Raw genomic sequence first — 57,671 nt, 5'->3', positions numbered from 1 at the left:
CCTCCCTGCACGCGGACCGGCCGACGGAGCAGGTCGACTGGGCGGGCGGTGGCCTGCGCGTGCACAGCAGCGCCCAGCCCTGGCCACGACGCGGCGACCGCGTACGGCGGGCCGGGGTGAGCGCGTTCGGGATCAGCGGCACGAACGCCCACGTGGTGCTGGAGGAGGCACCGGCGGAACTCGCCCGCCCGCTCTCCGGGCCGCCGCGTGCCGTCCGGCGGGACACGGGGCAGGACTCCGTCTTCGGCGGCGCGCCCTCGGCGCCCCGCGGGTCGCGGCCGTCCGCCGAGTCCACCGAGCGGGCGCAGTCGCAGCCCCGATCCGAAGCCGGGCCGGGCGAGGCGCCGGCGCCTGTGCGGCAGGCGTCTGCCGAGTCCCCTGAGCCGCAGCCGCAGCCGCAGCCGCAGCCGCAGCCGCAGTCGCGGGCGCGGGCGCAGTCCGAAGTCGGGCCGGGCGAGGCGCCGGTGCCCGTGCGGCAGGTGTCTGCCGAGTCCCCTGAGCCGCAGCCGCAGCCGCAGCCGCACGCGCAGTCGCGGGCGCGGGCGCAGTCCGAAGTCGGGCCGGGCGAGGCGCCGGCGCCCGTGCCGCGCGCGTCCGCCGAGTCCGCTGGACAGCCGAAGCCGAAGCCGAAGCCGAAGCCGAAGCCGGACCCGAACCCGGCGCCGCGGCCCGCCCCCGCCGATTCGTCCGACGGCCGGCCCGCCGCACCGACCGGCATCCTCTTCCCGCTCTCCGCCCGTACCCTTCCCTCCCTCCAGGGACAGGCGCGTCGGCTGCTCGGGACGCTCGGCGCGGAGCCGGGGCTGTCCCTGCCCACCGTCGCGGGGACACTCGCTCACCACCGCACGCACTTCGAGCACCGGGCCGTCGTCCGGGCCGGCGACCGCGACGAACTGCTGGCCGCCTTGCGGGGGCTGGCCGACGGGCAGCCGGACACGGCGCTGACCGTCGGACCCCAGCAGGCGGCCCCGCCGGGCAAGGTGGCCTTCGTCTTCCCCGGCCAGGGCGCCCAGTGGGCCGGCATGGCCCGCGATCTCCTCGACGCGTGCCCTGTGTTCGCCGACGAACTCGACCGATGCGACGCCGCGCTGCGTCCGTTCACCTCCTGGTCGGTGACGGCAGTGCTGCGCGGTGACGAGGGCGCCCCCTCATCGGACCGCGTGGACGTCGTCCAGCCGCTCCTGTTCGCCGTGATGGTGTCCCTGGCCGCCGTGTGGCGGGCCCGGGGCGTGCGTCCCGACGCCGTGATCGGGCACAGCCAGGGCGAGGTCGCCGCCGCCTGTGTCGCCGGAGCGCTCGGCCTCAACGACGCGGCGGCGGTGGTCGCCCTGCGCAGCCAGGCCCTGACCGCGCTGTCCGGCACCGGCGCGATGGCCGTCGTGGCGCTCCCGCACTCCGAGGTCGAGGCCCACCTCGCCGAGCTCGACGGCCGGGTGTCCGTCGCCGCGGTGAACAGCGGCCGCTCGACGGTCGTCGCGGGAGACGTGGAGCCCCTGCGGGCGCTGCTCGCCCACCTCGACCGCCGACAGGTGTTCGTGCGCCGCCTCGACGTCGACTACGCGTCCCACAGCGCCCAGGTGGAGTCCGTCCGCGGCACGATTCTCGACGAACTCGACGGCGTCACCACCTTCCCGTCCTCCGTCGCCTGGTACTCGACGGTCACCGCCGAGCCGGTCACCGAGGAGCTCGCGGCCGACTACTGGTACACCAACCTCCGTGAACCCGTCCGGTTCGCACCCACCGTGGAGCGCATGGTCGCCGACGGGTTCCGCCACTTCGTCGAGCTCAGCCCCCACCCCTCCCTGCTGACGGCCGTGCGCACCGTCGGCGACGAGCTCGATACCGACCTGCTCGCCGTCGGATCGCTGCGGCGCGACGAGGACGGACCCGCCTGTCTCGACCGGGCTGCTGCCGAACTCCACGTCCATGGACGACGGATCGACTGGGGCCGGCTGATCGCCGCGACGGAGCCGGCCGACCTGCCGACGTACGCCTGGGACCCCCAGCGCCACTGGATCGAGCCCGAACCGGCCGGGGCGGTGCCGAGCCTCCTCGACCGTGCCGCGCATCCGCTGCTCGGCGTCCAGCTGCGGTCCGCCGACGAGACCCGCTGGACCTTCCGCAACGAGTGGTCCTCGGCCACCGCCGACTGGCTGCCCGACCACACCGTGTTCGGCCGGACCGTGGTGTCGGGCACCACCCAGATGGAGCTGTGCCGCGCCGCGCTCGACGCGGCCCGCCCGGACGACCCCGCCGACGTCACCGACCTGGTGCTGCTCGCGCCCCTCGTGCTGCCGGAGTCGGGCACGGTCGAGGTGTCCGTCGAGGTCGACGTCTTTGGACCCGCACCGGAGATCACCGTGCACAGCCGCCCGCGCGGACAGGCGGACCCGAGCTGGACCCTGCACGCCACCGCCTCCGCGGCGTCCCCTGCCCCGGACACGGCAGGCCCCGCGCCACAATGGCCGCGGACGGCGGAACCGTCCTGGAGCGCACAGACCTACGAACGGCTCGCCGCCCTGGGGCTCGTCTACGGTCCTGCCTTCCAAGGCGTTCGTTCGGCGGCCATCACGGGTGACGGCGAGCTGCTGGCCCGGATCTCGTTGCCGGCCACGGCCCGGGACACGGCCGACCCGTACCCGGTGCACCCGGCCCTGCTCGACGCCGCGCTGCACGTGGCCGCCGCGCTCGACGCGGCGGACGGCCGGGTACGGCTGCCGGTCGCGGTGGGCCGCTGCGCACTGCCGCCCGGCGGTGCGCACGATCTCACGGCGCTCGTGCGCCGGTCGGAGATCTCCGGGACACGTGCCGGGGCGGGGGAGCCCGGCACGGACCTCACTCTGGACGTGACGCTGTGGGATGCCGACGGCCTCCCGGCGGGCCGGCTGGAAGGCGTACGGCTGCGGGGCGCCGATCCGGCGGACCTCACCCGGGGCTCCGGGAACGCCCGCCACCTCTACGAAGTCGCGTGGACGCCCGCGCCCGACGAGCCTGCCACGCAAACCGCCCACGAGTGGACGGTCGTCGGCGACCGGTCCGACCCTGAGGTGGAGGCGGCCCGGCGCGTGCTCTCGGCCGCGCGGACCGGCGGGCGCGAGGAGGGCGCCGAAGCCGTCGTACGTTTCTGGCCGCGTCCGGCCGAAACGGAACAGGGCGCTGCCGCACACGAGTTGGCGGTGTCGGCGCTGGCCGAGCTACGTGCCCTGATCGCGCTCCCGCGGGGCGGGGCACCGGCCCGGACCGTGTGGGTGACCCGGGGCGCGGTCGCCGCCGGGGGCGGGGACGAGGTGCCGGGCCTGGCCCAGTCGGTGCTGTGGGGCCTGGTGCGCAGCGCCCGCGCCGAGCACCCCGACCTGGGGCTGACCCTGGTCGACCTCGACGGCTCCGATCCCGCCGGGGCTCTGCCGGCCGCCCTGGGGCGGACCGACGAGCCCGAACTCGCCGTACGCGACGGCGCGTTGCTCGTTCCCCGGCTGGTTCGTGCGGACTGTCCCGAGGCGGGCACAGCGGCCGGGGCCGTGCCCACCGACGGCACGGTGCTGATCACCGGAGGCCTGGGCGCCGTCGGCCGGCACATCGCCCGCCTTCTCGCCGAACGCGGCGCCCCCCGGCTGCTGTTGACCTCACGACGCGGTCCGGACGATCCGCGGGCGGCCGACGTCGTCGCCGAACTGCGCGCGCTGGGCGCCGAGGCAGAGGTCGCCGCGTGCGACGTCGCGGACGCGGCGGCCGTGGCCGACGTCCTGGGCCGCGTCGGCGCCCAGTCGCCGCTGCGCGGCGTCGTGCACTGCGCGGGCGTCCTCGACGACGGGGTGGTCGCCGACCTCACCCCCGACCGCCTCGCGAAGGTGCTGCGCCCCAAGGCCGACGGCGCCGGTCATCTGCACCGGCTCACCGCCGGCGCGCCGCTCGCCCTCTTCCTGCTGATCTCCTCCGCCGCGGGAGTCGTCGGCAACGCGGGACAGGCCAGCTACGCCGCGGCCAATGTCTTTCTCGACCAACTCGCCCACCACCGGCGGGCCCTGGGTCTGCCCGGTACCTCCGTCTCCTTCGGAGCCTGGGCCGGTGAAGGCCTCGCCGCCGAGCACGCCGACCTCGCGCGGATGGCCCGGACCGGCCACCGCGCCCTCACCGCCGACGCCGGCCGGGAACTCGTCGAACTCGCCCTGTCCCACGGCGCGCCTCACCTGGTCGCCTGGTCCCTGGACCTGCCCCGGCTGCGGGAGACCACGGCCGCCGCGGACAGTGCGACGACGGCCCTGTGGCGCTCGCTGCTGCCCGCGCCCCGCCCCGGCCGAGGCGGCGAGCTGGCCGACCGCCTGGCCCGGCTGCCGCAGCCCGAACGTGCCGGCCCCGTCCTGGCCCTGGTCCGCGAGGAGGCCTCCCGCGCCCTCGGCCTGCGTTCGGCGGAGTCGGTCCGTCCCGATCAGCCACTGCGCGACCTCGGCATGGACTCGGTGACGGCGGTGGAACTCCGCAACCGGATCAGCACCCGCATCGGCGCCAGGCTCCCCGCGACCCTGGTGTTCGACCACCCCACGGCGGCCCGGCTCACCGAACATCTGCTGGCCACCGCACTCGCGACGAGCGGGCCGGCGGCCCGGGCGACCGCGTCCGGCACACGGCCCGCCGTCGTCCGAGCCCCCGCCTGCGACGAGCCTGTGGCCGTGGTCGCGATGGCCTGCCGCGCACCGGGCGGCGTCGACGACCCGGACGCCCTGTGGCGCCTGCTCGCCGAGGGCCGTGACGCGGTCGGCGCCTTCCCGGACGGCCGCTGGGACGTGGAGGCGCTGTACGACCCCGACCCGGACGCCCCGGGCAAGACATACGCCCGCGAAGGCGGGTTCCTGGTCGACGACGCCCTCAGGACCTTCGACGCGGCCTTCTTCGGGATCACGCCGAGGGAGGCGGCGGCCATGGACCCGCAGCAGCGTGTCCTGCTGGAGACGGCGTGGGAGGCGCTGGAGCGTGCCGGGATCGTGCCGGGAGGACTGGCGGGGAGCAGCACGGGTGTGTACGTCGGCATGTTCGGCAGCGACTATCTCGCGGGCTCCCGGCTCGACCAGCTCGACGGCTACGTCGGCACGGGATCCGCGCTCAGCGTCGCCTCCGGCCGGCTCGCCTACGCCCTGGGCCTGCACGGCCCCGCCCTGACGGTGGACACCGCGTGCTCGTCGTCGCTGGTGGCGCTGCACCTGGCGGCGCAGGCCCTCAGGTCGGGAGAGTGCGACCTGGCGCTCGCCGGGGGCGTGACGCTCATGGTGACACCGCAGACCTTCGTGGAGTTCAGCCGGCTGCGCGGACTCTCCCCGACGGGGCGGTGCCGTTCCTTCTCCGACGACGCGGACGGCGCCGTCTGGGCCGAGGGAGCGGGCATGATCGTACTGAAGCGGCTGAGCGACGCGCGGCGCGACGGCGACGAGGTGCTGGCCGTGCTGCGCGGAACGGCCGTCAACCAGGACGGCCGCAGCCAGGGGCTGTCCGCGCCGAACGGCCCCGCGCAGGAACAGGTGATCCGCCGGGCGCTGGAGGCCTCGGGGCTGGAGCCCGCCGACATCGACCACGTCGAGGCACACGGCACGGGCACGACGCTGGGCGACCCGATCGAGGCGAACGCCCTGGCGGAGGTCTTCGGCCGCTCCCGTCCGGTCGGACGGCCCCTCCACGTGGGCTCGCTCAAGTCCAACATCGGTCACGCACAGGCCGCTTCGGGCGTCATCGGGCTGATGAAGGTGGTGCAGTCGCTGCGCCATCAGGCGCTGCCGCGCACCCTGCACGCCGACACGCCGAGCCGTCACGTCGACTGGGAGGGCAGCGGGCTGCGGCTGCTGCAAGACGAGGTGCCCTGGCCCGCCTCCGCCGAGCGGGTCCGGCGCGCCGGCGTGAGCGCTTTCGGCATCAGCGGCACCAACGCGCACGTGATCGTGGAGGAGGCACCCCGCGCCGAGGAAGTCGTACAGCAGGGGCGACCGGCCCCGGGGCAGCCGCTGTTCGTGCTGTCCGCACGCGGCGAGACCGCCCTGCGGGGGCAGGCGGCACGACTGGCCCGGCACATCGGCGGCGGCGCCGAGCTGCCCGCTGTGGCGCACACGCTGGCCAGGCACCGCAGTCACTTCGAGCGGCGCGCCGCGATCGTCGCGCACGACCGGGACGAGCTGCACGCCCGGCTCGACGCGCTGGCCGCAGGACGGGCACCGCTGGCACCGTCGCGCGAGGAGACCACCGGCAAGGTGGCGTTCGTCTTCGCCGGGCACGGCGGCCAATGGCCGGGCATGGGACTTGGGCTGATGGCCGGGTCGCCCGCCTTCGGTGAGGAGCTCGCACGCATCGACGCCGCCGTGCACCGGCACACCGGCTGGTCCGTCCTCAACGTGCTGCGCGCGCCCGAGGAGTTTTCCCCTCTCGACCGGACCGAGTACCTCCAGCCGGTGCTCTTCGCGGTGAACGCGGCCCTGGCCGCCGGCTGGCGGGCGCTCGGTGTCATCCCGGACGCCGTGGTCGGACACAGTCTGGGCGAGATCGCCGCCGCCTACGTCGCGGAGGCCCTCACCCTGGACGATGCCGTGAGGGTGGTGACCGGGCGCGCCGGAGCGGTCGCACCCCTGGTCGGCGAAGGGGGCATGCTGTCCGTCGCACTGCCGCGGGCCGAGGTCGAGGGACTGCTCGCTCCGTACGCCGGCCGGCTCTTCGTCGCGGCGGTCAACAGCGGCCGTTCCACGGCGGTCTCGGGCCGGGCGGACGACCTGACCGAGCTGCGCCGACACCTCGACGAGCGGGGTGTTCCGGCCAGGCCGCTGTCGACGCCGTTCGCCTCGCACACGCCGTTGATGGAGCCGCTCCGGGCGGACCTGCTCGACCGGTTCTCAGGCGTCCGAGGCACCGTGGCGCCGACCACGCTGTACTCGACGGTGCGCGCGGAACCCGCACCGGGCGACCTGCTCGACGCCGCGTACTGGTACGCCAATCTCCGCGAACCCGTCCGGTTCGCCGACACCGTCCGCGGCATGCTCGACGACGGCTACCGCTGGTTCGTCGAGCTGAGCCCGCACCCGTCGCTCCTCCCGTCCGTCGAGGCGGTGGCCGCCGAGGCGGGCACCGACGCGGTCGGCGTCGCCTCACTGCGCCGCCGGGAGGACGGACGCGACGTGCTGCTGAGCAGGCTGGGGGAGTTGTACGAGAGCGGGTACACCCCTGACTGGCAGGCGTTGTTCCCCGAGGGGCAGAGGGCCGAGCTGCCGACGTACGCCTTCGCCCGTGAACGGCACTGGCTGGCCCCGGCGCCCGCGGGCGGCGGCGGCTCACCGCTGCTGGGCACGCACGTCGAGTCCAGCGACGAGCCCGACCGGCACCTCTTCCAGAGCGAGATCGACCTGCGCGACAGCCGGTTCGCCTATCTGACCGACCACCGCGTCGGCGGTGAAGTGTGGCTGCCCGGCGCCGCGTTCCTCGACATGGCCCTGGCCGCAGCGTCCGCCGTGCGGGACGGCCTCGACACGCGGCGGGCCGAAGTGAGCCTCGCCGACGTGCGGTTCCTGCACCCGCTGCGCCTCGATGCGGACCGGCCGATCCGGCTGCAACTGGTCGTGCGGCCCGCCGCCGACGGTTCCCGGAGCTTCACCATCGCCTCGGCGACCGCGGGGGAACGGCCCACGCGCTGGCAGCGGCACGTCGCCGGACGCCTCGTCGTCGACACTGGCGAGCTCACGGGGCAGTCCACCGCGGAAGTCACCGGGGGATCCACGGCCGAAGCCGCCGCGGAGCCTGCCGCCGAACCCGCCACGGAGCCTGCCGCCGAGCCCGCCGGGGGAGCCATCGGCGAGACGTACGAGACGCCCCGCGCGCTCCGCGAACGGTGCGGGCAGGAAGCGGACCTGCCCGCCGTCTACGCACGCCTCGCTGCCCTGGGCATCGAGTACGGCCCCGCCTTCCGCGGCCTGGAGGCGGGCCACCGCACGGACACCGTGGCGCTCGGCCGCCTCGCCGACCGGGCCGCCGCCGGCCATCTGCTGCACCCCGCCGTGCTCGACGCCGCCTTCCACAGCGCCGCCCTGCCGACCGGCGCCCCGCAGGAACGGGCCTTCGTGCCCGCCGGCGTCGGACGGCTGCGCTTCACCGGGCTGCGCACCACCCCCGTGTGGGTCACCTGCGTCCTGCGGTCCCTGGACGGCGACACCGCAACCCTGGACCTGCGGCTCTGGGACCATGACGAACAACTCGTCCTGGAAGCGGTGGATCTCGAACTCACCGCACTGTCACCACTGGACGGCGCGCTGTTCGAGACCCACTGGCAGCCCCGGCCGGCCGCACAGGAGCCGCCCCCGCAGGGCAGTTGGCTGATCCTGGCCGACGAGACCGGGACGGCCGGCGAGCTCGCCGAACGGCTCGGCAACTCGGTGCCCCATGTGATCGTCCGCCGCGGCGACACGTTTGGCAGGCAGGGACCGGGCCGGTACGTCCTCGATCCGGCCGACCCGCGCCAGCTGGCCCGGCTGCTGGACGAGGCGTTCGCCGACACACCACCCGAGCGGGTGGTCCAGCTCTCCGCCCTCGACGCCCCGCCCGTCACGGACGCCCGCACGGCCGAGGAGTCGGCCCGCCTGTGCTGCCTGAGCACACTGCATCTCGTACGCACCCTCACAGGCCGCACCCGGGGCCCGGTGCCCCGGCTGTTCGTCATCGCACGGGGCAGCCAGGCCGCGGGAGGCAGCGAACAGGTGACGCACCCCGAGCAGGCGCTCGCCTGGGGGTTCGGGCTCGCCGTCGCGCAGGAGTACCCCGAGCTGTCCACCACCCTTGTCGACCTGCCGTCCGAAGGCGGCACCGACGCCCTGTGGACACAGCTGAGGCACGCCGACGACGAACGCCTCGTCGCGCTGCGGGAGTCGGGTCGCCTGGTGCCCCGCCTGGCCCGCACCCGCGCCGACGAGGACGGGCACGGCGCCGTCACCGCGGACGGCGTGTACCTCGTCACCGGAGGCCTGGGCGGTCTCGGCCGCGTCGTCGCCGAACGGCTGACCCGGCGGGGTGCCCGCCGACTCGCCCTGATGAGCAGGGGCATCCCCGACGAGGACACCCGGGACTGGATCCGCGGCATCGAGGAGCGGGGCGTCACCGTGCACCTCGCACGCGCCGACGTCGCCGACCGCGACAGCCTCTCGGCAGCCCTGGACGCCCTGCGACGCGAAGCCGGCCCCGTCGCCGGGGTCGTCCACGCCGCCGGTGTGCTCGACGACGCCACCGTGGCCCGGCTGACCGACGAACGCGTCCTGGGCGTCCTCGCCCCCAAGGTGCTGGGCACCGCCCTGCTCACCGAACTCGTCCCGGAGGCCGGCAACCTGGTCCTCTTCGCGTCCGCGGCCGGACTCCTCGGCTCGGCCGGACAGAGCCCGTACTCGGCGGCCAACGCCTTCCTCGACGCCTGGGCCCATCACCTCTCCCGCGCCGGCCGCCGCGCACTGAGCCTCGACTGGGGTGCCTGGGCAGGAGTCGGCATGGTCGCCGAGTCCGGCACCCGGGCCGCGCAGACCGGCCGCTCGGGCCTGCTCGCCTTCTCACCGCAGGACGGTGGCGACATGTTCGAGCGTGTGCTCGGCACCGCACGCCGTCAGCTCGCGCCCATGGCCCTGGACTGGGACATGCTGGCGCTCGCCCCGGACGTGGCGCGCTCCCGCCCGGTGCTCGCCGACCTCGTGGCCGCGCCGGCTCGCACGGCGGACCTGGACGGGCTCGTCAGAAGGGTGTTCGAGGCGACGCCGGGCCACGACCGTGCCACCTGGCTGGAGGCGTACGTACGCGCCCGGGTCGAGGAGGTCGCCGGAGGCGTCGTGGACGTGTCCGCCACCACGGCCCTGAAGGAACTCGGCCTCGACTCCCTGATGCTGGTGCGGCTGCGCAACGCCTTCGCCCGGGAACTGGGCGTCGAACTCCCGACGGCCGAGATGTTCTCGGCGAGCGACATCCGCTCTCTCGCACGCGCCCTCGGCGAGGTACTGCCGGAACGCCCGACCTCGGCACCGGGGAACCCGGCGGGGACGGCGGGCCACCCGCCGACGGGCGTGCCGAAGACCGAACTGCGTCCGGTCACCCGTGACGTCGTACGCCTCCTGCGCAGCGCCCGGCCGGGTATGCCGGACGCCGCACACGCCGTGGGCCTCGCGGTCCGGCTCACCGCCCCCACCGACCGGCGGACACTGACCGGCATCCTCACCCGCCTCTCCGGACGGCACGCCGCCCTGCGCACGGCGATCGTCAGCGACAGCGAGGCCGGGAGGCAGCTGCGCGTCGACCGGGAGCTCGCCGCACCGCTGCTGCGCTGGACCACCATGGACGACCCGGCCGGACTCGACGCAGGGGCCCGTCTGAAGGAGCTGCTGGAGCCGCCCTTCGACCTGGCCGAGCCGCCGCTGTGGCGGTTCGAACTGCTCGACGGCGGTGCGCACGGCCAGGTGCTGGTGTTCGGCGCCCATCACGCGGTCAGCGACCTCCAGTCGCTGCTGCTCGTGGCCGGGGAGATCGACGTCGAGCTGTCCGGCACCCCGCTCGGGAACGACGTCACCAACCGGGACATCGACCTGCTGATCGAGGCCCAGCGGCCGGGCGGCGCCACCGCCCTCACCGAGTGGCGAGAGGCCTTCCACGGCAGCGAACGCCTCGACCTCACCCTCGCCCGGCCCCGCCCGAAGACCCGCGCGTACCGTGCCGGCAGCGTCACCCTGGAGATCCCCGCCGGGCTCACCGAGCGCGTGGCGGAGGCTGCGGGCCGGCTCGCCGTAACCCCCGCCGCCTTCTGCCTCGGAGTCCTCACCGTGCTGCTCGCGAGGACGCGGCAGCGGGAGCGCTTCGTCCTCGCGGTGCCCGTGGACACTCGCATCCACGCCGACGCGCACGACGCCGTGGGCTTCTTCGGCGTGCCGGTGCCGTTCCCGGCCCGGGCCGGGGCGGACGAACGCGTCGAGGACGTGGTGCGCCGCACCGACAGCGGCCTCGACCGCATCCTCGCCCGTGGCGCCATGTTCTCCGACGTCCTGTCGGCCCTCGCCTCGCAGGGCTTGCACCGCCCCGAAGCCCCGCTGGTGGAGGTGTACTTCAACTACGTCCGCTCGTCGGCGGGCGGCCTCACCCGCCTGGAAGTGCTCCCGGCCGGGACCGGCTACACCGACCTCGACCTGATGGTCACCATGACGCCCGACGCGCGCCGCGTCCGGCTCGACCACAACCTCGACATCCTCGACGCGGCCACCTCCACCGGACTCGGGGAGGAGTTCCTGCGCCTGCTCGCCGAGGCGGCGCAGGATCCGACGACGACGATCGATGCCGCAAGGGGCACGGCGACGGCGGGCGCCGCGGCGACGGCGGGCGCCGCGGCTACGGCGGGGGCCGCGGGAGACACGGCGGGGGCCGCGGGAGACACGGCCGCGGCAGGTGAAGCTCAGGGTAGGGGCAGGAGTACGACCGTGGAGGTCACCGTGCCGGGTACGTTCGCCCTCGCGGCCACCTTCGCCCTCGGCGACCTGCCCCGGCTGTGCGAAGCGGCGGTGCGGGACGACACCCCGGACGGCGGTCTCACGGTCACGGAAGCCCCGTACCACCAGGTCCTCGCCGCCCTGCGGGACCCGTCGGGCGTCTTCGCCGACCCCGCCGCGGAGATCGGTGTCGTGCTGCTGCGCGCCGCGGACCTGACACGGTTCGGGCCGGTGGACGACGGGCTGCTCGCCGAGCTGCGCGCCGCGTATCCCGCCGCGGTGCGGGACCTGACCGAGCGGACCAGGAATCCGCTGATCTTCGGCTTCCTGCCGTCCGCCCGCGAGGAGGACGGTCGCTTCGCCCGCTGGGAGCGCGAACTTGCCGCCGAACTCGCCGGGTTGTCCGGCGTCGCGGTGCTCCGGACCGACGACTGGACCACTCGGCACGTCGTCGAGGACCGCTTCGACGAGCGCACCGAGCGCCTCGCCCACCTCCCCTTCACCCCGCGCTTCCAGGCGGCGGTGGCCCTGAGCCTGGCCGACGTCGTCCGGGCCGTACGCCGTCCCGCGCCGAAGGTGATCGCGGTGGACGGCGACGAGACCCTGTGGGGCGGGGTGGCCGGCGAGATCGGTCCGTCGGCCGTGGACCTGACCGGCCCGCGCGCACTGCTGGCCCGGCGGCTGCTCGAATGGCGTGCCGCGGGCGCGCTGCTGGCGCTGGTCAGCAACAACGACGAGGACACGGTCCGGTCCGTCCTCGACCGGCCCGAAAGCCTCCTGAAGGCGGAGCACTTCAGCGTGCTCTCCGCCACCTGGGGCCCGAAGCCCGGACGCCTCGCCCAGGCGGCGCGCGCGCTCAACCTGGGACCGGACAGTTTCCTGTTCCTCGACGACAATCCGGTGGAGATCGCGGGGATGCGGTCGGCGCTGCCCGAGGTGCTGTCGGTGACCTGCCCACCGGCCGCAGAACTGGAGGAGTTCCTCGGGCGGTTGTGGCCGCTGGTCCCGGCCGCCGTCACAGCCGAGGACGCATTTCGGGCCCGCTTCTACGAACAGGAACGGGAACGCGACGCCGCGCGCGGCCAGGCCGGATTCGAGGAGTTCCTCGGCCAACTGGGTCTGGAGGTCGACATCCGCGAGCTGAGCGGGACGGACGTGCCGCGGGCCGAGCAACTCGTGCGTCGGACCAATCAGTTCACCCTCCGCGCGCGATCTGCCGACGGCGGTGATCTCGCCCGGTGGCGGGAGTGCGGCGAGGTGTGGACAGCCGCGGCCCGGGACCGCTTCGGCGACTACGGCCAGGTCGGGCTGCTCGCCGTTCGCGCCGAGGGCGACCAACTGGACGTGCTGGCCTGGATGCTGAGCTGCCGTGCGCTCGGCCGGGGTGTGGAGGAACACCTGCTGCGCCGACTGGCCGACCACGCCGACCGGCTCGGCTGCGCCAAGGTCCGGCTGACCGCGGAGCGCACTCCGCGCAATGCGCCGGCCCGTCGGCTCCTCGCCGCGCTCGGCGGCGGCGATCCGGACGACGAGCGACTGGAGAGCGTGGTCGCACCGGAACAGCTGCGGGCCTTCCGCTCCTGGCGGCAGCAGTGAAGTCCCGGCGGCAGCAGTGAAGAACACGACCGTGCACACCGTGAAGGGTTCTCATGCCTGACGTGAACGACGACGCCCCGGCGCAGACCGGGCAGCGCGCGACCGCCGAGTCGATCGAGCGGGGCGGCTCAGGGCTCGACGTGGACGCCCTGCTGGCCAGGGTCCGGTCGGCCACCACACCGCCGGGGACCGGCCCGCACGCTCCGGCCGAAGCCGCGGTGGCCATGGGCGTACCCGCCCCCGAGAGCCGTGGTGACGGCGACACCGCGGGGGCGGACTTTGGCTCCGGCGCCGGTGCCGGTGGACCCGGCAGCGGTACGGCTTCCGGGGCCCGGAGCAGGGGGACTTCGCCCGGCACGACCTCCGACGGCGGCGCCGGCACGGCCTCCCGCAGGAGCGCCGATACGGCCTCCACCAGTACCGATACGGAGTCGCCCGGCACCGGCAGGGCACCCGGCACCGGCAGGACACCGGGCCCGGCGTCGCTCCGCCCGGACGGCGCCGACGCCCTGCGGGACGTGGAAGCGCTGGCCGCGGCCATCGCCGCCGCCGCGGCTCCGTACGTGCCCGACGGGCATCTGCCGCTCGACGCCGACTTCTTCGACGCCGGAGGCAGTTCCGTGGGCGCCGTGGAACTCGTCGCGGAGCTGGAGCGGATGCTCCGGACGGAGGTCGGTCTGGACGACGTGTTCGCCGACGCCCGTCCGCGCAGCCTGGCACGGCGGTGGCTCTCGGCCAACGGGGCCGGAACCGTCCTCGCGATCCCGATCACGCCGGAAGATCCGGTGGCCGGGACGAGTCCGGCCGCGCCGTCCACCCCGGCGGGCGGCAAGGCGGATGCCGGGGTCACCCGCCCTTCGGCTCCCGCGACGGGCAGCCCGACTTCCGCCGACGGTCGGGCAGTTGCCGTGACCACCCACCCCGCGACACACGCGGACGAGCGGACGGCTGTCGCGACCACCGGCCCCGCGATCTCCGAGGGCGCCAGCCCGGCGCCCCCCGCCGGTCCGCGACTCGCGTGCACCGCGCGTGCGCTCCCTGCCGTAGTCGCGCGCCCCCTCCGCGTCCCGTCCCCGCGCACCCCGCCGGTCTCGGCGTCCGCCCCCGAACCCGACGGCCGCGCCGCCGCGTTCGCGACGGCGCGCTCGGAGGATCTGGACCAGATCCTCGCCGACCTCGCTCTCGCGGACCGGCTCCCCTGGACCGGCGCCCCCGAACCGCTGCCGCCCCGCCGCATCCTGCTGACCGGCGCCACCGGCTTCCTCGGCGGACACATGCTGCTGGACCTGTTGCGGCACACCGACGCCCACGTCCACTGCCTGGTCCGCGCTGCGGACGAGGAGACGGCCACCGCCCGGCTCGGCGAGCAGCTCAGGAGCTACCGGCTTCCCTGGTCGTCGGAGGTCCGCCGCCGGGTGACCGTGCTGCCCGGCGACATCCGGAGCCCACGGCTCGGCCTGTCCGACGAGCTGTGGGACACCCTCGCCGATGAGCTGGACAGCGTCGTCGGCGTGGCGGCGGCCGTCGACTTCCTGCGCGGCTACCAGTCGCTGCGACGCAGCAACGTCCTCGGCGCCCTGACCCTCGCCGAACTCGCCGCGACCGGACGGCCCAAACCGCTGCACCACATCTCCTCGATCGCCGTCTTCAACGAGGTGGGCATCGCCTCGATCGGCGAGGACGATCCCCTCGCCCGCGTCGACCGTCTCGTCTCCGGCTACGACCAGAGCAAGTGGGTGGCCGAGGTAGCGCTCCGCCGGGCCCGTGACCACGGCCTCGTGGTCACCGCCCTGCGTCCGGGCGGCATAGGCGGTCACACCAGGACCGGTGCCCACAACCCCCAGGACCTCAGCAGCGGCCTCATCTCCGCCTTCGGCCGCTTCCGCACCGTGCCCGCCTTCCGGCACCTGAACGCGGCCCCGGTCGACTGGGTGAGCCGCGTCGCGGTCGCCGCCGTGTGCGACCCCGACGCCTGGGGTTACGACTACAACCTGACCGGTGTGCCCAACACCCTGGACGACGTCGTACGCGACATGGCCCTCGGCGGCATGCATGTGCGCGTGCAGGGCTGGGACGAGTGGCGCGGCGACACCCTGGACCGGCTGGACGCCGAACCGGTGCCCGAACTCGCCTTCCTCGGCCGCGTGTTGCGCAGCCCCACCGCCCTCAAGCTGTGCGAGGCGACCCTCACCGGACCGGCGGCCACCGACGACCGGACGGCGGCGCTCGTCGAGTCGCTCGGACTGCCGGGGGCGGCTCGCTACGATGCGCGGGCCCAGCTCGGCACGTTCGAGCGGCTCGCCGAGGACGGTCTCGCCCGGCTGCCCGGCAAGGACGACCACCCGTACCTCTGGTTCGCCGAGACGGCCGAAGGAAGCGTCGGTCCGGTCGGCGCTCCGCCCGACGTGCCCTGCTCCATGGCGCTCACCCTGTCCATCGCGAGCATGTACCAGCTCGTGAAGGAGCGCCGGGTGGACGTCGCCGGCACGCTGACCTGCACTGCCCTGCACCCCGAGCCGCTCACGGTCGAACTCGGCGACCTTTGGGTGCGCCCCGAGGAGGGTATTCCGCAGGAGCACGGGATGCGCCACCAACTCCTGCGCTACAGACTGTCGTTGCGGGACGCGGACGGCGGGCGCTGGTGGCTGGAGGGCCACAAGTACGCGCGGGCCCGCCGCGACGTCTGGCGGCAGGCCCGCGCGCTGACCGTCGAGATCGGCCGCGAGGGCGAACCGGCCACCCTGGCGGGCGAGATGGTCGTACCCGCCGACCGTTACGTGCGCGACCAGATCGACGGCATCAAGGTCGACCCGCGCCTGACCGGCCGGGAGAAGCGCGCCGCCAAACTCACCTGGCTCGCCTGGTTCGGCGCGGAAGTGGGCCGCGGACTGCTCGGCCCCTTCGCCCGCGCCGCCGCGGACCTCCTCGACCTGCGCCGCACCCCCACCCTCACGGAGCACAAGCGATGATCTTCAGGACGACGGGCTCACCGGCCCGGGCCGCCCGTCGCGGGACGAGGACCGCCACGGTCCCGCGCCCCCTGCGCCACCGCCTCGATCCGGCGGCCGTCGAGGAGATCCCGTTCCACGCGGGCGACGGCGTCAGGCTCGGCCTGACCCGCGTCGGCGAAGGGGCGGGCGAGGGCCCCGCGGTGCTGCTGCTGCACGGACACACCGCGTCCGCGGACATGTTCCTGCTGCCGGAGACCCGCAACCTGGTCGACGTCCTGCTCGACGACGGCTACGAGCCCTGGCTGCTCGACTGGCGGGGCAGCTGCCGGCTGCCGTACAACGAGACCGGCCGGAGGTACACCTACGACGACGTGGCCCTGTACGACGTCCCCGAGGCCGTCGCGCACATCAGGCGACGGATCGGCGACCGGCCGCTGTTCGTGGTCGCCCACTGCATCGGCTCCCTCGCCCTGTCGCTGAGCATGACGGCGGGGCTCGTGCCGGGACTCGCGGGCGTGGTGTCGCAGGGCGTGTTCCTGACGCCGAAACTCGCGGGGCGCACCTCGCTGCGCATGTCCGTGGCCGGGGAACTGCTGAAGGGCCGGATCGACCACATACCGGTCGACTTCCGAGCGGTCGGTCTGAGATCGAAGTACACGCCGCTGTTCGCGCTGGCCGGCCGGAAGGCGAGCTGCCCGGACCCCACCTGCCAGATCCTGCACAACTCCGCCTGGGGCACGGGCGCGTCGCTCTTCGTGCACGAGCACCTCTGCGAGACCACCCACTACCGGCTCGCGGAGCTGCTGGGCCCCGCCCCGCTGTGGATCCTGCCGCATCTGCGCCGGATCGAACTGGCCCGAACCGTGGTCCGCTGGCACGACACCGACCACCGCTACCGGGCCCTGCCGGCGAACGCGCTGGACGCGGCGGCCCGCATCGACACCCCCGTCCTGCTCCTCGCGGGCAGCGAGAACGGTCTGTGGCTTGACTCCCAGGAACTGTGCCGCGACGTCCTCGCCCGGCGGCAGCCCCAACTGGACGTGTCCTACACCGAGATCCCCGGCTACGGGCACCTGGACACGTTCCTCGGCCGGGGCGCCGCCCTCGACGTGTTCGGTCACATCCTCGACTTCCTCGGCGAACGCCGATGACGCCGGGCCGGGCCGACAGCTACCGTACTCGCCAGTAACCGGACCTCACTCCAGGAGGAGCCCCATGCCGCAGCTCGAAGTCGACGGCGCGGTCCTGACGTACGACGACGAAGGTCCGCGCGACGGCGACGGCGTGCCCCTGGTCTTCGTCCACGGCTGGACGGCGAACCGGCACCGCTGGGACCACCAGGTGGCGCACTTCTCCGACAGACGGCGGGTGATCCGCCTCGACCTGCGCGGGCACGGGGAGAGCAGCGGGGCGGGGGTGCGGACGATCGCGGAGCTGGCGAAGGACGTCCTCGCGCTCCTCGACCACCTGAAGGTCGAGCGGTTCGTGCTGATCGGTCACTCCATGGGCGGGATGATCTCGCAGACCATCGCCCTGTCCCACCCCGAGCGGGTGGAGCGCATGGTGCTGGTGAACTCGATCAGCCGGATGACCTACAGCCGGGGGAGGGGGCTGCTCATGGCGGCGTCCGCCCTCGCCCCCTTCAAGCTGTTCATCGCGGCCAACATCCAGCGCGCGTTCGCACCAGGCCATCCGCGCGAGGAGATCCGGGAGTACGTCCGGGCCTCTGGCGACACTCCGCGCGAGGTGGTCATGACGCTCTACGGCGCCATGCGGGCCTTCGACGTCCTCGACCGGGTCGGTGAGATCAGCACTCCGACCCTGATGGTGCACGGGTACCACGACATCCAGTTGCCGGTGTCGCAGATGCTGCGGATGGCGAAGGCCTACCCGGACGCCGTGGTGCGGATCCTGGACGCGGGCCACGAACTGCCGGTGGAGAAGCCGGAGGAGCTGACGATGGCGATCGACGGTTTCGTGACCGGCCGGGCGTGACGCGGTGGGCCGCCGCGCAGGTCCCGCGGCGGCCCCGGCTTTTCGTGCGGTCCCGGCTTCCCGTGGCGGCCCCGGCCGGCCGGGGTGGTCTCCGCGTCCCGTGCCCCTCTTCGTCGTACGGGCGGACACCGCCGCCGGGACGCGGACACCGACGTGCGTGCGGCACCGGTCCGACGTTGTGCAACGGCCGACGATGGGTCGACGCCCCCCACCTGCGGTCGGTGAAACGATGCCCCGCACCTGCGGTCGGTGAAACGACGTCCCGCACCTGCGGACGCTGAGCCGATGTCCCGCAACGGCGGACGGTGACCATCAGACCCGCCGTCACACGGCGAGGACCGCCACCCCGGCTTCCTCGAACAGCCGCACCGTCTCCTGCCGTACCGCGGAGTCGGTGACCAGAGTGTCCACGGAGTCCGCCGCGCAGATCCGCGCGAACGCCCGCTGGCCGAGCTTGCTGGAGTCGGCGGCGACGATCACGCGCTCGGCGCGCTCGCACAGGAGGCGGTTGATGGCGGCCTCCGCCTCGTCATGGGCGGCGGCGCCGTGCGTGGCGTCGAAGGCGACCACGCCCAGGACGGCCACGTCGAGGGTGATCTGGCCCAGCACGCCGTCCGCGAGGGGGCCGATGAGCTCGTAGGACTGCGGACGGGCGACCCCGCCGGTCACCACGATCTTGAACTGGGGGCGCACCGCCAGTTCGTTGGCGATGTTCAGGGCGTTCGTGACGACGGTCAGCGCGGGGGACCCCGAGGCCAGATCCGGGCGCACGGCCAGGGCGCGGGCCACCTCGGTGGTCGTGGTCCCGCCGGTCAGGCCCACCGCCTCACCGGGGGAGACGAGTCCGGCCACGGCCGTGGCGATGCGCTGCTTCTCGGAGGCGTGGCGGGCGGTCTTGTAGCGCAGCGGCAGTTCGTACGAGACGCCGTGCACCACCGCGCCGCCCCGGGTGCGCACGAGCATCTGCTGCTCGGCGAGCTGGTCGAAGTCGCGCCGGATCGTCGCGGCCGACACCTTCAGCTGGGCCGCGGCCTCCTCGACATCCAACCGGCCCCGCTCCACGAGCAGTTCCAGCAGCGCCTTCCAGCGGGCGTCGCGCGACATCCGCACTCTCCGTTCCTCGTTCCTCCGTGACCCTAGCGCACCCCACTCCCACCATGGATGCTTGATTGTGCTCGAAACATCGCTATATCTTGCATGAACAAGCACCAGTGGGAGGGGTACGACATGACCCATGTCGAGCACGAGCTGACCAGCCAGCCCGAGTGCTGGATCCGCGCCGCGGAACAGGCCACCGCACACGGGGCGGCTCTGCCGGCAGCGGGGGAGCGCGTCGCGATCGTTGGGTGCGGCACCTCCTTCTTCATGGCCCAGGCCGTGGCCGCACTGCGCGAACAGTCCGGCCAGGGCGAGACCGACGCCTTCGCCGCCTCCGAGTTCCCCGGCTCCCGCGCGTACGACCGAGTCGTCGCCCTCACTCGGTCGGGGACCACGACCGAGGTACTGGAACTCCTCGGGCGGCTGCGTGGGAGCACACGCACCACCGCCATCACCGCCGACCCGCGCACGCCCGTGATGGAGTCGGCGGACGACGTCGTCGTCCTCGACTTCGCCGACGAACGCTCCGTCGTCCAGACCCGGTTCGCGACCACCGCGCTCACCCTGCTGCGGGCGCACCTCGGCCTGCACAGCGACGCCGTCGTCGCCGACGCGCGCACCGCGCTTCGGACTCCGCTGCCCGCGGGTCTCGTCGACTGCACGCAGTTCACCTTCCTCGGCCGCGGCTGGACCGTCGGCCTCGCCAACGAGGCCGCCCTGAAGATGCGCGAGGCCTCCCTCGCGTGGACCGAGGCCTATCCCGCGATGGAGTACCGGCACGGCCCCATCAGCGTCACCACCCGCGGCACCGCCACCTGGATGCTCGGCGACGCGCCGGAAGGGCTCGCCGGCCAGGTGCGCGAGACCGGCGGCCAGTGGGTGGACGGAGGCCTCGATCCGCTCGCCGAACTCGTCCGCGCGCAGCGGCTCGCCGTCGCCGTCGCCTCCGCCCGAGGCCTCGACCCCGACCGGCCGCGCCACCTCACCCGCTCCGTGATCCTCAGCCCGGCGAGTCACTGAACCGGCCCGACCGCCGGCAGCAAAGGAGGAGTTGTGCCACTCGCCGCAACCGGTGAACTGGTCGACGAGGCCGCCGCGGCACGGACCGCCGTCGCCGCGTTCAACGTCATCACGCTGGAGCACGTCGAGGCTGTCATCGCGGGCGCCGAGTCCGCCGGCTCTCCGGTCGTCCTCCAGGTCAGCGAGAACGCGGTCAAGTTCCGCTACGGACGGCTGCTCCCACTGGCCCGGGCCGCCTCGGCGGCAGCCGAACGGGCCTCGGTGCCCGTCGCGCTGCACCTCGACCACGTGCAGAGCGACGACCTGCTGCGGCAGGCACCCGGCGCCGGATTCAGCTCCGTGATGTACGACGCCGCGCGCCTGCCCTATGACGAGAACCTCACGGTGACCCGGGCCGCCGCCGACTGGGCCCACGCCCGAGGCCTGTGGATCGAGGCGGAGCTGGGCGAGGTCGGCGGCAAGAACGGCGAGCCGGCGCTGGACGCGCACGCACCGGGGGCCCGGACCGATCCCGCCGAGGCCCGTGCCTTCGTGGCCGACTCCGGCGTGGACGCACTGGCCGTCGCGATCGGCAGTTCGCACGCCATGACCACGCGCACCGCGGCCCTCGACCACGACCTGCTCAAACGGCTGGCCGCGACGCTCGGTGTGCCGCTCGTCCTGCACGGCTCCTCCGGGGTGCCGGACGACGAGCTCCGTGCGGCCGTCGCCGGCGGCATCACCAAGGTCAACGTCGGGACCGCTCTGAACCTCGCGATGACCGGCGCCGTCCGCGAGTTCCTCGCCGCCCACCCCGAGGCCGTGGACTCGCGCAAGTACCTCGGCGTGGGGCGGGAGGCGATGGCCCGGACCGTCGCGCGGCTCATCGGCGTCCTACGGGCCTGACGTCACACGGGGCCGCCGCCCGAACCGGTGCCGGCCTCGACGAGCTTCTCGAAGAAGAACTCGTGCTTGAGGAACGACACGTCGTACTCGTGCCCCGGATGCGGCGGGAGCAGCTGCGCCGCCTGGAACAGCCGCCAGCCGTCCTCCAGGGCGTGCACACCCGTCTTGTAGGGCGGCTCGTCGCCGTCCCCGGTCGTGGGGGAGGTACGGCCCGTCCCGTCGTAGGCCGACCAGCCCACCACCTCGGAATCGAGCGCCGAGGTGGCCAGGTACAGCACCAGGACTTGCTGACGAGCACTCATACGACTTCCCCCTGTGGGCGGTTGGAGACCCGGGTCACCCAGTGATCCAGGTCGTAGGAGTCGTCCCCGGTCAGCGAGCGCCAGAGCAGGACGCGGTTGTACACCTCCAGCCGGCCGGTCGCCGGCTCGTACCAGGGGAACGTCGTGGCGAGTTCCTCCGCCACCCGGGGGTCCCCGAGGTCCGAGGTGTCCCACAGCCGCCGCTGGCGTACCGACGGATTGAAACGGATCTTGAACATGTAGCGGGCCGTGTCGCTGTCGTTGCGCCGCCCGCCGTGCCACAGCCCATGGTGCAGAAACACCACGGTGCCCGCCGGGCAGACGAGTCGGTTCTGCCCGCGCAGATTCTGGTAGCGCCCGGTGTCCGACTCGTTCGTGCGGCGCAGATGACTGCCCGGGACGCTGAGGGTGCCGCCCATGTCGAGCGTGACGTCCTGCGGGTAGTACATCAACTGGACGTCGAAGGCGTCGGTGCGCACGTCGATGATCGCGTCACCGTGCAGCGGCTGCGCCTGCCCCTCGCGGGGCTCGCGGATGTGCACGGCGTGATGGTCGACGGACGGGCCCGGGCCTACGAGACTCCGCAACGCACCGGCGACGACCGGTAGTTCCAGGAGCCTGCGGACGAACGACCCCTCCGGGTAGGCGTCCGTGACGGGTGTGCCGTACGGCACGTCGGGAAGTCCCCCGCGCAGCACCTCCATCCCTTCGGCATTCATCTCGGCGGGCACCACGGCGTCCAGTCGCAAGGAGCCGTGGGCCACGAAGTGCGCCATCCCGACCGAACTGAGAAGGGTGCTGCCTGTCGATTGCTCCCACGTGGTGGTCATGAGCGCCAACATAGGTCCGCCCGCGTCTTCGGCGCGTTGGCCCCATTCACCACTACTGGTAATTTCTCACCATGCGGGAGACGCGGCTGCACCTCGGGGAGCCGCCCGCCGTCGTCAACGCGGGGGTCGGCGTGCACGGCGTGGCGAGCCCCACGGACGTCTTTCGGCTGCCCGAACTGTGGCAGCTGCACCTGTACCAGTACGACGCCGAACTGACCGTCGACGGCACGGCACACCTCGTCCGCCCCGGCCGGGTGAGCCTCGTACCGCCCGGCGCCACCGTCAGGTACCGCTACCAGGGCCGCTCCGAACATCTGTACGCCCATCTGCGCATCACACCGTGCGGCCCTTCGCGAACGCTCCCCGTCGTGCAGGACACCGGGGCCGAACTTCCCGCGCTCTCCCAGCTGATGCGGCACGCGATCGCGGCGGCCCCCGGCGCGCCCGAACGCACCCGGGCCGAGATCTGGACCGCGCTGTGGCGCATCGCCGACCTCACCCCGCGCGCCGTCGCCGAAGCAGGCCCGCACCCCGCGGTGGGCACGGCGATCGCCCACATCGAGGCCCACCTCGCCGCCCCGCTCACCATCCCCCGGATCGCCCGGGCCGCCGGGGTGTCCCACAATCACCTCACCCGGCTCTTCCGCGCCGAGACGGGCACCACGGTCGTGGCCTACATCCGTCGCCGCCGGCTGGAACGCGCCCATCACCTGCTGCGCGCCTCGACCCTGTCCATCCCGGCCGTGGCCGCCTCCGTCGGCATCCCCGACCTGCAGGCCTTCAACAAGGCGTGCCGCCGCGAACTGGGCGCCTCCCCCCGCGCGCTGCGCGGGACTACGTCCTGACAGCCCTGAGGATCACGAACTTCGCGTCACCGGCCACGAGTTCACTGTTGCCGAACAGCCGGCGCAACTTCAGGTGGTAGCCGAGGTGGCGGTTGCCGATCACCCACAGCTCACCGCCCGGCCGCAGCGCCCGCCGGGCACCCGTGAACATCCGCCACGCGGTGGTGTCCGTCGTCGCCATGTGCGAGTGGAACGGCGGGTTGTTCAGGACGAGGTCGACGCTCCCGGCGGGGACGTCCGCCAGACCGTCACCCACCCGGAACTGAGCCTTCCCGTCGGCGTTCGCCCGGTAGGTCGCCTCCGCCGACGCCACCGCCTGGTACGACTCGTCCACGAACAGCACCTCGGCCTCGGGGTTGGCCAGAGCGACCGCCGTGCCGAGCACGCCGTTTCCGCAGCCCAGGTCCGCGACCCGCTCGGCGCCGCGGCTGCGCGGCAGGTGCTGCAGGAAGAACCGGGTGCCGATGTCGAGTCGGTCGGCGCAGAAGACGCCCGCGTGATTGACGACGGTGCGGCCCGAGACCGGCCCGACGCCGTCGGGGAGCCGGTAGCTGTACGGCCACGGGTTGGCTTCCCGCGCGAGGCCCGGGTACGGGGTGCAGAAGATCAGCCGGGCCTTCTTCTCAGCGAGCGACGTGCGGGTCGGACCGATGATCCGCTCGAACAGGTGCAGCGTCGAGGTGTGGATCTCCTTGACCATCCCGGTGCCCACGACGACCGTGCCCTCGTGCACGCCGGGCGCCAGCCGGTGCAGCTGGTCCTCCAGGAGGGCGAGGCTCTTCGGTACCCGGACCAGCAGCACGTCGATCCGCCCGGGAGGGGCGTCCTGCGTGGTGAGGAGCCGTGCGCCGGCATCCTCGGCACCGGCACGCGCCAGATTCGCCCGCGTCGCCTCCTGCCCGAGGAACGAGTCGGTGATCTGCGTGGGCCGGTGCGCCGCCAGCGCCGTGGTGAGCGCGCCCCACCGGTCGCCGACGACCACGACGGACCCGGTCAGCGGGGTCCCGCTCTCGGCGAGGTGCCGCAGCAGATACGTGTCGGCGGCGTCCCAGGCACGCAGCCGGTCGCGGGGGTCCTCGGGGAAGCGGGCCAGCGCGTACTCGCCCCACGGAGTGGTCATACGGTCGTTCATGGTGCGTCAAGGCTAACGGAGGCGCAGCTCAGTACCCGTCCGCCGGGTGCGTGATGATGGGGGCCATGGACAGTGAGCTGTTTCCGCGCGCCCGTACGGAGATCGCGCCGGGCGCGGTGCACGTCCCGGACTGGCTCGACGCAGACCGCCAGCGGCAGCTCCTGGAGGCCTGCCGCGCATGGGCGCGCCCACCGGCGGGGCTGCGCACCGTCCGCACACCTGGCGGCGGCGCCATGACCGCCCGGCAGGTCTGCCTGGGCTGGCACTGGTACCCGTACGGGTACGCCCGCACGGTGGTCGACGGTGACGGGTCCCCGGTCAAGCCCCTCCCGCAGTGGCTGGCCGCACTCGGCCGTGACGCCGTCCACGCGGCCCTGGGGCCAGAAGCCGCCACGACAGCGACGTACGACATCGCCCTGATCAACTTCTACGACGCCGACGCCCGCATGGGCATGCACCGCGACAGCGACGAGAAGTCGGACGCCCCCGTGGTGTCCCTGAGCCTCGGCGACACCTGCGTCTTCCGCTTCGGGAACACCGAGTCGAGGGCCCGCCCGTACCGCGACGTGGACCTGCGCAGCGGCGACCTCTTCGTGTTCGGCGGGGCGTCGCGGCTCGCGTACTACGGAGTGCCGCGGGTGCACGCGGGCACCGCGCCGCCCGAGTTGGGGCTGACCGGACGTCTCAACGTCACCCTCAGGGTCAGCGGATTGCGCACACCGGACCGCACGCGGCCGCCCGGCGACCGCACGGGCGACCGAACGAGCGGATCATGACAGACTCGCCCTCATGAACGGCAAGGCGGGCCCCCGGGCGACGGGGGAAGGGAACACGCGGACGCGGCTGGACCGGGGGCGCGGGGCGCTCGGGCCGGCGCTGGAGCTCGTGCACACCGGGCGTGCGCCGACGCGAGCCGTGCTCACCGCCGAGCTGGGCGTCACCCGGGCGACCGCGGGTGCGGTCGCCGCGGAGCTGGAGGCACTGGGGCTGATCCGGGTCGACGCGCGCCCCGGAGCGGCCGCGGGTTCGCAGGGCCGGCCCTCGCACCGGCTGGAGGTCGCCGAGGACGGACCCGTCGCGCTGGCGGCGCAGGTGCACGCCGACGGCTTCCGTGCCGCGCTCGTGGGCCTGGGCGGCCGGATCGTGGCGACCGCGCCCGGCTGCGAGACCGTCGACGCCGACCCGGCGAAGGTTCTCGGCTCGGTCGTCGAGGCGGGCGCGGAGCTGCTGCGCGCGACGGGGCGGCGCTGCGTGGGCGCCGGACTCGCCGTGCCGTCCGCCGTCGCCGAACCCGACGGGCTCGCCCTCAACCCCCTGCACCTCGCCTGGCCCGCCGGCTCCCCGGTGCGCCGGATCTTCGCGGAGCGGGTGCGCGCCGCGGGCATCCAGGGGCCTGCCTTCGCCGCCAACGACGTGAACCTCGCCGCCCTCGCCGAGCACCGGCACGGCGCGGGCCGAGGCTCCCGCGACCTGCTGTGCGTGGCCACCGGCCACCGGGGTGTCGGCGGCGCCCTGGTGCTCGACGGGCGTCTGCACACCGGCAGTTCGGGTCTGGCCCTGGAGGTCGGTCACCTCACGGTGAACCCCGAGGGCCGCCCCTGCTACTGCGGCAGCCGCGGCTGCCTCGACGTCGAGGCGGACCCACTGGCCTTCCTCACGACGGCGGGCCGCGAACCCGGTCCCGAGGTGTCACTGCTCCAGCAGGCGAACGACCTGATCCGCGACGAGTCCGCCGATCCCGGCGTCCGTACGGCCGTCGAGGCACTGATCGACCGGCTGGGTCTCGGACTCGCCGGTCTCGTCAACATCCTGAACCCGGACCGCATCATCCTCGGCGGACTGCACCGGACCCTGCTCGACGCCGACCCGGACCGGCTGCGCGCCGTCGTCGCCGACCGCAGTCTGTGGGGCCAGAGCGGTGGTGTACCCATCCTCGCCTGCACCCTCGACCACAACAGCCTTGTGGGAGCTGCCGAGTTGGCGTGGCAGCCGGTGCTCGACGACCCGCCCGCCGCGCTGGTCGGCGTCTAGCTGTGATGACCGGCGCGGCGGCCGCGGGTGTGACGGCGCCCTCCCCCGAGAATGTGCACCTCACCACGTGGTGGCGAACGCCCGCGCGGGGTTCTCGGTGAGGATGCGGTCCACCAGGTCCGTGCCGACGGCGAGTTCGAGCCGAGGACGCACCCGCCGCAGCAGATACGGCATGCCCGGACCGCCGTCGACCGAGCGTGCCGCGGCGGTCGTCGTGTCACCGCCGAGCAGCAGCCGGTGGCCGAAGCCGGCGTCGGCGAGGGCCCGCAGGGCGTCGGGCATGGCCCAGTCGGTGGTGTGATGGGTACGGGAGGGGCCGTCGAAGGCGAGGAACGCTCCCGACCCGGCGGCCTCGCGCTGCACGACGAAGTCCGGTGAGCGGTTGAGGTGTCCCAGCACCACCCGGTCCGGCGGCACCCCCAACTCGCCGCACAGCAGGTCGAGTACGTCGAGGGCCCCGGTGCCCAGCTCCAGGTGGACGGCGATCGGTGCACCCGTCGCGTGGTGGGCCTCGGCCGCCGCGCCCATCGTCCAGCGGGCGTGCGCGTCCAGGGCGTGGAAACCGCCCGCGACCTTGATCAGACCGGCCCGCACCCCCGAAGTGCCGATGCCCGAGGTGAGTTCGGCGACGAACACCTCAGCCAGCCCGCCGCGCAGCTCCGCGAACAACTCGGGGCCGTAGTGCACCGCTTGGTGGAGCCCGGTCGCAGCCACCACGTGGACGCCGGTGTCGCGGGCGAGCAGCGGCAGGTCCGCGGCGCGCCGCCCGAGACCGTACGGCGTCCACTGCACCACGGCGGCGCCTCCCCGGTCGCGGAACGCGGCCAGCTCGGCGCGGGCGGCCGAAGCGTCGTTCAGCTCCTGGCCGGGGAGCTGCGGGCTGGCGAAGAAGAGGTGGTCGTGGGCGTCGCACACCCCGAGGTCCTCGGGGCGCACGTCACCGAGGACCGTGCGCACCGTCGCGGCGGGAGGCATGCTCACCACTGCCGTCCGCGTGGCAGCCGGTCACGCCCTGGCGCCGACATGTGCAGCACCTGGAAGGTGTCGCCCGTGGCCTTGGGGAAGTCGTGGTCCCACAACGAGAAGTGGACGAGCTGCCAGTGCCGAGGGTCGACGGCCGCGGCGGCGCAGACCGCCCCGTCCAGCGCGGCGGTCCGACCGGCCTCGCGCACCGCCTCCTCCATGGCCTCGGACAACTCCACTCCCGGCTCCAGGTGCTCCCTTCGGCGCACCGCGACCCGGGCGGGCGAGCCGGCGGCGCCGCCCTCCTCGTACGCCAGACCCGTCCAGTGCTGGACCACGGGCCGGCCGAAGTCGTCGACGAGCCCCTGGAACGCGCCGCCCCAGAGGAACCGGTTCATGCCTTCGGTGGTGTTCCACAGGTAGAAGGGCGCGTACTGGTTCACCGGCGAGCCGTCCACCCCGCGCTCGCGCATCAGATACGTCTTGAAGCCGAGTCCGTCCCAGTCGTCGAGCAGGTGCCCGACCCTGGCGACACGGTCGCGGATGATGCCCATGTCGTAGTCGGCGGGGAAGGTCAGCTCGTACTGCATGGCGTGCATGCGATGCCCCTTCGGTGAGAGGTGTCGGGTCCGGGGGAGAGCGTCCGCGCCCGGTGTCAGCGCAGCGGGGTGAGCAGAGCGAGCAGTCCCCTCACCGCTGTGTCGAAGGTGGCGGGCGATCCGGACGCGCGTGCCAGCACATAGCCGCCCTGGACGGTCGCGAGGATCGTCGCGGCGATCTCCTCCGCGTCGAGCGCCGGCGCGAACTGCCCCAGCTTCTTGCCCTCTTCGACGATCCCGGCCAGGCGCTCGCGCAGCCGGTCGAGTGTCTCGTCGACGGGCGCGCGCAGTTCGTCGCTCGCGATCACCTCCGGATCCATCGTCAGCCGCCCGACGGGGCAGCCGCGCAGCACGTCGCGCTCACGGCGCAGATACGCCTCGATGCGCTCGTACGGTGACCCCGGTGCGGTCAGCACGGCCTCCGCGCCCGCCCGCATCTCCTCGGCGGTGCGCCGGATCGCGGCGAGGGCCAGATCGGGCTTGCCCTTGAAGTGGTGGTACATGCTGCCCTGTCCGGCACCCGCGCGCTCCAGGATGGCCTTGGGGCTCGTGCCCACGTAACCGCGCTCCCACAGCAGCTCGCGAGTGGACTCGATCAGTCGCTCCTGGGTGCTCATGACCCCACTGTACATACCGATAGGTACAGAGTCGAGGTCGTGCGGGAAGCAGCCGACGGCGCCCCGCGTACTCCCGGGGAGGTACGCGTACGGCCGCTGGCCGTACGACGACTCGGACCCCCTCCCGGAGCCAGTCTCGATGCATCGCAACGAACCCATCGCATCCCACCGAGGAGATGACCCTGGATGCAGACCCTGGCGAACTGGGACGGCGGGCCCGGCCCGTGGATCCTCTTCTTCCCGCTGATCTGGGCGGCCGTCGTGATCGGCGTCGTGACCGCACTGCGCCGCACCGCCTGGCGCGGCCGGCGTGGCCCGTGGCGCGGGACGGGCGCCTTCGGCCCCGTCGACGGCCGTCCGGCCGGCGACGAGCCGATCGCCGTGCTCGGCCGCCGCTTCGCCTCCGGCGAGATCGACGAGGACGAATACTGGCGCCGCCTCTCCGTCCTCGACGAGCAGTTCGGCCGCACGGGCAAGGGCGGTGCGGCGTGACCACCACGACCGCCATCCGGGACGCGGCCCGCGTCACCGACGCCGTCAAGGTGTACGGCAGCGGGGACACCGCCGTGAGGGCCCTGGACGGGGTGAGCGTCGGCTTTCCGGCCGGCCGCTTCACCGCGATCATGGGGCCCTCGGGCTCCGGCAAGTCCACCCTCATGCACTGCGCGGCCGGCCTGGACACCCTGACCTCGGGCACCGCCCGGATCGGCGGCACCGAACTGGGCTCCCTCGACGACCGCCGTCTGACCCTGCTGCGCCGCGACCGCATCGGCTTCGTCTTCCAGGCCTTCAACCTGGTCCCGACGCTGACCGTCGCGGAGAACATCACCCTGCCCATGGACCTCGCCGGGACCAAGGGCTCGCGCGACTGGATCGACGCCCTCGTCGACGTGGTCGGGCTGCGCGACCGGCTCCACCACCGCCCCGCCGAGCTCTCCGGCGGACAGCAGCAACGCGTCGCGGTGGCAAGGGCGTTCGCCGGACAGCCTGACGTCGTCTTCGCCGACGAGCCCACCGGCAACCTCGACTCCCGCTCGGGCGAGGAGGTCCTGAACCTCCTCGGCCGCGCGGTGCGCCAGATGGATCGCACCGTCGTCATGGTCACGCACGACCCGGTCGCCGCCGCACACGCCGACGAGGTCGTCTTCCTCGCCGACGGGCGCCTCGTGGACCGGATGCAGTCGCCGACGGCCGACAGGGTCCTCGACCGGATGAAGGCCTTCGACACCAAGGGGTCAGCGTCATGAACGCCGCGCTCCGCATCAGCGTCTCCTCCCTGAGGGCACACAAGCGCCGCTTCGCCGGCACGTTCTTCGCCGTCTTCCTCGGCGTCGCCTTCCTGGCCGGAACCCTCGTCATGGGTGACACGCTGCGCGCCGGCTTCGACTCGATGTTCGGCAACGCGGCCGAGGGCACCGACGCCGTCGTCCGCGGCGCCGACACCATCACCACGCCCGGCGAGAGCCAGGGCGTACGGCGGCCCGTCGACACCGCCCTGGTGAAGACCATCGAACGGACCCCGGGGGTGGCCGCAGCGGCGCCCGACATCCAGGGAGCGGGCCAACTCGTGGGCTCCGACGGCGAACCCGTCGGCGGCCAGGGCCCGCCCACCCTCGCGGGCAACTGGATCGACGACTCGCGGCTCAACGCCTACCGGCTCGCCGAGGGCCGCGCCCCCGCGATGTCCGGCGAGGTCGTCGTCAACCGGGGTGCCGCCGAAAAGGGCCACCTGAAGATCGGTGACACGACGATCCTGCGCACGCCCGACCCCGTCCCGGTCACGATCGTGGGCCTCGCCACCTTCGGCGGCGAGGACGGCATGGCGCAGGTCACCTTCACGGGGATGACGCAGGCCGACGCCGAGAAGTACCTCACCGCGAAGCCCGGCGAGGCGGCGAGCATCCGCGTGCGGGCAGGCCCGGGTGTCGATCAGCGCACCCTCGTCAGGGACCTGGAGCCGGTCCTGCCCGAGGGAGTCGAGGCGATCACCGGCCAGGAGTCGGCGCAGGAGAACACCGACATGATCTCCAGTCAGTTCCTGAACCTCTTCACCACCTTCCTGCTCGTCTTCTCCGGGATCGCCCTCCTCGTCGCGACCTTCTCCATCCACAACACCTTCGCGATCGTCGTCGCCCAACGCGCCCGGGAGAACGCCCTGCTGCGCGCCCTCGGGGCCTCCCGTCGCCAGGTGACCGTCTCGACCCTCGCCGAGGCGATCGTCGTCGCCGTGATCGCGTCGGCCGTGGGACTCGCGGGCGGCGTCGGCATCGCCGCCGGACTCCAGGCGCTGTTCCCGGCCATCGGATTCCCTTTCCCCGAAGGGGCGTTGGTCATCGGAACCCTGTCCATGCTGCTGCCGCTCGCGGTCGGCGTCGTGGTCTGCCTCGGCTCCGCGCTGCTCCCCGCCGTCCGCGCCGGGCGCACCTCGCCGCTCGCCGCCCTGCGGGAGACGTCGGTCGACCGGTCCGGGACATCGCGCACGCGTGCCGTGATCGGTGGCGGTCTGGCCGCGCTGGCGCTCGGCTGCACCCTCACCGGCGTACTGGCGGGCTCGTCCCTGTGGCTCGCCGGGCTCGGCGCGGTCCTGGCCCTCGCGGCCTTCGTGGTGCTCGGCCCGGTCGCGTCCACGACCGCCGTACGGATCCTCGGCGGCCTCCTGGCCACCCTCCGCGGCGTCACCGGGGGACTCGCCCGGCGCAACGCCCTGCGCAGCCCCGGACGGACCGCCGCCACCGCGAGCGCCCTGATGATCGGCGTCGCCGTCGTCTCGCTCTTCACGGTCTTCGGCGCCTCGCTCAAGGCCACCATGGACCAGACCGTCTCCCGGTCCTTCGCGGGCGACGTGGCGGTGAGCACCCCGTCGTTCGGCGCCGGAGGCAGTGGGCTGAGCCCGGAACTGGCCCCCGCCATCGCCCGGCAGCCCACCGTCGAAACCGCCGTCGGCCTGGGCCGCGGCGTCGCCGAGGTGAACGGCAGCGGGCGCGCCCTCACCGTCACCGATCCGATCGCACTCGGCAAGGTCTTCGACCTCGGCGAGGTCCGCGGCTCCCTGGCCGGCCTGGGCACCGACGGCATCGCGGTCACCGAGCAGGAGGCAGACCGGCAGCACCTCAGGACCGGCGGTTCGGCCCGGCTCACCTTCACCGACGGCGAGCAGCGGGAATTCACCGTCCGCGCCGTCTACGGCCGGTCCGAACTGGCGGGCGACTACGTCATCACCCGTGCCGCCTGGGCCCCGCATCGCATCCAGGACTCCGACACCCTCGTCGCGGTCTCGTTCAAGGACGGGGTGAGCACGGCCGACGGCAGGGCGGCGGTGGAAAGGGTCGCCCAGAGGTTCGGCAACCCCGAGGTGCAGACCCGCGACGAGTACGCGCAGTCCTCGGCCGGCGGTATCGACATGATGCTGACCCTCGTCTACGCCCTGCTCGCCCTCGCCGTGCTCATCGCACTGCTCGGCATAGCCAACACGCTCACGCTCGCGGTCCACGAACGCACCCGTGAACTGGGCCTGCTGCGGGCGGTCGGACAGACCCGGGCCCAGCTGCGCGCCATGGTCCGCTGGGAGTCGGTCCTCGTGGCGGCCTTCGGCACGGCGGGCGGGCTCGCCCTCGGTGCCTTCCTCGGCTGGGTGCTCGTCAAGGCGTCCGACGGCGCGTCGGACAGCAGCTTCGTCTTCGCGATGCCGCCCGTGCGGCTCGTCGTGGTGGCGCTGGTGGGCCTCGCCGCCGGAGCCCTCGCGGGCCTGCGCCCGGCGCGAAGGGCCGCGCGCCTGGACGTGCTGCGCGCCATCGCCACCGACTGAGTCGCTGAAGGACGTGCGGCCCCGGCGGCGGGGCGTGCCGCAGGAGGCCGGACGGCGCACGTGCCCCCGCGATGTGCGAGAGGTTGTTCACCGCCCGGTCAGCCGGCAACGGCTGACCGGGCGGGAGCGTGTTCCGGCCGGAGTCCGTCGACGGTCTGGCGGAGCGCGGTCGCGCAGGCGGTGTCGTACGGGGTGCGGGCGGGCGCGGCCACCGCGGGCGCCGCGATCACAGGCGTCGGTGCCGGCGCCGCGGGCGCCGGGAGCGTGAACCACACGACCTTGCCAGAATCGCCCTCGGGTCGCACCCCCCAGCTCTCGCTCACCGCGGCGACCATGGCGAGGCCACGGCCACAGGTGGAGGTGGGGTCCACGTCCCGCACCTCGGGCAGGCGGGGGTCGTGGTCGTACACCGAGACCGTGAGCCGGTCGAGCAGCAGCTCGATGCTCACGGTGCACAGCTTGTCGGGCTGGGCGTGCTGATGGACGTTGGACAGCAGCTCGGTCACGCCGAGCGCGGCCCGGTCTATCAGGGCGTCCATATGCCAGTAGCGCAACTGCGCAGATACGATTCTGCGGACCTGGCCGATCCGCGACGGCAGGGCTTGGAGCTCCACCGTGCAATGCCTGCTTGGCTCGCTGATCACGGCTGCGACTCCCCGAATTGAGGTCCGGAAGAAGGCGGAGATCGGATCCAGCAGAGTGGCTGAGTGGAACGGCCGCCTGCTGTGGTGGCCGGCGGGCTGGTTCGCAGCGTTATCGCCGGTAAACCCAGAGTGATGTGAGAACAGCGTGACTCAGGGGGTGCGGTCCCGCAACTCGCGGCGCTGTCAGTCGCCTACGCCGTGTGCGCCCACCTGGGCCGACCGCCCTCGCGTACTGCTTCGGATGCTGTGTCCTGAGGTGCTGACCGGCTCGGGTCCCGCGGTGCCGCCGGTCCGTTCCGGGTGCCCTTTCGTTCCTCTGTCCCGAGGCTGTGGAGCTCCGCGGCTGCGCGGCGGGAGGAGCGCGGGAGCCGTGCCCTGCGGCCGTCCGGCCCGCCGCGGCCGGGTTGCTGCCCTCCGACCGCGGTGCGCTCCGGGTCGTGGCCCGGGTGCGCCGCCGCCGGGTGCCGCTTCAGCCGCTGCGCCCTGCCGCCTTGCGCACCGCCTCGATGAAACGGCGCGCCGAAGGCGGCCCCGGAGCGCCGGGCGCGGGGTCGTGCTCGCCGAGGGTGAGCGAGTAGCGGGTGCCGTTGACGTCCGCCAACGCGCGGTCCTCGTGCGCGAACCACGGCTTGGACGCGCGCACCGCCTGCACGGGAGCGCTGTCGATCTCGCTGCCGTAGCTGGTGAGCAGTTGCAGCCTGCCGTCGCTGATCCGGACCTGTCCCGCCCGGGTGAGCGAGCGCAGCCTCTTCCCGATCCGCACGCCCGTGGCCGTGAACTCCGGCTCCGCCATGATGCCCCGCCCCCTTGTGCGCTTCGGCTCTGCCCTGTCGCGGTCCCGCGTCCGTCCGTGATCCAGTGTGCACCGCACCGGACCGTGGTCCCGCGCCGCGGGCGGCACGCGGGACGCTTCCGTGCGGTGCAGTCTGCCCGCAGGTTGCGGCGAGCACCAGTGCGCATGACGGTCCGGTGGGCGCGACGGGAGCGCGCGCCGGTGTGCGCCCCCATGGCCGCACGGCCCGCTCCCCAGGCCCGCCTTTGAGGTGCTCAAAGGTGTGTTTATGCAGGTGAGAAGCGTGTGGGAGCTGATTATCATCGAGGTGTCCGACACGGTTGAACGGCGTCGGCACGATGCGTAAGGAGCCTCGCCGTGAGCACCACTCCTCAGCAGATCCGGACCGGCGCAACCCTCGACGTCGACCGTAGTGACGCGGACTACCGGGCCTGGCTGAAAGAAGCCGTCCGCAAGGTCCAGGCGGACGCGAACCGCTCGGCCGACACCCACCTGCTGCGCTTCCCGCTGCCCGAGAAGTGGGGCATCGACCTCTACTTGAAGGACGAGTCGACCCACCCCACCGGCAGCCTCAAGCACCGGCTCGCCCGCTCGCTGTTCCTGTACGGGCTGTGCAACGGCTGGATCCGTCCAGGCTGCCCCGTCATCGAGGCCTCCAGCGGTTCGACCGCCGTCTCCGAGGCCTATTTCGCCAAGCTCATCGGGGTGCCGTTCATCGCGGTCATGCCGCGCACCACGAGCGCGGAGAAGTGCCGCCTGATCGAGTTCCACGGCGGGCAATGCCACTTCGTGGACGACTCGCGCAAGATGTACGAGGAGTCCGCCGCGCTCGCGGTCGAGACCGGTGGTCACTACATGGACCAGTTCACCTACGCGGAACGGGCCACGGACTGGCGCGGCAACAACAACATCGCCGAATCCATCTTTCGTCAGCTGGAGTTGGAGCGCTTCCCGGAGCCCGCGTGGATCGTCGCCACGGCCGGCACCGGCGGCACCTCGGCCACCCTCGCGCGCTACGTCCACTACATGCAGTACGACACCCGTATCTGCGTCGCCGACCCGGACAACTCCTGCTTCTTCGAGGGCTGGACCACTGGTGATCCCGAGGTCACCTGCGACTGCGGCTCGCGGATCGAGGGCATCGGCCGACCGCGCATGGAACCGAGCTTCGTGCCCGGTGCCGTCGACCGGATGATGAAAGTGCCGGACGCGGCGAGCGTCGCCGCCGTACGCGCCCTGGAACAGGCCATCGGACGCAAGGCCGGCGGCTCGACCGGCACCGGCCTGTGGAGCGCCCTGAAGATCGTCGCCGAGATGGTGGCCGAGGGACGGAAGGGGAGCGTGGTGACGCTCCTGTGCGATCCCGGGGACCGGTATCTCGACAAGTACTACTCCGACGAGTGGCTGGCCGAACAGGGACTGGACATCGAGCCGTACACGGCGGCGATCAGGTCCCTCCTGGAGACGGGCGTCTGGCCGGACTGACGGTACGGGGCCGGGGCAGCGGCATCGGGAGCCGGGGCGACGGCGCGGGTGGCCCCGGGCCTGTGGCACGGGCGAAGGCGGCCGGACCGCGGCACCGGGAGCGCAGCGGGCGGATGCGGCGTCGTGGGTGGCCCGCGGCCGTCCGGCCGGGGTGCGTCAGCCCTACTGGGCTGCCGTCGCGTCCGGCCGTCACGGCGTCGACCTCGGCTTCGCGCCCACGGGGGCACGCACACCGGATCCTCGACTCCGCGTGGTCGGGTCGCACGGCGCACCCCGAACCTTCGGTGCCGCGCGGTCGGGGGCACGGCGTACACCGACCTACGGTTTTCTGCCGACGGTCGGCACGGCGTACACCTCCCGCTCTGTGCCGACGGGTCGAACAGCGGACGCCGTCGGCCCGGCACCGCGTCGGGCGACGTCCGTCGAGGTCAGGCGGGCGCCGACGCCAACCGGCGGTCCAGGGCCGTCACCGCGTCGCGGAAGGCGCGGCCGAGACCCGCGCGGCCGAGCGTGAGAGCCGCTCTGAACAGAGCCGTCCCGTCCGCCGCGAAGGTCCACTGCACCCGGGTGCCCGTCGGGTCGGGGGAGAGCCGCCACTCCTCGACGAGGGCACGCAGCCCCGGCGCGTTCGTGGCGTCCACCCGGTACGAGTACACCTCCGGCGCACGGGATGTCAGGACCGACTCCGTGAAGCGCGTGCCGCCCCTGAGCCGGACCTCGCGGCCGGCGCCGTCCGCGATGGGCCGGGCGAGCGTCACCGCCGAGAACCACTCGCTCCAGCCGGGCACGTCCTGCGCGAGCGCGTGGAAGACGGCTTCGGGAGGGGCCTTCACCACCCGGGCGAACACCAGACGCAGCGGTGCGGTCTCGACGAAGTCGGGTCCCACGGGACGCAGACGGCGTGCCATGAACGAAACCCCCTAGCGGGAACGGAGTCCCGGGTGGCAGTCAGCGGGCGATGACCATTGCGCACCCGACCCACCGGCCGCACGGGCGACGGCGTCCGTCGTGCGTTCGGCGCAGCGGCGGCGGCACGGGCCACGTCACCATAGCTGTCGGGCCGTCAGATGTCTGTACCGTCTCCGGGCTCACCGGCCACCACCAGGCGCCTCAAGTGTTCCGCGATCTCCACACGCGCCGCCGCGGGCATCCCGGCATCGGTGACCAGCGTGTCGATCTGATCGAGCGCGGCGAACGAACTCAGGCCCACCGTGCCCCACTTCGTGTGGTCGGCGACCACGACGACGCGTCGTGCGGACTGCACGAGCCGCCGGTTCGTCTCGGCCTCCGCGAGGTTCGGAGTCGACAGACCCGCCTCGATCGATATGCCGTGCACGCCGAGGAACAGCACGTCGAAGTGGAGAGCCCCGATGGCCTGATCGGCCACGGGCCCGACCAGGGAGTCGGACGGTGTGCGCACACCACCGGTCAGGACGACCGTCGCGGCACCCTGCCGCTGACCCGACGTGCGCTGCGCCGTGTGGAACACGTCCGCAACCCGCACCGAGTTGGTGACCACCGTCAGGTCCGGGACGTCGAGGAGCTGATGCGCCAGCGCGTACGTCGTCGTGCCGCCCGAGAGCGCGATCGCCGAGCCCGGCGCCACCAACTCGGCGGCGGCGCGCGCGATGTCCTCCTTGGCGGTCAGTTCGAGCCCGGACTTGGCCTCGAAGCCCGGCTCGTGCGTACTCGCCTCGGCCACCGGCACGGCACCCCCGTGCACCTTCTCCACGACCCCCTGGCGGGCGAGGGCGTCGAGGTCGCGGCGGACCGTCATGTCGGAGACGCCGAGCCTGCGCGTCAGCTCGTTCACACGGACGCCACCGCGGCGCCGCACCTCGTCCAGGATCAGGGCGCGGCGCTGCTCCGCGAGGAGGTTCTGATTCTCACTCACGTCCGCTCCGGTCCTTTCGCCGCACGCTGTCCGACACTCCGTCCGAACCCACTCCCACGTGGACATTCTCCTTGTCCGAGGTCTGGAGGACGTCCCATCCTCGCACGGGTCACCGACAGTCGCTCCACTGCCCGCAAGGACATCGGGAGCGCACCCCGCGCCGCCACTGTCACACGTATCGGGGAGATTCGGTGACTACGCGTGTGCACACGCCTCGGAGTGGAGATCCTGGTGCCGGCACACGACGCATGCGACACACGCGGCACGGGGGAAGTGCGAAACAGTGGAACGTGCAAGGGAACAGGCCTCGACGGGGGAGCCGGACGTCCTCGCGCAGCGGCCCACGGCAGGCGGAGCCGCCCTGGAACTCCTGGTGCACGGGGTGGGCGGCACGACACCCGAGGTGATGCTGAACGATCCACGGACGGTCCGGGTCACCGGGGACGAGACGGCCGCCGTCTACCGCCGCGTGGACGACGCGGAGGCGGAACGGCATCCCGACGAGCACCGGGACGGGCCGGTGCGCGAGGCCTACGTGTGGTGCAACCTCACGTCCGGCAACGGGTCCCGCGCCCTGTGGCTGTTGCTGCTGCCGTTCATGGTCGTCAACCTCGCTCACTGGATGCGGCCCGCCGCACGCGGACGCACACGCACCGTCCGCCTCTACGGTCTCCTAGTACGCCTCGCCGCGCTCAGCCTGACCGTGCTCCTGGTGGCCGCCGTCTGCGAGGTCGCCCTCGACCTCACCGCCTGGCAGTGCGCGGGCACGCGCGCGTGCGCCCGCGAGCACACCTGGCTCGGGTTCCTCTCACCGGCCGTGTCCGGCGGCGGATGGTGGAGCCAGCCGGGCCGCCGGCTCGCCCTCGCCGGCCTCGTGCCCGCCGCGCTGACCGGACTGCTGTGGTATCTGTCGCACCGCACCTGGAGCGCGTACGAGTCGCACCGGCCGATGTCCCGTGCCGCGGAGCCCGCCGAGGGGACCGGCCGAACCGGACTCGGCCGTCCCGGCTTCTGGTACGGGCGCCGTCTGGTGGCCCGACTGCGCGCCGCCCACACGGCGGCGGGCTTCCTGACCGTCGCCGCCGCGGTCGGCAGCTCCGCAGCCCGCCACGACCGAAGGCCCGGCGGTCCCGCCGTCCTCGACGCGCTGGGCACGCTCCTGGAGGCGACGCTTGTGGCGGGCGCCTTCTTCGTGCTGTGGGTGGTCTGCCGACGCGGACGCAGCGAGAACCGGCTCGACAAGGAGCTGGACCACATGCTGGTGCGCCTGCTGCCCGTCGGATCGCTCGTTCTCCTCGTCCTGACCTCGGTGTACGCCGGCTGGTCCCGGCCGAGCTGGCGTTCCACGGGACGTCTGCCCGGCGACTTGACGTTCGGCGGCATCGCCTTCCTGCAGGGCCTGATCGTCATCGCCCTGTGCGGGGTGGCCCACATCCTGTACCGCACACGTCCCGACCCGCGCACCGCGATGCGCGGCATCGCCGGGCCCGCCGTCGCGATGCTCGCCTGCGCGCTGGGCGGTGTCATGTCCGGAGGGGTCTCCCAGCGTGTGGCCGACTGGCTGGACGGCACCCGGGATTCGCTCCCCGGCCCGCCCGTCCTGCTGACCTGGCAGGCCTCGGCGATCCCACCGCTGCTCCTCGTGCTCCTCGTGCTCGGCGGCCGGCTCGCCCGGCACACGTGGCGACTGCGCGAGCGTGAGATGGCCGCCGTCGCACTCGACCACGAGGGACAGCCCCTGGACATCGCCCGTACCCGCCGCATCGCAGGCGTCCGCGCGATGGCCACGCTCACCGACCTGGCCCCCGTCATGACCGGCGTCCTGTCGTCCGTGACGCTGCTGCTCGGTGCCGCCGCGCTCGTCGGGGCCTTCGCCACCGGCGACGCCCCGGGCGACGCCGCGCAAGGGGCCTACGGCTTCGTGCGGGGCGGAGCGCAGACCGCACAGGCGCTCGGTTCCTGGCTGATCGGCCTCGGCTTCATACTGTTCGTCACGTGGGGCCGCCGCGCCTACAAGGACCCCGCGGCCCGCCGCACCATCGGCATCCTCTGGGACGTCGGCACGTTCTGGCCGCGCGCCGCCCACCCCTTCGCACCGCCCTGCTACGCCGAGCGCGCCGTTCCCGACCTGACCTGGCGCATGGCCACGTGGATCCGCACCACCGGCGGACGGCTCGTACTGTCCGGGCACTCGCAGGGCAGTGTGCTGGCGGCCGCGGCGGCATGGCAGCTGAAGCCGTCGGTCCGCAAGCGGATCGCCCTGCTCACCTACGGCTCGCCGCTGGAGCGCCTGTACGGCCGCTGGTTCCCGGCCCACTTCGGCCCGGCCGCCCTGACCGCTCTGCACCACGAGGTCGCCTGCTGGCGCAATCTCTACCGTCGGACCGACCCCATCGGCGGCCCGGTCCTGCTGCCGGGCGACTGCGGCCCCCAGGTCGACCACGAACCCCTGAAAGACCCGCTCGCCTACGGACGGACCGAACAACACCCGCTGCCCGCACCGATCCTCGGCCACTCCGACTACCAGGCGGACCCGGCCTTCGACGTCGAGCGGGCGCGGCTGCTGAGCCGGCTGAGGCCCGACGTCCCCGCTCCCCGTCCGCAGGACAGCGGCCCTCAGGGCAGCTCCGGCAGGTCCTCCGGGTAGAGCAGCGTGAGGTCGTCGGTGTCCGGCTCCGCCAGCTGGGCGACCCGTCCCGCATGCCGCTCCACCATCGCCTCGAAGGTCTGCCGCGCGGTGCGGCCGTTGCCGAACGCGGGGCCCTTCGGGATCGCCGTGAAGTACTTCTGCAACGCCTCGGCCGCGCCCGGCGCGAGCCGGTACTCGTGCTCCTCGGCCTGCTGCTCCACGATCCGCAGCAGCTCGTCGGGCGCGTAGTCATTGAAGGTGATGGTGCGTGAGAAACGGGACGCCACACCGGGGTTGACCGAGAGGAACCGCTCCATCTCCTCCGTGTAGCCGGCGACGATCACCACGACCGCGTCCCGGTGGTCCTCCATGAGTTTCACCAGGGTGTCGATGGCCTCGCGCCCGAAGTCCCGCCCCGAGTCCTCCGGCGACAGCGCGTACGCCTCGTCGATGAACAGGACGCCGCCGCGTGCCCGGTCGAACGCCTCCTGGGTGCGGATCGCGGTGGAGCCGATGTGTTCGCCGACCAGGTCCACCCGGGACACCTCGACGAGGTGGCCCTGTTCCAGGACGCCCAGCGAGGCGAGGATCTCGCCGTACAGCCGGGCCACCGTCGTCTTGCCCGTACCGGGGGAGCCGGTGAAGACCAGATGGCGGCGGGCCGACGCGGCCTTGAGGCCCGCCTCCTGCCGGCGCCGGCCCACCTCGATCATGTCGGTGAGCGCTCGCACCTCCCGCTTGACGCTCTCCAGGCCCACCAGCGCGTCGAGTTCACCGAGGACCGCCTTGGACGTGCGTGCGGGCTGCGCCGGTGCCTCCGCGGTGACGAGGGGCTCGTGCTCCGTGCTCCGCTGGCCCGGGATGGCACCCAGCAGACCCGACGACGGACTCGACGTCTGGACGGCCGTCTCGGGCACCGGCGGACGCAGCCCGGCGCTCTCGTCACTCGTGCAGTCCTCGACGACCGGGCCACCTGCTGCGCCGCCGTCCGCGAACTCGTAACCCCCGCGCGCGCACCGCTCGGTGCGGCACTTCCTGAGCGTCGAGCGGCAGCCGTCGATCACGTGGAAGCCGTAGCCCCCGCTGTCGGTGACCCGGCAGTTGAGGAAACTGCCCCGGCCGTCGGCCGACACGTAGAAACCCGCCTCGGCGGTCGAGGTGACCGTGCAGCGCTCGATGGTGGGATCGGCGCCCTTGGTGACGATCACACCGGTCTGTGTGCCGTCGACGGTGCAGCCGGACAGGGTGCCGCCGCTGCCGTGGTCACGGAACCACGCACCCGTCGCGGCGTCCCGGATCCGGCAGTCGTCGAGTTGGGCGGTCGCGCCGTCGCTCACCGAGACCGCCGTGTTGCGTACTTGGGAGATGTCGCTGTCGACGACGTCCGCACGGGAGCCGCGGTCGAGGACGAACAGGGCGTCGGGCACGTCGTGCACACGGCAGGAGTCGAGGACCGCGGTCGCGCCGTCGCTGACCCACACCGCCGGGTAGTCGCCGGTGCTGTCGAAGATCTCGCACTGGTTGGCGTCGACGCGGGTGCCGGGGTCCCACACCGACAGGCCGTTGCGCCCGAACTGCCGCACGGTGGTGCGCGTCAGGGTGAGCACGGAACGCGAGCGCAGATCCACAGCGTTCTCAGGGATGTCGTGGATGCGGCAGTCGGCGAGCGTGAGGACCGCGTCCGTGTCGAGCGTGACGCCGTCCGCCGTCGTGCGGTGCACGTCGCAGTCGGTGAGATGGGCCGTGGCCCGCCCCGTGATCTGCACCCCGGAGCCCTTCACCTCGTACACCTCGCAGCCCACAGCTTCGAGCGAGGAGCCCTCGCCGGTGGCGGACAGACCGGCACCGGAAGCGTGGTGCACCCGGCAGCGGTCCAGGCGCGGACGGGCGCCGCCGCGGACCGCGACGCCCGACTGGCCGGCCGCGACGACCTCGCACTCCTCGAACACCCCACCGCCGCCGTCCAGTACGGCGATGCCGATGCCGGCGGGGTTGTCGACCGTGCAACGGCGCGCGGTGGGCCGGGCACCGGACCGCACCTCGATCCCCGCCGCGGACCGTGTGACGATCCGGACGTCCAGCAGCTCGGGGGTGCCCTCCTCGACGAGCAGCGCGGGTGCGGCCGAGTCCTGGCCCTCCACGTGCAGGTCCTGGACCACGGCGGAGGCGCGCACGGTCAGCGGCACCCCGTCCACCGGGGCGATGCGCACGGAGCCGGGGGAGCCCTCGGGGCCGCGCAGTGTCACCGCGCGCTGCACCACCAGGTTCTCCCGGTAGGTGCCGGGAGCGACGGTGAGGACGTCTCCGTCGGCCGCGGCCTCCAGGGCGGCGGCCAGCGATGCGTACTCACCCGTGCGGCGCCGCCACCGCGAGGTGCCGGTGTGCGTCACCTGGACCGTGCCCTGTGCCATGGCGCTGTTGTGCCCCCACCTCGTCGTACGCGGGTCCTGCGAGGCCCTGCTGACAGCCCGTCGCCCAGGTTCCTGCCGGACAGCCTCTCACGACGGTGCCGAACCGCTCGGCCGGTCCACCGTAGCGTGCGCGGGGGCACCGGGATGACCGTAGCGGGAAGGCCGTCAGCTGCCGGTGCCGGCCTTGCCCCAGTCGGGACCCGCCTTGTCCCATGCCTGGTCCCAACGGGCGTACCGTCTGCGGACCATGCGCCAGACGATCACGCGCCTGGCCCCGTCGACAACTCCCGCGCACAGCAGTCCCGCTCCGAATCCGGCCAGCACGGCGTGTGTCGTCGCGGTGGCGCTGTCCAGCGGGCGGCCGACCACGTTGCCGTGGGTGTCGGTCCAGAGCTTGAAGTGGTCCCCGCGACGGGGGGACTTGAGGTCGGATATCACCGCGCCGTGCCGGGCCGTGCCGTCCGGTGCCGTCCAGTCGGCGAGGACGCGGCTGTGGGCGTCCCGCGAGGACGACGTCTCCGGATCGGGTTCCAGCGGACTGCGGGACAGCTCCGTGACGACGGTGGCCGCCACCACGTGGTGCGTCCTGTGCTGGTCCCGAACGGACTGCTGGAGGGCGTCCTGGGCCAAGGCGCCGACCGCGGCCCCGACGAGGGGTGCCACGGCGAGGACCAGCAGCACGGCCGCCAGGCTCAGCCAGGCCTCCACGAGATCGGTCGTGCGGCGCAGCGGATTGTGCCGCCAGCGCCAGAGTCCGCTGATTGCTCGCACCGTCCCGCACCCCCCTTCCGCGTCCGTGATAGCCCGCAGCCGGTCCGTCCACGCGGCAGCCCGGGGAAGAGAGAGCGAAATCACCCTTCCCGTGGCCCTCTCATGGACTTCTCATACTCTCAACGCTCGTGCCCCGGGCAGGGGTTCCCCTCGGCGCCCATACTCACGGAACTCGGCCGCGAGGCTATTCGAGGACGGTGACCGGATCCCCGACGCGCAGCGTGCCGCGGGACTCGGGCACCAGGTTCTGACCGAAGATCAGCTGGTTCCCCACGCGGCGGTGGCGCCCGAGCGTCCGCAGGGGCTCCTTGCCGCGCTCCGCGGAGCTTTGGTCCGTCGTGGTGACGACGCATCTGCCGCACATCTTGGCCACCCGGAAGCTGACCTCGCCGATGGCGATCCTCGACCAGTCGTCCTCGGCCCAGGGGTCGGTTCCGGACACGACCACGTTCGGCCGGAAGCGGTTCATGGGGAGGGGGCCCTCGTGGGCGTGGTCGCCCTGCGCGATCAGTGAGTTGAGGGCGTCCAGCGAGGCGAGCGTGGTGACGAGCAGCGGATAGCCGTCGGCGAAGCTGACGGTCTCACCCGGGCGCGCGAAGTCCGGGTCGACGGGGCGGCAGGTGGCCGGGTCGTCCATGTGGACGAGACGCACGTCGGTGCCCAGATAGGCACTGCACCACGCGTGCGCGGCGTCGTCGGCGAGGACGCCCTCCACCTTGTCCCCGAAGATGTCGAGCACGGTCGCGCCGGCCGGCGCGGGCACGGTGACGTCGATCGGCTCGCGGCCGGGCCCGGACAGCCGCAGGCCGCCGCCGGGCATCAGCTCGGCGGCGGCCAGTGCGAGACGTGGCTGCTGGCGTTGCGTGACGACCTTTCCCCCGTCGTCGATCAGTGCCCAGCGGCGGTCTCCGGCCAGCCCCCAGGGCTCCACGACGGCATCCCGGGGCGACTCGCCCCGGAACGCCTTGACCGGATGGACATGGATCGAGTGCAGTTGCGCGTTCCCCATGACCGCCATGGTGCCAGCCGGCACCGGTGATCCGTCGCGGACGCCTCAGTAGCCGCGGTACTGCTGCCCGTTGTACGGATCCTGATAGGGAGCCGGTGCGGGGCGCGGGGCCGCGGGGCGCATCGCCTCGTAGCCCGTGCCGGTCGCCATCGGGCGCTGCTGCTGCGGCTGGGGGCCGGGGTAGCCACGCGGGCCGGCCGCCTGCTGCGGGATGTAGGGAGCGGGGGCCTGTTGCAGCGGAGCGGGCTGCTGGGCCTGCGGGTACCCGTAGGCGGGTGCCTGCTGGGACGGACCTGCGGGCAGTGCGGGGAGTGCCGACGGCAGGGCAGGGAGATGGCTGCCCGTCTCGTAGGCGGAGGGGACCCGGATCGGTGCGATCTGGGGAGTGCCCCGCTCGGCGACGAGAGAGTCGTAGATCGGGGTGTCCGGGAAGAAGGACGGCGCGGAGTAGTAACCGCCGCCGTATGTGGAGCGGGGGGAGGTCATGGCACATAAGTTAAGCCCACGATGTGCTGGTTGGGGAGACCGATAAGAGGGTTGTTTTCCGTGTCGGCAGTGACGCGGGATCCCCAATCCGAGCGAACTCGGCAAAAAAGGACGTCGAACGGCGCTCGGATCGTGTAAAGACCGAGTTCGAGGTGGGTTACCGGCGGTTGACCACGGATCTTCCTGTACGGGTCATGGGAGTTCTCCGGGGTGGGGGATTAGGTTGTGCGGGAAACGGAGCCGGCGGACCGGCCGCGCGGCGGCCCGGTGCGGAGACACGTGATGGGGGCGTACATGTCAATGTCAAAGGGAGCGAATGTTCCCGTGCCGACGACCGCGCTGCGCGTCGAATTGGGATGGCGTTCAGGACCCGGTGTGCCGGACGCGGATGCCTCGGCGCTGCTGCTGGTCTCGGGCAAGGTCCGTTCGGACGGCGACTTCGTCTTCTACAACCAGCCCGGGCACGCGTCCGGCGCCGTGCGGCACGAAGGCAAGCGGGACGCGGGCGGGCAGGTCACGGACGCGCTGCTCGTCGACTTGACGCGGGTGGAGCCCGCCATCGAGACCGTGGTGCTCGCCGCCTCCACCGACGGAGGCACCTTCGGGCAGGTGCCCGGACTCGGCGTCCGCGTGCTCGACGCACAGCGCGGCACGGAGATCGCGCGGTTCGACAGCACCGACGCCACCGTCGAGACAGCCTTCGTCCTCGGCGAGTTCTACCGGCGCCAGGGCGCCTGGAAGTTCCGCGCCGTGGGACAGGGTTACGGCAGCGGGCTCGAAGGACTGGCCACCGACTACGGGATCACGGTGGACGAACCCCAGCACGCCGCGCCCCCGGCCCCCGCCGCACCGCCGGTGGCCCCGCCCGTGACCATGCCGCCGCCGGTACCGCCCGTCGCCCCCTCGCCCTACGCGACCACTCCGCCGCCCGCGCCGTACGGCAGCACCCCGCCGCCCGCGCCGTACGGCAGCACCCCGCCGCCCGCGCCGTACGGCAGCACTCCGCCGCCGGCCCCCTACGGCAGCCCGCCGCCTCCTGCCCCGTACGGGAGCACGCCCCCGCCTCCCACGGTGCCGGTCAGCCTCTCCAAGGTGACGCTGACCAAGGAGGCCCCCTCGGTCTCGCTGACCAAGCAGGGCGGCACCTCCGGCGCGATGCGCGTCAACCTCAACTGGCAGGTGCGCAAGCAGTTCTCGGGATGGGGCAGCAAGCGGGGCCGTGCCGTCGCGATGCACTCGGACCTCGACCTCGACCTGTGCGCTCTGTACGAGCTGTCCGACGGACGCAAGGGCGTCGTGCAGGCCCTGGGCAACGCCTTCGGGGCGCTGCACCAGCCGCCGTACATCCATCTCGACGGGGACGACCGCACCGGGGCCGTGGCCAGTGGGGAGAACCTCACGATCAACCTCGACCACAAGCAGAGCTTCCGCCGCATCCTCATCTTCGTCACCATCTATGAAGGGGCGCGCTCCTTCGCCGACCTGCACGCCACGGTGACGCTCCAGCCGTTCAGCGGCGCTCCGGTCGAGTTCTCCCTCGACGAGTGCACCGTGCCCTCGACCGTGTGCGCCCTCGCCCTCATCACCAACACAGGCAACGACCTCATCGTCCAGCGCGAAGCCCGCTACCTGGTCCCGGAGCGCGGAGTGAGCCCCCAGCGCACCGTCGACTACACCTACGGGTGGGGCATGAACTGGACTCCCGGCAGGAAGTAGGCACTCAGCTCTCCTCGAGCGCGGTGTCGGGGCCGGCGTAGGTGCGGCCCTTCCAGGCGGCACCGCGCCCCCTGTAGTGCTGCACCGCCGAATCGATCGTCATGAGGAGGTACAGGAAGGCGGTGACCGGCAGCAGCGGGGCCTGCCACGCGGGCTGCCGGTAGTAACGGAGCATCGGCACGTACGTCGCGCTCATCACGATCCAGGCGAGCCCGCCGGCCACCGCCGCCCACACGCTCCCGGCGGCGAGACCGGCCACGAAGGCGACCGGCGGCATCAGGTACACGACGGCGAGGCCCAGGACCGTCCCTGCCAGCAGCAGCGGGTTGTGCCGCAGTTGCGCGTAGGCGCTGCGCGAGACCATGCGCCACAGGTCGTGCAGTCGCGGGTAGGGGCGCACACTGTCCACGCGCTCGGCGAGCCCCAGCCAGATGTGACCCCCGCTCCGCTTGACCGCCTGCGCGAGCGCGACGTCGTCGATCACGGCGTGCCGGATGGCGTCCGGGACCTGTGCTCGCTCGGCGGCGTCGGCGCGCAGCAGGACGCAGCCGCCCGCCGCGGCCGCCGTGCGCGCCCTCCACACGGAGATCCAGCGGAAGGGGTAGAGCTGGGCGAAGAAGTAGACGAACGCGGGCACGACGAGCCGCTCCCAGGTGCTCTCCACGCGCAGGCGCGCCATCTGTGAGACGAGGTCGTACCCCCCGGTGCGGGCCGCCGCCACCAGCTCCCGCAGGCTGTCGGGAGCGTGCGCGATGTCCGCGTCCGTCAGCAGCAGGTACTCGGGCTCACGCGCGCGTGCCAGGGCGATCCCGTGTCGTACGGCCCAGAGCTTGCCCGTCCAGCCCGCGGGCGGCTCACCGGGAGAGCCCACGGTGAGCGGCAGCCCGCCGTGGCGCTCCGCCAGCTCCCGGGCCAGCTTCCCGGTGCCGTCTGAACTGCCGTCGTCGACGAGGAAGACCTCGGTGCGCCCCGGATAGTCCTGGGCGAGGAGGGACGGCAGGCTCTTAGGCAGGACGGCGGCCTCGTCGCGGGCGGGCACGACGACACAGACGCTCGGCCATTCGTCCGGGTCCCGGCGTGACGGCAGTCGTACATCCGTACGCCAGAAATAGCCCTGGCCGAGCAGCAGCCAGAGCCACGCGATCAGCGATATCACAGCGACAAACACCACGGCGCTCACTCACCGCAGTCTGCCCCACGACGGGTGACGAGGCGGATCGTCTATGGTGACCGGGTGAAGATCGCGCTGATGGACTCCGGAATCGGACTGCTCGCCGCTGCCGCCGTGGTGCGTCGACTGCGGCCCGACGCCGATCTCGTGCTCTCCTCGGACCCCGGCTCCATGCCCTGGGGGCCCCGCACGCCGGAGGACGTCACCGCGCGCGCCCTCGCCGTCGCCGAGGCTGCCGCGCGACACCGTCCCGACGCCCTCATCGTGGCCTGCAACACGGCCTCCGTACGCGCCCTGCCCGCGCTGCGGGCCCGCCTGGAGCCGGAGGTGCCCGTCATCGGCACCGTGCCCGCGATCAAGCCGGCCGCCGCCGGCGGCGGCCCCATCGCGATCTGGGCCACGCCCGCCACGACCGGAAGCCCCTACCAGCGCGGACTCATCGCCGAGTTCGCGGACGGGGTGAGCGTCACCGAGGTGGCCTGCCCGGGCCTCGCCGACGCGGTGGAGCACGCGGACCAGGACGCCATCGACGCCGCGATCGCGGCGGCCGCCGCGCACACTCCCGAGGACGTAAGGGCCGTCGTCCTGGGCTGCACCCATTACGAACTGGTCGCCGAACGCATCCGCGCCGCCGTGCAGCGGCCCGGACGCCCGCCGCTCGTCCTGCACGGTTCGGCCGGTGCGGTCGCGGCGCAGGCACTGCGCAGGATCGGTGAGGCGCCGAGGCCGGAGGCACCCGCCGACTCCGTCGTGACAGTGCTCCTCGGCGGCGAAGAAGGGCCGCTGCCCGCGACCGCGCTCAGCTACGAGGAAGGCCGCGTGCTCTCTGCCGCCGTTCCCGCGCTGACCGAAGGTCACCGTTCGACACGCTGAGCAGCGCCAGCCTTGCGAACACTTCCTGTCACGGACCGGGCGCGCTCCGTGTGACGTCCGGGCACTGTCGGTCACGGTGTGAATCCCTTCCGTACGCGGCACGCCCGCCGGGGCCGGTGACGCTCCGCAAGCCCGTGCCCGCGCAGCGGAAGCTGAGTACTCTCGTAGACATGAGGGACCACCCCCACGGCGAAGGCACCCCGCATCCGGAGATCTGGACCGGGCGTGCGACGAACCGCGTCCAGTGGCTGCCCGCCCTCGGCGGAGCCGCCTGTCTGGCGCTCGGTATCGAGCTGGCCGTCGACTCCGCGTGGACGTCGGGATCGGCCCCGCTCATCATGTCCGTCGTCGGCTGCATCGCCGCCGGACTTCTGATCATCTTCGGCACGCTCGCCTTCCTGCACGTCGCCGTGAAGGTGGACAAGGACTGCCTCGAAGTGCGCTGCGGTCACATCGGACTGCCGCGCCGTCGCATCCCGCTCTCCAGCGTCGTCGGCGCGGAATTCGCGCCCAAGGTCACCCCACGGCAGTGGGGCGGCTTCGGCTACCGCTGGCGGCCCGAGAAGGGCACCGCGGTGGTCGTCCGGCGCGGCGAGGGCGTGGTGCTGCGCCTCGGCGACGGACACACCTTCACGATCACGGTGGACAACGCCGAAGCCGCGGTACGCATCATCCGGGATCGCCTGCGGCCCAGCACGCCCGGCACGGCGCACTGAGGCTCGCGCCGGTCGGAGCTTCCTCACCGGTCCGGCGGTCGCCGGATCAGCGGATGGTGTCAGGGAGGCCGTCCGGCCCCTCGGCGGCCAGCGGCCGCGCCGTGGCCAGGCCCGCCAGCAGACCCGCACCCGCCGTCACCGTGGTGAAGCTCAGCGCGTTGCCGATCGAGGCGATGGCCGCCAGCGCGGTCAGTGCCGCGCCGGCCGTCAGCGCGACCGGAGTGGGGCGCGGGGTGCGCCACAGCGCGTACAGCAGCCAGCAGAACGTCGCCGCGAGCAGCGCCACGCCGATCACGCCCTGCTCGGCCGCCTGCTGCAGGGGAGCGGAGTGGGGCTTGCCGTCGGGGAGCAGCGACTGCGTGACCGTCGGGCTGAGCTCTCCGTAACGTCCGGGTCCCACACCCAGGACCAAGTCCTGGTGGGCCAGCCGGAGCGCGTCGTGCCAGAGCAGGACCCGGTGCGGGGTCAGCTGTCCCTCCAGGGAGGCCGTCGGACCGTCGGGCAGGGCGTCCTCGGCGATCGCCCAGGTCAGGCCCGTCACCAGCGTCGCCGCGCCGGCCAGACCCGCGAGTCCCAGAGCCCGGTGGTGCATCCGGGCGGCGGCGAGCGAGCAGAGCAGGACACCGGCACTGGTGGCGAAACCGGTGGTCGACCCCAGTACCGCCGCGGCCACGGTGATCCCGGCGGCGAGCAGACGCAGGGCGAGGCGAGGGCCCGGAGTCTGCGCCGCCCAGGCCGCGCAGCAGGCCGCGCCCGTGGCGAGTGTCAGCAGTGCCGCCGTGGCGCCCGAATGACCGAGCTGGAGGGTGATCTGCGGACCGGGGGTGGCTATCGCGAGCCCGAGTCCGGCGAGCGCGCCCGCGCAGGGGGCGGCGACCGGAAGGAGCACCCCGAAGATCCGCCCCGCCGCGTAACCGGCCGCCACGGCGAGCACTGCCAGCAGGACGCCCTCGGGCCGGCCGCCGTGCGCGGTCGCCGTGACCAGGGACCAGACGGCGCAGGCCGCGAGCACGACCACGCCCAGGCCGTCCGAAGCACTGCGTCTTTCGCCCGCGGCGGCGGGATCGGCCGCGGACGCCATCCCGGTGGACCCCACTCCGTCGACCCCCCGACTCTGCCGGCCCCGGCCGTCGTGACCACATCCGGCCGCACGTCAGAGGCTCGGGCACACCGTAACGGGTGATGCGCCGGTTTGTGGACATGTTGCGCAGAAACGTTGCAGCACGCGTATGGGGAGGGCCCCGGCGGCCGGCCGGACTCCCGCAGGGCGGACGAGACCGTGCTGTCGGCGCCCTGGTCACGCGCCGTACACTCCCCGGGTGACCGCCACCGCAACCACCGTAGACGAGCCGGACCAGCTCGAACCCCAGGCCGCGCCCGCCTCGCGCGGGGCCGCATGGGTGCGACGCCTCGTCCCGGCCGCCGTAGCGGCGCTCTCCGGAGTGCTGCTGTACGTCAGCTTCCCGCCCCGCACGCTGTGGTGGCTCGCGCTTCCGGCCTTCGCGCTCTTCGCCTGGATCCTGCGCGGTCGCACCTGGAAGGCGGGGCTGGGTCTCGGCTACCTGTTCGGCCTCGGATTCCTGCTGCCGCTGCTCGTCTGGACCGGCGTCGAGGTCGGTCCCGGTCCGTGGCTGGCGCTCGTCGCCGTGGAAGCCCTGTACGTCGCACTGGTCGGCGCGGGCATCACGCTCGTGTCCAGGCTGCCCGCCTGGCCGCTGTGGGCCGCCGCGGTGTGGATCGCGGGAGAGGCGGCACGCGCGCGTGCTCCCTTCGGTGGCTTCCCCTGGGGCAAGATCGCCTTCGGCCAGGCCGACGGAGTCTTCCTGCCGCTCGCCGCGGTGGGCGGTACTCCGGTGCTGAGCTTCGCGGTCGTCCTCTGCGGATTCGGGCTGTACGAGATCGTGCGCCTGGCCGTCGAGGGCCGGCGCACCGGAGCGGTCCACAAGGGTGCCGCGGCGGTGGCGCTGCTCGGCGTGGCCGTGCCCGTCGCCGGTGCGCTCGCCGCTCGAGCGCTCGTCAGCGACAAAGCGGAGAAGGGCACGACGACCGTCGCGGTCATCCAGGGCAACGTGCCGCGCGCGGGACTGGACTTCAACTCCCAGCGGCGTGCCGTCCTCGACCACCACGCGCGCGAGACGGAACGACTCGCCGCCGAGGTCAGGGCCGGCAAGGTCGCCAAGCCGGACATCGTGCTGTGGCCGGAGAACTCCTCCGACATCGACCCGTTCACCAACGCCGACGCACGTGCCGTGATCGACGGTGCCGCCCGGGCGATCGGTGCCCCCATCTCGGTGGGCGGCGTCGTCGAACGGGACGGCAAGCTCTACAACGAGCAGATCCTGTGGGACCCCGAGAAGGGCGCCGTCGACACGTACGACAAGCGGCAGGTGCAGCCCTTCGGCGAGTACCTCCCGCTGCGCTCGCTCCTCGGCGCCATCAACAAGGACTGGACGACCATGGTGCGCCAGGACTTCAGCCGCGGCACCGAGCCGGGCGTGTTCACCATGGACGGCGCGAAGGTCGGCCTCGCGACCTGCTACGAGGCGGCCTTCGACTGGGCCGTGCGCGACACCGTCACGGACGGCGCGCAGATGATCTCGGTCCCCAGCAACAACGCGACCTTCGACCGCAGCGAGATGACCTATCAGCAGCTCGCCATGTCCCGCATCCGCGCCGTCGAGCACAGCCGCACGGTCACGGTGCCGGTGACGAGCGGCGTCAGCGCCGTGATCATGCCGGACGGCAGGATCACCCGGAGAACCGGGATGTTCGTGGCCGACTCGCTCGTCCAGAAGGTGCCCCTGCGGACCTCCGAGACCCCGGCGACGAAGCTCGGCATCCTTCCCGAGATGCTCCTGGTCGTGCTCGCCGCGGTCGGGCTCGGCTGGGGTGCGACCACGGCGGTCCGCGGGCGGCGCGGCTCCGACGCCTAGGACCGGTCTGACCATTCGCGGCGTCGCCGGGCAGGCGGAATCCGACAGGGCCTGGCGGGAGCGGCCGAGCGGGCCGTTAGTGTCGGGGCATGGCTATTCCCGACTTCATCCGCACGATCCGGGCCTCCGCGGGTCACCAGTTGCTCTGGCTCCCCGGCGTCAGCGCCGTGGTCTTCGACGACGACGGCCGAGTGCTGCTCGGACAGCGTTCGGACAACCACGAGTGGGCGCTGATCTCCGGCATCCCGGACCCGGGGGAGCAGCCGGCGGCCTGCGCCGTGCGCGAGGTCTACGAGGAGACCGCCGTACGCTGCGTGGTCGAGCGCGTCGTCCTGGTCGGGGCCGGGAAGCAGATCACCTTCGACAACGGCGACATCTGCCAGTTCATGGACACCACGTTCCGGTGCCGTGCGGTCGGCGGCGAGGCCCGGGTCAACGACGACGAGTCGCTGGAGGTCGGCTGGTTCGACGTGGACGCCCTGCCGCAACTGCGGGACACCGCGGTCTTCCGGATCAAGCAGGCCCTGTCCGACGGACCCACATGGTTCGACCCTACGACCTGACGCCGAACTGTGTGTGATGACCACATCGGTCGGCGCGTGGGCGCTGCTTAGGGTCAAGTCATGACCGCGCCCAGCGCCCACCAGGGCCCCCACGCCCCCGCACTCGATCTCGGCGGCCGCACCGCGCTCGTCACCGGCGCCGCGGGCGGCATCGGCCGCGCCTGCGCGCTGCGGCTGGCCGCCGCCGGAGCCAAGGTCAGAGCCGTGGACCGGGACTCCGCGGGCCTGGACGCGCTCGCCGAGCACGCGCACGGCCTCGCCGGAACCGTCGAGCCGCACGTCCTCGACCTCACCGACCTCGACGCGGCGGAACAGGCCGCGGCGGGCACCGACGTCCTGGTCAACAACGCCGGACTGCAACTGGTGCGCCCGATCGAGGAGTTTCCGCCCGACGTCTTCCACACCGTGCTCACCGTGATGCTGGAGGCGCCGTTCCGGCTCATCCGCGGCGCACTGCCCCACATGTACGGGCAGGGCTGGGGCCGTGTCGTCAACGTCTCCTCGGTCCACGGGCTGCGCGCCTCGGCGTTCAAGTCGGCCTATGTGGCCGCGAAGCACGGTCTCGAAGGGCTCTCCAAGACCACCGCGCTGGAAGGCGCGCCCCACGGAGTCACCTCGAACTGCGTGAACCCCGCGTACGTGCGGACCCCCCTGGTGGAGAAGCAGCTCGCCGATCAGGCGCGGGCGCACGGGATCCCGCGCGAGCAGGTCCTCAGCGAGGTGCTGCTCCAGGACAGCGCGGTCAAGCGGCTGATCGAGCCGGAGGAGGTCGCCGAGGCGGTGGCCTATCTGTGCAGCCCGCAGGCGGCCTTCATCACCGGCACGTCCCTGGTGCTGGACGGTGGCTGGACCGCCCACTGAACCGTGATTCCCCCTCCTCCACGCCGGCCGCACCGCCACTCGTGCCGCCTGGCCTCGGCCGGAGCGCCGCCCGCACCGGTGTCCGCGCTGTCGGCCCCCTGCCGTAGCGCCCCGCGTGCCGCCGTCCGCCGCTCGCGGGCAGCGGCCCGGGCCGAGGCGTGCGACCGGCCGGCGTCCGGTGCGGGCCGGGGAGTTGTCCACAGGCCGGTGGCACCGGCCCTGAGATGCGCGATCCTGTGACCATGTCCCGCGATCACGTCCCCTCCGTCGAGCCCTCCGCCGACAGCGCCGAGGCGCCGTTCCTGGAGCTTCTGGCCCGCGGCGCGTCCGCCGACGCGTACGAGCAGCCGGTGCTGCTCGCCCGCGCCGAGGGCCGATCCGCCGAGCGCGTCGCCGCGCTCGACCGGGCCCGGCTGCTCGCCCTGCGCGTGCGCTCGGACATGGAGGGCCGGCGCCGGCGTGAGGCGGAGCTGTCGGCGCTGTTCGAGACGGCGCACGACCTGGCGGGCCTGCGCGACCTCGATGCCGTGCTGCAGGCGATCGTCCAGCGGGCCCGCTCACTTCTGAGCACCGACGTCGCCTACCTCAGCCTGAACGACCCGGACCGCGGCGACACCTACATGAGAGTCACGGAGGGCTCGGTCGCCGCGCGCTTCCAGCAGCTGCGCCTCGGCATGGGCGAGGGCCTCGGCGGGCTCGTCGCGCAGACCGCCCGCCCCTATGTCACCGACGACTACTTCAAGGACGCGCGCTTCCAGCACACCCACACCATCGACGCGGGCGTGCGGGACGAAGGACTCGTCGCGATCCTCGGTGTTCCGCTGATGATCGGATCCCAGGTCATCGGCGTCCTGTTCGCCGCGGACCGCCGTGCGCGGGTGTTCGAGCGCGAACAGATCGCCCTGCTCGGCTCGTTCGCGGCCCTGGCCGCCGCCGCCATCGACACGGCGAACCGGCTCGCGGAGACCCGTTCCGCACTGGACCGACTCGGCCGCGCCCACGAGATCATCAGGGACCGCAGCGGAGTGATCGAGCGCGCGTCGGACGTCCACGACCGGCTCGCCGAACTCGTGCTGCGCGGCGGCGGAGTGCACGACGTGGCCGCCGCCGTGTCGGAGGTCCTCGACGGAGCCGTCGAGTTCACCGAGGCGGACGAGGCACCGGCCGCCGCGGTGGAGGCGTCCCGTGCCGACGGCCACGCCGTGCGGCACAAGGACGACTGGGTCGCCGCGGTCGCCGCCGGTGGCGAGCTGCTCGGCGCGCTGGTGCTGCACGGGCATCCGGGCCTGGACCCGGTCGACCAGCGCACCCTGGAGCGCGCGGCGATGGTCACCTCGCTCCTCCTGCTCGCGCGGCGCTCGGCGTCCGATGCCGAACAACGCGTCCGGGGCGAGCTGCTGGACGACCTGCTGGACGCGCGTGACCGCGACCCGCGTCTGTTGCGCGAGCGGGCCGCCCGACTCCAGGCCGATCTCGACCGGCCCCATGTCGTGCTGGCCGCCCGGCTGGACACCGCAGCCCTGGACGCCGACCGCGAGGCGGCCGGGCGCAGACGCCTGTGGGCCGCCGCCTCCCACCTCGCCACCACCCGGCACGGACTGGCCGCCGCCCGGGACGGCGGCACCGTACTGCTGCTTCCCCTGGAGCCCGGTGACACCGCGACGGACCTGGCCCGGCGTACGGCGCGGCACCTCGGCGGCGCGGTGAGCGAAGGGGTCACCGTGGGCGCCTCCGCCCCCGTCGAGCAGCTCGCCGCCCGCCCCGACGCGGTGGCGTCGGCGTACGCGGAGGGGCAGCGCTGTCTGGAGGCCCTGCGGCTGCTGGGCCGGATCGGGGACGGCGCGGCCGCCGAGGATTTCGGGTTCCTGGGACTGCTGCTCGCCGGGGACCGGGACATCTCGGGATTCGTCGAGCGCACCATCGGCGGCGTCGTGGACTACGACGAACGCCGCGGGACCGATCTGCTGCGCACCATGGACGCCTATTTCGCGTGCGGCATGAGTCCGGCCCGCACGAAGGACGACCTGCATGTGCATGTGAACACGGTGGCGCAGCGCCTGGAGCGGGTCGGACGGCTGCTGGGGGACGACTGGCAGAGCCCCGCGCGCGCCCTGGAGATCCAACTCGCCCTGCGGCTGCACCGGTTGTCGACCACCACACGGCACTGACCCCCGTGCGCTTCGCGCGCACGGGGGCCGGTGAAGGGCAGCTCTTCGGCGCGGTGCGAGGACCGGGCCGAAGGCCGGGGGATCAGGCGGTGCGGGCGTCCGCCTTCTCCGCCGCGACGGGACGGTCCTCGACCGGTGCGTCCACGTCGGCCAGATCGCGGTGCCTGGTCTCCTTGGCGCAGCCCACCGCGACCAGCGTCAGGACGGCCGCCGCGATCACGTACAGGGAGATCATGGTGGAGCCGCCGGTGGAGTCCAGCAGCGCGGTGGCGATGAGGGGCGCGGGCGCACCGGCAGCGACCGAGGCGAACTGCGCGCCGATGGACGCACCGGAGTAGCGCATCCGCGTCGCGAACATCTCGGAGAAGAAGGCCGCCTGCGGCGCGTACATCGCGCCGTGCAGCACCAGGCCGACGGTGACGGCGAGGATCAGGTTCCCGAAGCTGCCGGTGTCCACGAGTGAGAAGAAGGGGAAGGCCCACAGACCGACGCCGGCGGCGCCCAGCAGATACACGGGCCTGCGGCCGATCCGGTCCGACAGCGCGCCCCAGGCCGGAATCACCGCGAAGTGCACGGCGGAGGCGATGAGTACGGCGTTCAGCGCCGTCTGCTTGGAGACGTCCGCGGCGGTCGTCGCGTACACGAGGACGAAGGCAGTGATCACGTAGTAGCTGATGTTCTCCGCCATGCGGGCGCCCATCGCGATGAGCACGTCCCGCCAGTGGTGCCGCAGTACCGCGACCAGCGGCAGCTTCTCCACCTCCGAGTCGTCCGAGGTGCGGGCCGCCTTGCGGGCCTCGGCCTGTGCCAACGCCCGCTTGAACACCGGGGATTCATCGACAGAAAGACGTATCCACAAACCGACCATCACCAGGAGGCCGGAGAGCAGGAACGGGATACGCCATCCCCAGGAGCCGAACGCGTCGTCCGACAGGGTGGCGGTGAGCAGCGACAGCACACCGGTGGCCAGCAGCTGCCCCGCCGGCGCGCCGGTCTGCGGCCACGAGGCCCAGAAACCCCGGCGCTTGGCGTCCCCGTGCTCGGACACCAGCAGGACCGCGCCGCCCCATTCGCCGCCCAGCGCGAATCCCTGCACGAGGCGCAGCGTGGTCAGCAGCACCGGCGCGGCCGAGCCGACTGTGGCGTGTGTGGGCAGCAGTCCGATCGCGAACGTCGCCCCGCCCATCATCAACAGGCTGAGCACCAGCAGCTTCTTGCGCCCGAGCCGGTCGCCGTAGTGCCCGAAGACGAGCGCGCCGACGGGCCGGGCGGCGAACCCCACCGCGTACGTCAGGAACGAGAGCAGGGTGCCGACGAGCGGGTCGGACCCCGGGAAGAACAGCTTGTTGAACACCAGGGCGGCGGCGGAGCCGTAGAGGAAGAAGTCGTACCACTCGATGGTCGTGCCGATGAGGCTGGCGGCGACGATGCGCTTGAGACTGGCGGGAGTGCCCGGGGATGGGGGAGCGGTTGCTGCGGAGGCCATGTGCGCCACTTCCTCGTGTGCGGTGGGGACGGGTACGTGTCGGCACACGTTAGGAACACGCAGGTCGGGCGCACATGTGGTGGGACAACATACTTCGGGGGCGGTCTGTGCGTGCAACCCCTATGCCGTCTCATGGAAGGGCGGTTCGGAGCCTCGAAGGTCGAGAAGAGCAGCGCCGCTTGGGGCGCAATGATCAGACCGAGGTGGTGGGGAGGGGCTGTTCGGTCCAGATGGACTTGCCGGCGCGGGTGTGCCGGGTGCCCCAGCGCTGGCAGAGCGCGGAGATGAGCTGCAGGCCGCGGCCGCCCTCGTCGGTGGCGGAGGAGTGGCGGATGTGCGGTGTGGTCAGGCTGGCGTCGGAGACCTCGCAGATCAGTGCGCGGCTGCGGAGCATACGCAGCCGGATGGGCCCGTAGGCGTGCCGGACGACGTTCCCGACCAGCTCGCTGACCAGGAGTTCGGTGGTCATGATCAAGTCCTCGTCGGCGAGGTCCCAGTCGGTGAGCTGGGCGCGGACCAGGCTGCGGGCCTGGCCGGCGGCCACCGGGTCCTCGGGCAACGGCCACTCGGCGACGTTCTCCGCGTCGAGCGAGTGGGTGCGGACCAGCAGCAGGGCGGCGTCGTCTATCAGTGCGCCATGGGCGGGGAGGAGCGCGGAGGTGAGGGCGGCGCACAGGGCGTCCAGGTCCGACGCGTCCGCCGTCGCGTCCGGCATGGCCTGCACGGACTCACGGAGGAGCTCGGCGAGGCGGTTCATACCGGTGGCGACGTCCCTGTCCTTGCTCTCGACCAGGCCGTCGCTGTAGAGGGCGAGCAGGCTGTCGGCGGGCAGGAGGGTCTCGCGGGTCTCGAAGGGCGGAGAGGCCACGCCCAGCGGTGGGTCGGGGTTCATGGACAAGAAGGTGACGGTGCCGTCGGGGTGGGCCACCGC

40 protein-coding genes (2 of these 40 cut by a window edge) are annotated in these 57,671 nt (G+C 73.1%); 21 read left to right on the top strand and 19 right to left on the bottom strand.

The window, feature by feature from the left end:
- The 4 genes from H305_RS44610 to H305_RS0106100 form a co-directional block, all read left to right on the top strand.
- Positions 1-13,058 carry the 3' portion of a type I polyketide synthase gene (locus H305_RS44610; protein ID WP_078628893.1) on the top strand. 1,447 nt of this gene lie to the left of the window's left edge, so the window shows 13,058 of its 14,505 coding nt (coding positions 1,448-14,505); its start codon lies beyond the left edge, outside the window; it ends in the stop codon at positions 13,056-13,058.
- 53 nt (positions 13,059-13,111) lie between these two features.
- The gene (locus H305_RS50175; protein WP_078628892.1) at positions 13,112-16,027 is read left to right on the top strand and encodes a thioester reductase domain-containing protein; all 2,916 of its coding nucleotides are present in this window, start codon (positions 13,112-13,114) and stop codon (positions 16,025-16,027) included.
- Positions 16,024-17,160: an alpha/beta hydrolase gene (locus H305_RS0106105; protein ID WP_028799639.1), complete on the top strand. Its 1,137-nt coding sequence runs from the start codon at positions 16,024-16,026 to the stop codon at positions 17,158-17,160. The genes H305_RS50175 and H305_RS0106105 overlap by 4 nt, the downstream gene beginning before the upstream one ends.
- A 64-nt stretch (positions 17,161-17,224) precedes the next feature.
- Positions 17,225-18,004: an alpha/beta fold hydrolase gene (locus H305_RS0106100; RefSeq protein WP_028799638.1), complete on the top strand. Its 780-nt coding sequence runs from the start codon at positions 17,225-17,227 to the stop codon at positions 18,002-18,004.
- Positions 18,005-18,328: 324 nt separating this feature from the next.
- Here H305_RS0106100 and H305_RS0106095 read toward each other — a convergent pair whose 3' ends face one another.
- The gene (locus H305_RS0106095; RefSeq protein WP_028799637.1) at positions 18,329-19,108 is read right to left on the bottom strand and encodes a DeoR/GlpR family DNA-binding transcription regulator; all 780 of its coding nucleotides are present in this window, start codon (positions 19,106-19,108) and stop codon (positions 18,329-18,331) included.
- Between the two features lie 123 nt (positions 19,109-19,231).
- On the opposite strand from H305_RS0106095, the gene H305_RS0106090 reads away from it, so the two are divergent.
- Both H305_RS0106090 and H305_RS0106085 read left to right on the top strand, forming a co-directional pair.
- On the top strand, positions 19,232-20,122 hold the full coding sequence (locus H305_RS0106090) for an SIS domain-containing protein (protein ID WP_028799636.1): 891 nt from the start codon (positions 19,232-19,234) through the stop codon (positions 20,120-20,122).
- A gap of 33 nt (positions 20,123-20,155) precedes the next feature.
- Positions 20,156-21,007: a class II fructose-bisphosphate aldolase gene (locus H305_RS0106085; protein WP_028799635.1), complete on the top strand. Its 852-nt coding sequence runs from the start codon at positions 20,156-20,158 to the stop codon at positions 21,005-21,007.
- Positions 21,008-21,009: 2 nt separating this feature from the next.
- Here H305_RS0106085 and H305_RS0106080 read toward each other — a convergent pair whose 3' ends face one another.
- Positions 21,010-21,309, bottom strand: coding sequence for a hypothetical protein (locus tag H305_RS0106080; RefSeq protein WP_028799634.1), 300 nt, complete (start codon positions 21,307-21,309; stop codon positions 21,010-21,012).
- Positions 21,306-22,139: a phytanoyl-CoA dioxygenase family protein gene (locus H305_RS0106075; RefSeq protein WP_051370392.1), complete on the bottom strand. Its 834-nt coding sequence runs from the start codon at positions 22,137-22,139 to the stop codon at positions 21,306-21,308. Before H305_RS0106075 ends, H305_RS0106080 begins: the two co-directional genes overlap by 4 nt.
- A gap of 71 nt (positions 22,140-22,210) precedes the next feature.
- Here H305_RS0106075 and H305_RS0106070 point away from each other — a divergent pair, with 71 nt between their 5' ends.
- Entirely contained in the window at positions 22,211-22,984 is a 774-nt protein-coding gene (locus H305_RS0106070; protein WP_028799632.1) for a helix-turn-helix domain-containing protein, read from the top strand.
- Here H305_RS0106070 and H305_RS0106065 read toward each other — a convergent pair.
- Entirely contained in the window at positions 22,974-24,116 is a 1,143-nt protein-coding gene (locus tag H305_RS0106065; RefSeq protein WP_234020629.1) for a methyltransferase, read from the bottom strand. The genes H305_RS0106070 and H305_RS0106065 overlap by 11 nt on opposite strands.
- Positions 24,117-24,181: 65 nt before the next feature.
- Here H305_RS0106065 and H305_RS0106060 point away from each other — a divergent pair, with 65 nt between their 5' ends.
- Both H305_RS0106060 and H305_RS0106055 read left to right on the top strand, forming a co-directional pair.
- On the top strand, positions 24,182-24,892 hold the full coding sequence (locus H305_RS0106060; protein WP_028799630.1) for an alpha-ketoglutarate-dependent dioxygenase AlkB family protein: 711 nt from the start codon (positions 24,182-24,184) through the stop codon (positions 24,890-24,892).
- 13 nt (positions 24,893-24,905) lie between these two features.
- Positions 24,906-26,147 carry an ROK family protein gene (locus tag H305_RS0106055; RefSeq protein ID WP_028799629.1) on the top strand — a complete coding sequence of 414 codons (1,242 nt, stop codon included), beginning with the start codon at positions 24,906-24,908 and terminating at the stop codon, positions 26,145-26,147.
- Positions 26,148-26,207: 60 nt separating this feature from the next.
- Here the strand turns inward: H305_RS0106055 and H305_RS0106050 are convergent, their stop codons facing one another.
- Genes H305_RS0106050 through H305_RS0106040 form a run of 3 tightly spaced genes read right to left on the bottom strand, consistent with a single transcriptional unit; the run spans position 26,208 to position 28,341 of the window.
- Complete coding sequence (locus tag H305_RS0106050; RefSeq protein WP_028799628.1) at positions 26,208-27,122, bottom strand: phosphotriesterase family protein; 915 nt, start codon at positions 27,120-27,122, stop codon at positions 26,208-26,210.
- A gap of 2 nt (positions 27,123-27,124) precedes the next feature.
- Entirely contained in the window at positions 27,125-27,709 is a 585-nt protein-coding gene (locus H305_RS0106045; protein ID WP_028799627.1) for a DUF4865 family protein, read from the bottom strand.
- Positions 27,710-27,765: 56 nt separating this feature from the next.
- Positions 27,766-28,341 (bottom strand): TetR/AcrR family transcriptional regulator, encoded by a 576-nt coding sequence (locus H305_RS0106040; RefSeq protein WP_028799626.1) that lies wholly within the window; start codon positions 28,339-28,341, stop codon positions 27,766-27,768.
- Positions 28,342-28,512: 171 nt separating this feature from the next.
- Between H305_RS0106040 and H305_RS0106035 the strand changes: the two genes are divergently transcribed.
- Genes H305_RS0106035 through H305_RS0106025 form a run of 3 tightly spaced genes read left to right on the top strand, consistent with a single transcriptional unit; the run spans position 28,513 to position 32,131 of the window.
- The gene (locus H305_RS0106035) at positions 28,513-28,818 is read left to right on the top strand and encodes an SHOCT domain-containing protein (protein WP_028799625.1); all 306 of its coding nucleotides are present in this window, start codon (positions 28,513-28,515) and stop codon (positions 28,816-28,818) included.
- Positions 28,815-29,573, top strand: a complete 759-nt coding sequence (locus H305_RS0106030) for an ABC transporter ATP-binding protein (protein ID WP_028799624.1) — start codon at positions 28,815-28,817, stop codon at positions 29,571-29,573. Before H305_RS0106035 ends, H305_RS0106030 begins: the two co-directional genes overlap by 4 nt.
- The gene (locus tag H305_RS0106025) at positions 29,570-32,131 is read left to right on the top strand and encodes an ABC transporter permease (RefSeq protein WP_028799623.1); all 2,562 of its coding nucleotides are present in this window, start codon (positions 29,570-29,572) and stop codon (positions 32,129-32,131) included. The genes H305_RS0106030 and H305_RS0106025 overlap by 4 nt, the downstream gene beginning before the upstream one ends.
- 98 nt (positions 32,132-32,229) lie before the next feature.
- Here H305_RS0106025 and H305_RS0106020 read toward each other — a convergent pair whose 3' ends face one another.
- Both H305_RS0106020 and H305_RS0106015 read right to left on the bottom strand, forming a co-directional pair.
- Positions 32,230-32,775, bottom strand: coding sequence for an ATP-binding protein (locus tag H305_RS0106020; protein ID WP_028799622.1), 546 nt, complete (start codon positions 32,773-32,775; stop codon positions 32,230-32,232).
- Between the two features lie 469 nt (positions 32,776-33,244).
- Entirely contained in the window at positions 33,245-33,568 is a 324-nt protein-coding gene (locus tag H305_RS0106015) for a hypothetical protein (RefSeq protein WP_028799621.1), read from the bottom strand.
- 357 nt (positions 33,569-33,925) lie between these two features.
- Here H305_RS0106015 and H305_RS0106005 point away from each other — a divergent pair, with 357 nt between their 5' ends.
- Positions 33,926-35,053 (top strand): PLP-dependent cysteine synthase family protein, encoded by a 1,128-nt coding sequence (locus tag H305_RS0106005; protein WP_028799620.1) that lies wholly within the window; start codon positions 33,926-33,928, stop codon positions 35,051-35,053.
- Positions 35,054-35,481: 428 nt separating this feature from the next.
- On the opposite strand, the gene H305_RS0106000 is transcribed toward H305_RS0106005, so the two are convergent.
- Both H305_RS0106000 and H305_RS0105995 read right to left on the bottom strand, forming a co-directional pair.
- A complete protein-coding gene (locus H305_RS0106000) occupies positions 35,482-35,961 on the bottom strand; it encodes an SRPBCC family protein (RefSeq protein WP_028799619.1) in 480 nt (159 codons plus the stop codon).
- A gap of 155 nt (positions 35,962-36,116) precedes the next feature.
- On the bottom strand, positions 36,117-36,947 hold the full coding sequence (locus tag H305_RS0105995; RefSeq protein ID WP_028799618.1) for a DeoR/GlpR family DNA-binding transcription regulator: 831 nt from the start codon (positions 36,945-36,947) through the stop codon (positions 36,117-36,119).
- Between the two features lie 283 nt (positions 36,948-37,230).
- Here H305_RS0105995 and H305_RS0105990 point away from each other — a divergent pair, with 283 nt between their 5' ends.
- Entirely contained in the window at positions 37,231-39,594 is a 2,364-nt protein-coding gene (locus tag H305_RS0105990) for a membrane protein (RefSeq protein ID WP_028799617.1), read from the top strand.
- On the opposite strand, the gene H305_RS0105985 is transcribed toward H305_RS0105990, so the two are convergent.
- From H305_RS0105985 to H305_RS0105970, 4 genes are all read right to left on the bottom strand, one after another.
- Positions 39,564-41,987, bottom strand: a complete 2,424-nt coding sequence (locus H305_RS0105985) for a right-handed parallel beta-helix repeat-containing protein (RefSeq protein WP_028799616.1) — start codon at positions 41,985-41,987, stop codon at positions 39,564-39,566. The genes H305_RS0105990 and H305_RS0105985 overlap by 31 nt on opposite strands.
- A 165-nt stretch (positions 41,988-42,152) precedes the next feature.
- The gene (locus H305_RS0105980) at positions 42,153-42,758 is read right to left on the bottom strand and encodes a hypothetical protein (protein WP_028799615.1); all 606 of its coding nucleotides are present in this window, start codon (positions 42,756-42,758) and stop codon (positions 42,153-42,155) included.
- A 184-nt stretch (positions 42,759-42,942) separates the two neighbouring features.
- Complete coding sequence (locus H305_RS0105975; protein ID WP_028799614.1) at positions 42,943-43,767, bottom strand: MOSC domain-containing protein; 825 nt, start codon at positions 43,765-43,767, stop codon at positions 42,943-42,945.
- 45 nt (positions 43,768-43,812) lie between these two features.
- A complete protein-coding gene (locus H305_RS0105970) occupies positions 43,813-44,253 on the bottom strand; it encodes a DUF6643 family protein (RefSeq protein ID WP_028799613.1) in 441 nt (146 codons plus the stop codon).
- Positions 44,254-44,547: 294 nt separating this feature from the next.
- Between H305_RS0105970 and H305_RS0105965 the strand changes: the two genes are divergently transcribed.
- Complete coding sequence (locus H305_RS0105965) at positions 44,548-45,969, top strand: TerD family protein (RefSeq protein WP_199791346.1); 1,422 nt, start codon at positions 44,548-44,550, stop codon at positions 45,967-45,969.
- 4 nt (positions 45,970-45,973) lie between these two features.
- On the opposite strand, the gene H305_RS0105960 is transcribed toward H305_RS0105965, so the two are convergent.
- Positions 45,974-47,149 carry a glycosyltransferase gene (locus tag H305_RS0105960; RefSeq protein ID WP_028799611.1) on the bottom strand — a complete coding sequence of 392 codons (1,176 nt, stop codon included), beginning with the start codon at positions 47,147-47,149 and terminating at the stop codon, positions 45,974-45,976.
- 54 nt (positions 47,150-47,203) lie between these two features.
- Here H305_RS0105960 and H305_RS0105955 point away from each other — a divergent pair, with 54 nt between their 5' ends.
- Together H305_RS0105955 and H305_RS0105950 are read left to right on the top strand one after the other, a co-directional pair.
- On the top strand, positions 47,204-48,013 hold the full coding sequence (locus H305_RS0105955) for a glutamate racemase (protein ID WP_028799610.1): 810 nt from the start codon (positions 47,204-47,206) through the stop codon (positions 48,011-48,013).
- 170 nt (positions 48,014-48,183) lie between these two features.
- Entirely contained in the window at positions 48,184-48,729 is a 546-nt protein-coding gene (locus H305_RS0105950; RefSeq protein ID WP_028799609.1) for a hypothetical protein, read from the top strand.
- A gap of 46 nt (positions 48,730-48,775) precedes the next feature.
- Here the strand turns inward: H305_RS0105950 and H305_RS0105945 are convergent, their stop codons facing one another.
- The gene (locus H305_RS0105945) at positions 48,776-49,810 is read right to left on the bottom strand and encodes an O-antigen ligase family protein (protein ID WP_028799608.1); all 1,035 of its coding nucleotides are present in this window, start codon (positions 49,808-49,810) and stop codon (positions 48,776-48,778) included.
- Between the two features lie 238 nt (positions 49,811-50,048).
- On the opposite strand from H305_RS0105945, the gene lnt reads away from it, so the two are divergent.
- The 4 genes from lnt (at position 50,049) to H305_RS0105925 (ending at position 55,254) form a co-directional block, all read left to right on the top strand.
- Positions 50,049-51,662, top strand: coding sequence for an apolipoprotein N-acyltransferase (gene lnt, locus H305_RS0105940; protein WP_028799607.1), 1,614 nt, complete (start codon positions 50,049-50,051; stop codon positions 51,660-51,662).
- A gap of 89 nt (positions 51,663-51,751) precedes the next feature.
- Positions 51,752-52,225 carry an NUDIX hydrolase gene (locus H305_RS0105935; RefSeq protein WP_028799606.1) on the top strand — a complete coding sequence of 158 codons (474 nt, stop codon included), beginning with the start codon at positions 51,752-51,754 and terminating at the stop codon, positions 52,223-52,225.
- Between the two features lie 60 nt (positions 52,226-52,285).
- The gene (locus H305_RS0105930) at positions 52,286-53,086 is read left to right on the top strand and encodes a 3-hydroxybutyrate dehydrogenase (RefSeq protein WP_028799605.1); all 801 of its coding nucleotides are present in this window, start codon (positions 52,286-52,288) and stop codon (positions 53,084-53,086) included.
- Between the two features lie 242 nt (positions 53,087-53,328).
- Positions 53,329-55,254 carry a helix-turn-helix domain-containing protein gene (locus H305_RS0105925; RefSeq protein ID WP_028799604.1) on the top strand — a complete coding sequence of 642 codons (1,926 nt, stop codon included), beginning with the start codon at positions 53,329-53,331 and terminating at the stop codon, positions 55,252-55,254.
- 82 nt (positions 55,255-55,336) lie between these two features.
- On the opposite strand, the gene H305_RS0105920 is transcribed toward H305_RS0105925, so the two are convergent.
- Both H305_RS0105920 and H305_RS44600 read right to left on the bottom strand, forming a co-directional pair.
- Positions 55,337-56,740, bottom strand: coding sequence for an MFS transporter (locus tag H305_RS0105920; RefSeq protein WP_028799603.1), 1,404 nt, complete (start codon positions 56,738-56,740; stop codon positions 55,337-55,339).
- A 193-nt stretch (positions 56,741-56,933) separates the two neighbouring features.
- On the bottom strand, positions 56,934-57,671 hold the 3' end of the coding sequence (locus H305_RS44600; protein ID WP_234020628.1) for a SpoIIE family protein phosphatase. The gene runs 2,295 nt beyond the window's last position; the window shows 738 of its 3,033 coding nt (coding positions 2,296-3,033); its start codon lies beyond the right edge, outside the window — the gene reads right to left on this strand; the stop codon is at positions 56,934-56,936.

The sequence above is a fragment of the Streptomyces sp. 142MFCol3.1 genome (assembly GCF_000424945.1).
Classification (GTDB): Bacteria; Actinomycetota; Actinomycetes; order Streptomycetales; family Streptomycetaceae; genus Streptomyces; species Streptomyces siamensis.
This window is presented reverse-complemented; position numbering and strand designations above follow the sequence as displayed.

Excerpts from the sequence above, each read along its gene's own strand:
- H305_RS0105920 (WP_028799603.1), bottom strand. The coding sequence starts at position 56,740 with ATGGCCTCCGCAGCAACCGCTCCCCCATCCCCGGGCACTCCCGCCAGT.
- H305_RS0106060 (WP_028799630.1), top strand. The coding sequence starts at position 24,182 with ATGGACAGTGAGCTGTTTCCGCGCGCCCGTACGGAGATCGCGCCGGGC.
- H305_RS0106045 (WP_028799627.1), bottom strand. The coding sequence starts at position 27,709 with ATGCACGCCATGCAGTACGAGCTGACCTTCCCCGCCGACTACGACATG.
- H305_RS0106070 (WP_028799632.1), top strand. The coding sequence starts at position 22,211 with ATGCGGGAGACGCGGCTGCACCTCGGGGAGCCGCCCGCCGTCGTCAAC.
- H305_RS50175 (WP_078628892.1), top strand. The coding sequence starts at position 13,112 with ATGCCTGACGTGAACGACGACGCCCCGGCGCAGACCGGGCAGCGCGCG.
- H305_RS0105975 (WP_028799614.1), bottom strand. The coding sequence starts at position 43,767 with ATGGGGAACGCGCAACTGCACTCGATCCATGTCCATCCGGTCAAGGCG.
- H305_RS0106100 (WP_028799638.1), top strand. The coding sequence starts at position 17,225 with ATGCCGCAGCTCGAAGTCGACGGCGCGGTCCTGACGTACGACGACGAA.
- H305_RS0106040 (WP_028799626.1), bottom strand. The coding sequence starts at position 28,341 with ATGTACAGTGGGGTCATGAGCACCCAGGAGCGACTGATCGAGTCCACT.
- H305_RS0105970 (WP_028799613.1), bottom strand. The coding sequence starts at position 44,253 with ATGACCTCCCCCCGCTCCACATACGGCGGCGGTTACTACTCCGCGCCG.
- H305_RS0105930 (WP_028799605.1), top strand. The coding sequence starts at position 52,286 with ATGACCGCGCCCAGCGCCCACCAGGGCCCCCACGCCCCCGCACTCGAT.
- H305_RS0106090 (WP_028799636.1), top strand. The coding sequence starts at position 19,232 with ATGACCCATGTCGAGCACGAGCTGACCAGCCAGCCCGAGTGCTGGATC.
- H305_RS0106000 (WP_028799619.1), bottom strand. The coding sequence starts at position 35,961 with ATGGCACGCCGTCTGCGTCCCGTGGGACCCGACTTCGTCGAGACCGCA.
- H305_RS0106065 (WP_234020629.1), bottom strand. The coding sequence starts at position 24,116 with ATGAACGACCGTATGACCACTCCGTGGGGCGAGTACGCGCTGGCCCGC.
- H305_RS0106075 (WP_051370392.1), bottom strand. The coding sequence starts at position 22,139 with ATGACCACCACGTGGGAGCAATCGACAGGCAGCACCCTTCTCAGTTCG.
- H305_RS0106055 (WP_028799629.1), top strand. The coding sequence starts at position 24,906 with ATGAACGGCAAGGCGGGCCCCCGGGCGACGGGGGAAGGGAACACGCGG.
- H305_RS0105935 (WP_028799606.1), top strand. The coding sequence starts at position 51,752 with ATGGCTATTCCCGACTTCATCCGCACGATCCGGGCCTCCGCGGGTCAC.
- H305_RS0105950 (WP_028799609.1), top strand. The coding sequence starts at position 48,184 with ATGAGGGACCACCCCCACGGCGAAGGCACCCCGCATCCGGAGATCTGG.
- H305_RS0106095 (WP_028799637.1), bottom strand. The coding sequence starts at position 19,108 with ATGTCGCGCGACGCCCGCTGGAAGGCGCTGCTGGAACTGCTCGTGGAG.
- H305_RS0105945 (WP_028799608.1), bottom strand. The coding sequence starts at position 49,810 with ATGGCGTCCGCGGCCGATCCCGCCGCCGCGGGCGAAAGACGCAGTGCT.
- H305_RS0106025 (WP_028799623.1), top strand. The coding sequence starts at position 29,570 with ATGAACGCCGCGCTCCGCATCAGCGTCTCCTCCCTGAGGGCACACAAG.
- H305_RS0106035 (WP_028799625.1), top strand. The coding sequence starts at position 28,513 with ATGCAGACCCTGGCGAACTGGGACGGCGGGCCCGGCCCGTGGATCCTC.
- H305_RS0106050 (WP_028799628.1), bottom strand. The coding sequence starts at position 27,122 with ATGCCTCCCGCCGCGACGGTGCGCACGGTCCTCGGTGACGTGCGCCCC.
- H305_RS0106015 (WP_028799621.1), bottom strand. The coding sequence starts at position 33,568 with ATGGCGGAGCCGGAGTTCACGGCCACGGGCGTGCGGATCGGGAAGAGG.
- H305_RS0106080 (WP_028799634.1), bottom strand. The coding sequence starts at position 21,309 with ATGAGTGCTCGTCAGCAAGTCCTGGTGCTGTACCTGGCCACCTCGGCG.
- H305_RS0106105 (WP_028799639.1), top strand. The coding sequence starts at position 16,024 with ATGATCTTCAGGACGACGGGCTCACCGGCCCGGGCCGCCCGTCGCGGG.
- H305_RS0105985 (WP_028799616.1), bottom strand. The coding sequence starts at position 41,987 with ATGGCACAGGGCACGGTCCAGGTGACGCACACCGGCACCTCGCGGTGG.
- H305_RS0105925 (WP_028799604.1), top strand. The coding sequence starts at position 53,329 with ATGTCCCGCGATCACGTCCCCTCCGTCGAGCCCTCCGCCGACAGCGCC.
- H305_RS0105965 (WP_199791346.1), top strand. The coding sequence starts at position 44,548 with ATGTCAATGTCAAAGGGAGCGAATGTTCCCGTGCCGACGACCGCGCTG.